Annotated in this window: 59 protein-coding genes (2 of these 59 cut by a window edge); 30 read left to right on the forward strand and 29 right to left on the reverse strand. The window is 71.2% G+C overall.

The window, feature by feature from the left end; translation table 11 throughout:
• A protein-coding gene (locus HCC61_RS12010; protein ID WP_169135375.1) for an ABC transporter ATP-binding protein crosses the window boundary here: on the forward strand, window positions 1-1265 show its 3' portion. The gene continues 460 nt to the left of window position 1, outside the view; the window shows 1265 of its 1725 coding nt (coding positions 461-1725); its start codon lies off the left edge, out of view; its stop codon occupies window positions 1263-1265.
• A gap of 28 nt (window positions 1266-1293) precedes the next feature.
• Window positions 1294-2214, forward strand: coding sequence for an alpha/beta hydrolase (locus HCC61_RS12015; RefSeq protein WP_346777151.1), 921 nt, complete (start codon window positions 1294-1296; stop codon window positions 2212-2214).
• Window positions 2215-2259: 45 nt separating this feature from the next.
• On the opposite strand, the gene HCC61_RS12020 is transcribed toward HCC61_RS12015, so the two are convergent.
• Entirely contained in the window at window positions 2260-3294 is a 1035-nt protein-coding gene (locus HCC61_RS12020; RefSeq protein ID WP_169135376.1) for an NAD-dependent epimerase/dehydratase family protein, read from the reverse strand.
• A 177-nt stretch (window positions 3295-3471) separates the two neighbouring features.
• Between HCC61_RS12020 and HCC61_RS12025 the strand changes: the two genes are divergently transcribed.
• On the forward strand, window positions 3472-4029 hold the full coding sequence (locus HCC61_RS12025; protein ID WP_169135377.1) for a TetR/AcrR family transcriptional regulator: 558 nt from the start codon (window positions 3472-3474) through the stop codon (window positions 4027-4029).
• A gap of 144 nt (window positions 4030-4173) precedes the next feature.
• Window positions 4174-4620: a thioesterase family protein gene (locus tag HCC61_RS12030; RefSeq protein ID WP_169135378.1), complete on the forward strand. Its 447-nt coding sequence runs from the start codon at window positions 4174-4176 to the stop codon at window positions 4618-4620.
• Window positions 4621-4743: 123 nt separating this feature from the next.
• Here HCC61_RS12030 and HCC61_RS12035 read toward each other — a convergent pair whose 3' ends face one another.
• A complete protein-coding gene (locus tag HCC61_RS12035; RefSeq protein ID WP_169135379.1) occupies window positions 4744-5733 on the reverse strand; it encodes a MerR family transcriptional regulator in 990 nt (329 codons plus the stop codon).
• 102 nt (window positions 5734-5835) lie between these two features.
• A complete protein-coding gene (locus HCC61_RS12040; RefSeq protein ID WP_169135380.1) occupies window positions 5836-6492 on the reverse strand; it encodes a TetR/AcrR family transcriptional regulator in 657 nt (218 codons plus the stop codon).
• 65 nt (window positions 6493-6557) lie between these two features.
• Here HCC61_RS12040 and HCC61_RS12045 point away from each other — a divergent pair, with 65 nt between their 5' ends.
• The 3 genes from HCC61_RS12045 (at window position 6558) to HCC61_RS12055 (ending at window position 8105) form a co-directional block, all read left to right on the forward strand.
• Window positions 6558-7253: a class I SAM-dependent methyltransferase gene (locus HCC61_RS12045; protein ID WP_169135381.1), complete on the forward strand. Its 696-nt coding sequence runs from the start codon at window positions 6558-6560 to the stop codon at window positions 7251-7253.
• 130 nt (window positions 7254-7383) lie between these two features.
• Window positions 7384-7698, forward strand: coding sequence for a metalloregulator ArsR/SmtB family transcription factor (locus HCC61_RS12050; protein ID WP_169135382.1), 315 nt, complete (start codon window positions 7384-7386; stop codon window positions 7696-7698).
• The gene (locus HCC61_RS12055; RefSeq protein WP_169135383.1) at window positions 7695-8105 is read left to right on the forward strand and encodes an SRPBCC domain-containing protein; all 411 of its coding nucleotides are present in this window, start codon (window positions 7695-7697) and stop codon (window positions 8103-8105) included. The genes HCC61_RS12050 and HCC61_RS12055 overlap by 4 nt, the downstream gene beginning before the upstream one ends.
• Window positions 8106-8131: 26 nt before the next feature.
• Here HCC61_RS12055 and HCC61_RS12060 read toward each other — a convergent pair whose 3' ends face one another.
• The 6 genes from HCC61_RS12060 to HCC61_RS12085 form a co-directional block, all read right to left on the reverse strand.
• Entirely contained in the window at window positions 8132-8848 is a 717-nt protein-coding gene (locus HCC61_RS12060; RefSeq protein ID WP_346777152.1) for a class I SAM-dependent methyltransferase, read from the reverse strand.
• A 92-nt stretch (window positions 8849-8940) separates the two neighbouring features.
• Window positions 8941-9237 (reverse strand): putative quinol monooxygenase, encoded by a 297-nt coding sequence (locus tag HCC61_RS12065; RefSeq protein WP_206322392.1) that lies wholly within the window; start codon window positions 9235-9237, stop codon window positions 8941-8943.
• A 118-nt stretch (window positions 9238-9355) separates the two neighbouring features.
• Window positions 9356-10123 (reverse strand): SDR family oxidoreductase, encoded by a 768-nt coding sequence (locus HCC61_RS12070; protein ID WP_169135385.1) that lies wholly within the window; start codon window positions 10121-10123, stop codon window positions 9356-9358.
• The gene (locus HCC61_RS12075; protein WP_169135386.1) at window positions 10120-11031 is read right to left on the reverse strand and encodes an SMP-30/gluconolactonase/LRE family protein; all 912 of its coding nucleotides are present in this window, start codon (window positions 11029-11031) and stop codon (window positions 10120-10122) included. The genes HCC61_RS12070 and HCC61_RS12075 overlap by 4 nt, the downstream gene beginning before the upstream one ends.
• Before the next feature lie 99 nt (window positions 11032-11130).
• The gene (locus HCC61_RS12080) at window positions 11131-12525 is read right to left on the reverse strand and encodes an MFS transporter (protein ID WP_240968926.1); all 1395 of its coding nucleotides are present in this window, start codon (window positions 12523-12525) and stop codon (window positions 11131-11133) included.
• On the reverse strand, window positions 12522-13496 hold the full coding sequence (locus tag HCC61_RS12085) for an LLM class flavin-dependent oxidoreductase (RefSeq protein ID WP_169135387.1): 975 nt from the start codon (window positions 13494-13496) through the stop codon (window positions 12522-12524). Before HCC61_RS12085 ends, HCC61_RS12080 begins: the two co-directional genes overlap by 4 nt.
• A 493-nt stretch (window positions 13497-13989) precedes the next feature.
• On the opposite strand from HCC61_RS12085, the gene HCC61_RS12090 reads away from it, so the two are divergent.
• From HCC61_RS12090 to HCC61_RS12100, 3 genes are all read left to right on the forward strand, one after another.
• Complete coding sequence (locus HCC61_RS12090; RefSeq protein ID WP_169135388.1) at window positions 13990-15552, forward strand: methylmalonyl-CoA mutase family protein; 1563 nt, start codon at window positions 13990-13992, stop codon at window positions 15550-15552.
• The gene (locus HCC61_RS12095; RefSeq protein WP_169135389.1) at window positions 15549-15941 is read left to right on the forward strand and encodes a cobalamin-dependent protein; all 393 of its coding nucleotides are present in this window, start codon (window positions 15549-15551) and stop codon (window positions 15939-15941) included. Before HCC61_RS12090 ends, HCC61_RS12095 begins: the two co-directional genes overlap by 4 nt.
• 207 nt (window positions 15942-16148) lie before the next feature.
• The gene (locus HCC61_RS12100; RefSeq protein WP_169135390.1) at window positions 16149-16883 is read left to right on the forward strand and encodes an IclR family transcriptional regulator; all 735 of its coding nucleotides are present in this window, start codon (window positions 16149-16151) and stop codon (window positions 16881-16883) included.
• A 31-nt stretch (window positions 16884-16914) separates the two neighbouring features.
• Here the strand turns inward: HCC61_RS12100 and HCC61_RS12105 are convergent, their stop codons facing one another.
• From HCC61_RS12105 to HCC61_RS12115, 3 genes are read right to left on the reverse strand one after another with little or no spacing between them, the layout of a single operon-like run.
• A complete protein-coding gene (locus HCC61_RS12105) occupies window positions 16915-17310 on the reverse strand; it encodes a zinc ribbon domain-containing protein (protein WP_169135391.1) in 396 nt (131 codons plus the stop codon).
• Window positions 17301-18479: a thiolase family protein gene (locus HCC61_RS31485; protein ID WP_206322393.1), complete on the reverse strand. Its 1179-nt coding sequence runs from the start codon at window positions 18477-18479 to the stop codon at window positions 17301-17303. Before HCC61_RS31485 ends, HCC61_RS12105 begins: the two co-directional genes overlap by 10 nt.
• A complete protein-coding gene (locus HCC61_RS12115) occupies window positions 18476-19969 on the reverse strand; it encodes an AMP-binding protein (RefSeq protein WP_277349047.1) in 1494 nt (497 codons plus the stop codon). Before HCC61_RS12115 ends, HCC61_RS31485 begins: the two co-directional genes overlap by 4 nt.
• 432 nt (window positions 19970-20401) lie before the next feature.
• Here HCC61_RS12115 and HCC61_RS12120 point away from each other — a divergent pair, with 432 nt between their 5' ends.
• A complete protein-coding gene (locus HCC61_RS12120; protein ID WP_169135393.1) occupies window positions 20402-21235 on the forward strand; it encodes a PIG-L family deacetylase in 834 nt (277 codons plus the stop codon).
• A gap of 74 nt (window positions 21236-21309) precedes the next feature.
• Here HCC61_RS12120 and HCC61_RS12125 read toward each other — a convergent pair whose 3' ends face one another.
• The 5 genes from HCC61_RS12125 to HCC61_RS12145 all read right to left on the reverse strand — a co-directional run bounded on the left by HCC61_RS12125 (window position 21310) and on the right by HCC61_RS12145 (window position 25386).
• A complete protein-coding gene (locus HCC61_RS12125) occupies window positions 21310-21513 on the reverse strand; it encodes a hypothetical protein (protein ID WP_169135394.1) in 204 nt (67 codons plus the stop codon).
• A 142-nt stretch (window positions 21514-21655) separates the two neighbouring features.
• Window positions 21656-22726 (reverse strand): LacI family DNA-binding transcriptional regulator, encoded by a 1071-nt coding sequence (locus tag HCC61_RS12130; RefSeq protein ID WP_169135395.1) that lies wholly within the window; start codon window positions 22724-22726, stop codon window positions 21656-21658.
• A 212-nt stretch (window positions 22727-22938) separates the two neighbouring features.
• Entirely contained in the window at window positions 22939-23388 is a 450-nt protein-coding gene (locus HCC61_RS12135) for an SRPBCC family protein (RefSeq protein ID WP_169135396.1), read from the reverse strand.
• 90 nt (window positions 23389-23478) lie between these two features.
• The gene (locus HCC61_RS12140; RefSeq protein WP_169135680.1) at window positions 23479-24015 is read right to left on the reverse strand and encodes a DNA starvation/stationary phase protection protein; all 537 of its coding nucleotides are present in this window, start codon (window positions 24013-24015) and stop codon (window positions 23479-23481) included.
• Between the two features lie 213 nt (window positions 24016-24228).
• The gene (locus tag HCC61_RS12145) at window positions 24229-25386 is read right to left on the reverse strand and encodes a polyprenyl synthetase family protein (RefSeq protein WP_169135397.1); all 1158 of its coding nucleotides are present in this window, start codon (window positions 25384-25386) and stop codon (window positions 24229-24231) included.
• Window positions 25387-25870: 484 nt separating this feature from the next.
• Here HCC61_RS12145 and HCC61_RS12150 point away from each other — a divergent pair, with 484 nt between their 5' ends.
• Complete coding sequence (locus HCC61_RS12150; RefSeq protein ID WP_169135398.1) at window positions 25871-26215, forward strand: DUF3140 domain-containing protein; 345 nt, start codon at window positions 25871-25873, stop codon at window positions 26213-26215.
• A gap of 186 nt (window positions 26216-26401) precedes the next feature.
• Window positions 26402-27937, forward strand: a complete 1536-nt coding sequence (locus tag HCC61_RS12155) for an ATP-dependent DNA ligase (protein ID WP_169135399.1) — start codon at window positions 26402-26404, stop codon at window positions 27935-27937.
• A 173-nt stretch (window positions 27938-28110) separates the two neighbouring features.
• Here the strand turns inward: HCC61_RS12155 and HCC61_RS12160 are convergent, their stop codons facing one another.
• A complete protein-coding gene (locus HCC61_RS12160) occupies window positions 28111-29163 on the reverse strand; it encodes a phosphatidylinositol-specific phospholipase C domain-containing protein (RefSeq protein ID WP_169135400.1) in 1053 nt (350 codons plus the stop codon).
• Window positions 29164-29422: 259 nt separating this feature from the next.
• Window positions 29423-29689 (reverse strand): GlsB/YeaQ/YmgE family stress response membrane protein, encoded by a 267-nt coding sequence (locus HCC61_RS12165; protein WP_169135401.1) that lies wholly within the window; start codon window positions 29687-29689, stop codon window positions 29423-29425.
• Between the two features lie 181 nt (window positions 29690-29870).
• Between HCC61_RS12165 and HCC61_RS12170 the strand changes: the two genes are divergently transcribed.
• Both HCC61_RS12170 and HCC61_RS12175 read left to right on the forward strand, forming a co-directional pair.
• Window positions 29871-30530 (forward strand): alpha-ketoglutarate-dependent dioxygenase AlkB, encoded by a 660-nt coding sequence (locus tag HCC61_RS12170; RefSeq protein ID WP_169135402.1) that lies wholly within the window; start codon window positions 29871-29873, stop codon window positions 30528-30530.
• 151 nt (window positions 30531-30681) lie between these two features.
• A complete protein-coding gene (locus HCC61_RS12175; RefSeq protein ID WP_169135403.1) occupies window positions 30682-30912 on the forward strand; it encodes a DUF6480 family protein in 231 nt (76 codons plus the stop codon).
• A gap of 848 nt (window positions 30913-31760) precedes the next feature.
• Here HCC61_RS12175 and gndA read toward each other — a convergent pair.
• From gndA to HCC61_RS12195, 4 genes are all read right to left on the reverse strand, one after another.
• Window positions 31761-33206, reverse strand: coding sequence for an NADP-dependent phosphogluconate dehydrogenase (gene gndA / locus HCC61_RS12180; RefSeq protein ID WP_169135404.1), 1446 nt, complete (start codon window positions 33204-33206; stop codon window positions 31761-31763).
• A gap of 153 nt (window positions 33207-33359) precedes the next feature.
• Window positions 33360-33527, reverse strand: coding sequence for a hypothetical protein (locus HCC61_RS30665; protein ID WP_240968928.1), 168 nt, complete (start codon window positions 33525-33527; stop codon window positions 33360-33362).
• 94 nt (window positions 33528-33621) lie between these two features.
• A complete protein-coding gene (locus HCC61_RS12190) occupies window positions 33622-34422 on the reverse strand; it encodes a DUF427 domain-containing protein (RefSeq protein ID WP_169135405.1) in 801 nt (266 codons plus the stop codon).
• A gap of 85 nt (window positions 34423-34507) precedes the next feature.
• Window positions 34508-35740 (reverse strand): acyl-CoA dehydrogenase family protein, encoded by a 1233-nt coding sequence (locus HCC61_RS12195; protein ID WP_169135406.1) that lies wholly within the window; start codon window positions 35738-35740, stop codon window positions 34508-34510.
• Between the two features lie 154 nt (window positions 35741-35894).
• Between HCC61_RS12195 and HCC61_RS12200 the strand changes: the two genes are divergently transcribed.
• The 6 genes from HCC61_RS12200 (at window position 35895) to HCC61_RS12225 (ending at window position 40958) form a co-directional block, all read left to right on the forward strand.
• A complete protein-coding gene (locus tag HCC61_RS12200) occupies window positions 35895-36542 on the forward strand; it encodes a TetR family transcriptional regulator (RefSeq protein ID WP_169135407.1) in 648 nt (215 codons plus the stop codon).
• Window positions 36543-36775: 233 nt separating this feature from the next.
• Window positions 36776-38014 (forward strand): MurT ligase domain-containing protein, encoded by a 1239-nt coding sequence (locus HCC61_RS12205; RefSeq protein ID WP_169135408.1) that lies wholly within the window; start codon window positions 36776-36778, stop codon window positions 38012-38014.
• 31 nt (window positions 38015-38045) lie between these two features.
• The gene (locus HCC61_RS12210) at window positions 38046-38774 is read left to right on the forward strand and encodes a glutamine amidotransferase (protein WP_169135409.1); all 729 of its coding nucleotides are present in this window, start codon (window positions 38046-38048) and stop codon (window positions 38772-38774) included.
• A 141-nt stretch (window positions 38775-38915) separates the two neighbouring features.
• Window positions 38916-39866 carry a cytochrome c oxidase assembly protein gene (locus HCC61_RS12215; RefSeq protein ID WP_169135410.1) on the forward strand — a complete coding sequence of 317 codons (951 nt, stop codon included), beginning with the start codon at window positions 38916-38918 and terminating at the stop codon, window positions 39864-39866.
• 109 nt (window positions 39867-39975) lie between these two features.
• Complete coding sequence (locus HCC61_RS12220; protein WP_169135411.1) at window positions 39976-40134, forward strand: hypothetical protein; 159 nt, start codon at window positions 39976-39978, stop codon at window positions 40132-40134.
• Between the two features lie 89 nt (window positions 40135-40223).
• Window positions 40224-40958 (forward strand): lysophospholipid acyltransferase family protein, encoded by a 735-nt coding sequence (locus HCC61_RS12225; protein WP_169135412.1) that lies wholly within the window; start codon window positions 40224-40226, stop codon window positions 40956-40958.
• A 149-nt stretch (window positions 40959-41107) separates the two neighbouring features.
• On the opposite strand, the gene HCC61_RS12230 is transcribed toward HCC61_RS12225, so the two are convergent.
• Window positions 41108-42760 carry an alpha/beta hydrolase gene (locus HCC61_RS12230; RefSeq protein WP_169135413.1) on the reverse strand — a complete coding sequence of 551 codons (1653 nt, stop codon included), beginning with the start codon at window positions 42758-42760 and terminating at the stop codon, window positions 41108-41110.
• A 292-nt stretch (window positions 42761-43052) separates the two neighbouring features.
• Window positions 43053-43697, reverse strand: coding sequence for a TetR/AcrR family transcriptional regulator (locus tag HCC61_RS12235; protein WP_169135414.1), 645 nt, complete (start codon window positions 43695-43697; stop codon window positions 43053-43055).
• A gap of 110 nt (window positions 43698-43807) precedes the next feature.
• Between HCC61_RS12235 and HCC61_RS12240 the strand changes: the two genes are divergently transcribed.
• Together HCC61_RS12240 and HCC61_RS12245 are read left to right on the forward strand one after the other, a co-directional pair.
• Window positions 43808-44875, forward strand: coding sequence for an ABC transporter permease (locus tag HCC61_RS12240; protein WP_169135415.1), 1068 nt, complete (start codon window positions 43808-43810; stop codon window positions 44873-44875).
• Between the two features lie 263 nt (window positions 44876-45138).
• A complete protein-coding gene (locus tag HCC61_RS12245; RefSeq protein ID WP_346777153.1) occupies window positions 45139-46089 on the forward strand; it encodes a M28 family metallopeptidase in 951 nt (316 codons plus the stop codon).
• 36 nt (window positions 46090-46125) lie between these two features.
• On the opposite strand, the gene HCC61_RS12250 is transcribed toward HCC61_RS12245, so the two are convergent.
• Entirely contained in the window at window positions 46126-46428 is a 303-nt protein-coding gene (locus HCC61_RS12250) for a type II toxin-antitoxin system Phd/YefM family antitoxin (RefSeq protein WP_169135416.1), read from the reverse strand.
• Window positions 46429-46502: 74 nt separating this feature from the next.
• On the opposite strand from HCC61_RS12250, the gene HCC61_RS12255 reads away from it, so the two are divergent.
• A complete protein-coding gene (locus tag HCC61_RS12255) occupies window positions 46503-47147 on the forward strand; it encodes an ATP-dependent Clp protease proteolytic subunit (protein ID WP_169135417.1) in 645 nt (214 codons plus the stop codon).
• Window positions 47148-47152: 5 nt separating this feature from the next.
• Complete coding sequence (locus tag HCC61_RS12260) at window positions 47153-47452, forward strand: hypothetical protein (RefSeq protein WP_169135418.1); 300 nt, start codon at window positions 47153-47155, stop codon at window positions 47450-47452.
• Between the two features lie 185 nt (window positions 47453-47637).
• Here the strand turns inward: HCC61_RS12260 and HCC61_RS12265 are convergent, their stop codons facing one another.
• Window positions 47638-48879 (reverse strand): 8-amino-7-oxononanoate synthase, encoded by a 1242-nt coding sequence (locus HCC61_RS12265; protein ID WP_169135419.1) that lies wholly within the window; start codon window positions 48877-48879, stop codon window positions 47638-47640.
• Window positions 48880-49142: 263 nt separating this feature from the next.
• Between HCC61_RS12265 and bioB the strand changes: the two genes are divergently transcribed.
• The 4 genes from bioB to HCC61_RS12285 all read left to right on the forward strand — a co-directional run bounded on the left by bioB (window position 49143) and on the right by HCC61_RS12285 (window position 53318).
• Entirely contained in the window at window positions 49143-50360 is a 1218-nt protein-coding gene (gene bioB, locus HCC61_RS12270) for a biotin synthase BioB (protein WP_169135420.1), read from the forward strand.
• Complete coding sequence (locus HCC61_RS12275) at window positions 50353-51702, forward strand: adenosylmethionine--8-amino-7-oxononanoate transaminase (RefSeq protein ID WP_169135421.1); 1350 nt, start codon at window positions 50353-50355, stop codon at window positions 51700-51702. Before bioB ends, HCC61_RS12275 begins: the two co-directional genes overlap by 8 nt.
• A 4-nt stretch (window positions 51703-51706) precedes the next feature.
• Entirely contained in the window at window positions 51707-52453 is a 747-nt protein-coding gene (bioD, locus tag HCC61_RS12280) for a dethiobiotin synthase (RefSeq protein ID WP_169135422.1), read from the forward strand.
• A gap of 187 nt (window positions 52454-52640) precedes the next feature.
• Entirely contained in the window at window positions 52641-53318 is a 678-nt protein-coding gene (locus tag HCC61_RS12285; RefSeq protein WP_169135423.1) for a class I SAM-dependent methyltransferase, read from the forward strand.
• Window positions 53319-53425: 107 nt separating this feature from the next.
• Here HCC61_RS12285 and HCC61_RS12290 read toward each other — a convergent pair whose 3' ends face one another.
• Together HCC61_RS12290 and HCC61_RS12295 are read right to left on the reverse strand one after the other, a co-directional pair.
• Window positions 53426-53797 carry a fic family toxin-antitoxin system, toxin component gene (locus HCC61_RS12290; protein WP_169135424.1) on the reverse strand — a complete coding sequence of 124 codons (372 nt, stop codon included), beginning with the start codon at window positions 53795-53797 and terminating at the stop codon, window positions 53426-53428.
• Window positions 53794-54039, reverse strand: coding sequence for a toxin-antitoxin system HicB family antitoxin (locus HCC61_RS12295; RefSeq protein ID WP_169135425.1), 246 nt, complete (start codon window positions 54037-54039; stop codon window positions 53794-53796). The genes HCC61_RS12290 and HCC61_RS12295 overlap by 4 nt, the downstream gene beginning before the upstream one ends.
• Window positions 54040-54530: 491 nt before the next feature.
• On the opposite strand from HCC61_RS12295, the gene HCC61_RS12300 reads away from it, so the two are divergent.
• On the forward strand, window positions 54531-54664 hold the 5' portion of the coding sequence (locus HCC61_RS12300) for a hemolysin family protein (protein ID WP_169135426.1). Its footprint extends 1303 nt past the window's final position; 134 of the gene's 1437 nt are visible here — the first part of the coding sequence; its start codon is at window positions 54531-54533; its stop codon lies beyond the right edge, outside the window.

Below are 54664 nucleotides of genomic sequence, written 5' to 3' on the forward strand. Positions count from 1 at the left end.
GCTATCTGCTGTTCACCACCGCGCTGTTGCTGGGGTATTCCCCGCTGCTGACGCTGGCTCTGCTGGTGGTGTTCGTGCCCTGCGTGCTGTGGGTGCTGCGCAGGTTCAAGAAGGCCGCCAACCCGGCCTTCGCCGCCGAGGCCGCCGAGGCGGGCAAGGTCGCCTCCACCTACCGGGAGCTGGTGACCTCCCGCGAGATGCTACAGACGTGCGGCGGCGTCGGCTTCTGGCGTACGCGCTTCCTGGAGGACAACCGGCGGCGGTACGGGGCGGCGCGGCGCACCCAGCGGGCGCTGTTCGTCATCAGCCTCTCCCGGGTGGTCCAGGGCGTCACCACCGGCATGCTGCTGCTCTTCGGCGGCTGGCTGGCCTCCAGGGGCCACATCAGTGTGGGCACCGTCGTGGTGTTCGTGCTGGCCACCCGCCAGCTCTTCGAGTCCGCCGCCCAGGCGTCCAACCTCGTCGGGCAGGCCCAGGTCTCACTGGTCGGGCTGGCCCGGCTGCTGAATCTGCTGGAGGTCACCGCGCCCGCGTCCGACGGCGCCAAACCCCAGGCGTCCGGGGCCGGTTCGCAGGACGGAAATACGTCACGCACCGGGGAACACGGCGACCTGGAGATACGGCAGGTCAGCTACTCCTACGTCACCGGCACCGAGGTGCTGCACCGGCTGTCGGCGAAGATCGGCGCCGGTGAGCGGGTGGGCCTGGTCGGTCCCACCGGCGCCGGCAAGACCACGCTGGCCAAGCTGATCACCGGGCTCTACGACCCCGACGAGGGCAGCGTCCTCTACGACGGCGTGGACCTCCGCGACCTGTCCGCCGCCGAGTTGCGCCGCCGCATCGTCCTGGTGCCGCAGCGGGTCCACATGATCCACGGCACGCTCCTGGACAACCTCGCCCTGGTGCCCGGCGAGCCCGGAGAGGAGCGGGTACGCGAGACCGTCGGCAGGCTCGGCCTGACGGACTGGGTGGAGAGCCTGCCGAAGGGCCTTGACAGCCCCCTGGGCATGGGAGAGGGGCAACTCTCCGCGGGCGAGCTCCAGTTGATCGGTCTGGTGCGGGCCGCGCTCGTGGATCCCGCCGTACTCGTGCTGGACGAGGCGACCGCCGACATCGATCCGGACACCGCCTGGCACCTGGAGACGGCGATCGACGCCCTGCGCACCGACCGCACCCTGATCGTGATCGCACACCGTGAGGCCACCATCGAGCGCCTGCCCCGGGCGATCCGGCTGGAGCACGGCTCGGTCCTGGCCGGCAGCTGAACCGCCAAGGACGGGAAGGGAGTCGACAGTGACGGTCGCCGATCGGCACTCCCAGGGCAGTACGGCCTGGGCCACTACGCGAGACGGGCGGCGCCTCCACACGATGAGGTTGCCCGGTCCCCGCACCACCGGGGACCGGGCGGCGCCGACCGTCGTCTTCGAAGCCGGGGCGGGCGGCAGCCGCTCGGCCTGGGCCTCGGTGCAGTCCGGCGTCGCCCGGTTCGCTCCAGCCGTCGTCTACGACCGCTCCGGGCTCGGCCGCAGCTCCCCCGACCCGCACGGCCGGACACTCGCGCGCATGGCCGACGATCTGAACGCCGTACTCGACCACTTCGCTCCGGGCCCGTTCGTCCTCGTCGGCCACAGCGCCGGCGGGCCCATCGTCCGCCTGGCCGCTTCCCTCCGCCCCGGGCGGATCGCGGGCCTGGTACTGGTCGATCCCACGGACGAAGCCGCCGACGTCCTCTTCAGCCGCGCCTTCCGGCAGGCCGAACGCGTCACGCTCGGCATCGGCGCTCTCGCCGCCCGGCTCGGCCTGCTCGGACTTGCCTACCGCCGGCTGCTGGCCGCCGCTCCCGCCGCGGACGTGCGCCGCGACCTGAAGCAGGAGGGATTCACTCCCCTTGTGCTGCGCACCCAGCGCCGTCAGGCCCGCACCTTCCTCGACGAACTCGCGGCATGGCGCGACGCCCCACCGGAGCTCGGCGACATTCCCGTCACGGTGGTCTCGGGGGGCCGCCCCGGCGACGGCATGCCCGCATCGGTTCGTGCGGCGGCCAACGCCTCCCATGCCCGCAGGGCCGCCCAATCGCCGTACGGGAGCCACATCATCGCCGAAGAGTCGGGGCACTACGTGCCCATCACCGAACCGGACGTCGTCATCGACGCCGTCGCGGCCATGCTGCGACCCGCCGGGCACGACAAGCAGTCGCCGCGGGGAGGTGACTGACGGCGAGCCCGAAGGGCTTCCGAGCGTCGCCCGCCGGCTCCTCGCTCACCCCGGAACGGCACCGTGGTCGATGAGGCTGCGCGCGCAGTCGAGGACGCTGTCCCTCCCGGGCCGGGGCAACCACCCCAGCAGCGTCTGCGCCTTGGCCGTGCTGTGACGGTTCCGGCGGCCGAGCGCCGGCATCACGTCCCGAAGGGAGGGGTCGAACAGCGTGGCGGCGCGGACCACCAGGTTCGGCAGCCGCCGGGTGGGCACCTTGTGGCCCGCCTCCCCCAGGCCGTCGCGCAGTGCGAGCGCGATGTCGTACATCCACAGGAACTCACCGGTCGCGAGGAAGCGCTGTCCCGCCGCTTCCGGCGCGTGCATGGCGCGTATGTGGATGTCGGCCAGGTCGCGCACGTCGACGACTTCGAGCCCGACGTGGGGCGTACCGGGCATCGCCCCGCCGACGAGCCGGGCGATGATCCGGGCCGAGCCGAGCACCTCGGGCGACAGCACCGGCCCGAACACAGCGCCCGGCAGGATGGTGGTCAGCGTCATCGGCCCGTCGTATGCGGCCATGAAATCCCAGGCCGCGCGCTCGGCGGCGGTCTTGGAACGCCGGTACGCGGGAAGCCCCGGGGTGGCCAGGTCCGTCCACAGCGTCTCGTCGGTGACGCCCTCGGTGGTGTAGGAGGTGGGGCTCGCCGCGTTCGCCGCCGAGGTCATGACCACCCGCCGCACGCCGGCGTCCGCGGCGGCGCGCAGCACTCGCAACGCGCCGTCGCGGGCCGGGCGCAGCAGCGCCCGCTCCTCGTCCTTGCCCGCCGAGGCATCGGCGCTCAACGGCGAGGCGACGTGCAGGACGTACGCGCAGCCGTCCGCCGCCTTCGTCCAGCCCTCATCCGAGTTCAGGTCCGCGACCGCGAATTCCAGGCGGCCGGTCCGGGCCGACTCCGGCACCACGGCCTGCCGGAGCCGCTCGGCGCGCGCCGTGTCACGCACTGTGGCGCGCACGTCGTACCCGCTCTCCAGCAACTGCGCGATGCACCAGCCCGCCACGTATCCCGTGCCGCCGGTGACCAGAACAGTGTCCGGCATGATCTCTCCTCTGATTCATTAGCCGATCGGCTAATGAATTTAAGAGTAACAGCGCCCCCGGCGGCAAGGCGAACCCGGCGCATTCCGGCCCCCGCGAACCGGACGGCGGCGCTCCTCGGGCGCCTGCTTCCGAGGAGCACGGACAGCGCCGGCCGGGAGCCGACCTAGGATGGCGACATGCAGACGACGCGGGCTGCGCAGGCGGAGAAGACCAGGCAGGCGGTACTCGACACGTCGCGGGCCCTGTTCCTGGAGCACGGCTTCGACGCCACGTCGCTCCAGCTCATCGCCGACACCATGGGCGTGGCCAAGGCCAACGTCTACTACTACTTCCGCACCAAGATCGCGATCCTCGAGGCGCTGATCGAACCCACCGTCTCGGCGCTCGCCGCCAATCTCGACCAGGCCGAGCACATCACCGACCGGGCAGAGCGCATCGACCACCTGATCACGACGTGGGTGGACCAGGTGGTGACCGCGTATCGCACGCTCGCCCCGATGAGCAGGAACGACCCCATCGTGCGCCGGCACGAAAAGCTCAGCCGCGAGCTCGACGCGCTGTCCCAGCGCGGCCTGCACCTGATGTTCGGCCCGCATCCCACCGTCGACGAGCAGGCCGCGTACTGGCTCATCAGCGACCTCGGAGTGGTCAACCGCCGTCTCGACCACCTCTCCGACGACGACCTGCGCGCCACCCTCACCCGTCTGTGCCACCGCGTCGTCGACAACGTCTGACGCGCGCCTCCGCCCACCGCGGCGACGAGTTGCGCGGAACCATCTCTCACGGGTTCAGCCCGACGAGCAGCGGCGTCAGTGCGAGCCGTGCGCACGGTCGGGTCGGCGGCTGCGGATGCGACCCGAGGTCGCTATCGTCCCCATATGTCCAATAAGTTCAGCAAGTCCTTCGAAGTCCGTTGGGACGACGTCGACTTCAACGGTCATCTGCGCAGCACGAGATATCTGGAGTACGCGGGCACCGCGCGGCTCGGCCTCCTGATGGAGGCGGGATGGGACGTGCGTGCTCTGCGGAGGGAGGGCTTCGCTCCGGTACTGCTGAGCGAGCAGGTCGAGTACCTGCGTGAGGTCTTCTTCGCCGAGCGGGTCGAGGTGTCGTGCCAAGTCGTGGGGTCGAGCGCGGACGGTGCGCGGTGGCGGATCCGGCACTCGGTCTCACGGGAGGACGGGGACGAAGCCGCCGTCGTGCGTTCGCTCGGCGCATGGATCGACGTCCACGCCCGCAGGATCACCCCACCCCCGCCCGGGCTCCGGGCGGCCTTGGAGGCAGCCCGCTCCGAGGACTGGGAACTCATCGGCAACGCGTCCTGACGGCCAGGCGGTCCTTGTACGACCGCACATCACACACCCGCCGGCTCACGCACCAGCAAACCGTGCCGTCGCCGCCGGTCGGCCCAGCCCCGTCCCGAGGGCGAATCCACCGATCGGTCACCCTCAACACGGGCCCTGGCGCAGGGCGTTGGCCATCCACTCCCGGAGTTTCGCCGCCCTCTCCGGGTCCGGCTCGGGCGTGCCGTTGATCGTCGCCACCAGGGAGTGGTACCTGGTCAGCAGCTTCAGGCCGGTCGACATGGCCGGCCACTGCGCCGCCTCGCCGTTCCGGTCGGGCTCGACGATGCCGCGCCGGGTCGTGCCGACGTCAGTCTCCCCGGTGATGGCGGCGACCAACTCGGCGGAGTCGGCGGCCACTCGCTCGGCGATGTCCCGGGCATGCGGCGAATCCGCGGGCACGCCGGTCTCCTTGGCGGCCCGTGCCTCCAGGTGAAGCTCCCGATGCCTCTCGATGCGGTCCATCATCTCCGGTGAAGCGATCAGCTTGCCCTGCTCGGTGGCGAAGGCCCGGTGGAAGAAGTGCCGCAGCGCCGTGCGGAATTCCTCGTCCTGCACGATCTCGGCGAGCTCGATCCAGGCCTCCAGCTGCTCGGTCGACGGCTCTTCGGGCAGGTACGGCCGCTGGTTGTGGAGCCGTTCGACATAGCCGGGGTGGACGTCCAGGCCGTCGGTGACGAAGTCCCAGAACCGGTCGATGAGCTGGTCACGGTCGTCGTCGGACATCGACACGAGCTTGTGCATCAGGCCCACCTGTTCTGCCGTGGTGTGCTGCCGTGTGATGGTCCGCAGCACCGCACGGCGCGCCCGGAACTGCCGCAACCGGTCCTCGACCAGGCGCAGATGCGTGACGGCCAGGTCATGCAGGGTGGTCTCCGCGGCGAGCACCCGGCGGATGTCGTCCAGCCCGGCGCCCAAGTCGCGCAGGGTGCGCACGAGTTCGAGACGTGCGACGGCGTGCACGTCGTACTGCCGGAAGCCGCCCGCGGTGAGGCGGGTCGGCGGCACGACGTCCTCATCGGCGTAGTACCTGATGGCGCTCACGCTCAGGCCCGTGCGGCGGGCGGCGTCCCCGATGGAATAGAGCTCGTTCATGGCCGTCACTATCGGATCTCAAGCGACCTGAGAGTCAAGGGACCGGCCAGGACACCAAGACCCGTGAACGTCGACAACGCTCGTGATCAATACGCCTCGTGATCAATGCGCCTGGGCCGCCGGATGAGGCGGTCCGTCCGCGGTGAGGCCGGTACCGGTGAGATAGCGCATCAGCATCGCGACGAGCTCGCGCTCAAGGCGTTCCGCCGCGAGGGGCGCCGGCGCGGCGGCGAGCTGGTGGACGATCAGCTCGACCCCCGCGTCGATGATCGCAGCGGCGGTCTCGACATCCTCGACGATCACCTCGGGGTGGCTCGCGAGGAGTTCGTGCAGCGCACCGACGCGGGCCACCCGCAGTTCGCCGATCTGCTCGACCAGCGCCCGCGAGCGGGGCCCCTCTTCGATCATGAGCCGCAGCAGGCGGGGGTCGTCGCGGTGGTGCTCCAGCGCGGCGAGCACGATGTCGCGCACGACGTCGACGAGCGGGCGCGTACGGTCCTCCGGGCCCGGCACGACCCGCTGCGGCGCGAGATGGCGGGTGAGCAGCTCCGCCAGGACGGCGTCCTTGTTCGGGAAGTACTGGTACAGCGAGCCGATCGACACCCGGGCGCGCTCGGCGATGCGGTTCGTGGTGCCCGCGGCGTACCCGAACTCGGCGAAAACGTGAGCAGCCGCGGTCAGGATGCGCTCGCGCGTCAGCTCGGCCCGGATCTGACGAGGCTGTTTCCGCGGCTCCAGGCGGCGGTCTTCCGGACGCATGCCCCTCCTCGGTACGGCCGCGAAAGCGAGTTTCGCCAAGGTGAATGATTACTCATAATGATGCCATGACCAGAAGCGATCCCCTCGACCTCCTCGATCCCCGGGCCGCCGGGGTGCTGCGCCGCCTGCACTCGGCCAACAGCCGGCAGCTGCCACGGATCCTGCTGCGGCTGGCCCCCGACCTGCCCGCGCTCGCGCTCGGGCGCCCGAGGCGGTCGTCGCCCACCGCGGCCGAGGGCATGGACGATGCGTACCTCGCGCTCGGGCGGGAGCAGGCCGCCTACTGCTACGCGCAGGCCCGCGCGGTGCGGGCCCGCCGGGTCGTCGAGTTCGGGACGTCGTTCGGGGTCTCGACGATCTGGCTGGCCGCGGCCGTCCGCGACAACGGGGGCGGCACGGTGATCGGCACCGAGATGGTCCCGGCGAAGGCAGAACGCGCCCGCACCCACGTACGGGAGGCGGGCCTGGCGGACCACGTCGACATCCGTACCGGCAACGCCCTGGAGACCCTGCGCGACCTCGACGGGCCCGTCGACCTCATGCTCAACGACGGCTTCCCCGACGCGGCCCTCGACGTGCTGCGCCTCGTCGCCCCGCAACTGCGCCCCGGCGCGGTGGTGATCACCGACAACGTCGGGATGATGCGCGGCGACTACGCCGACTACCTGGCCTGGGTGCGCGACCCGGCGCACGGCTTCGTCTCGGTCCGGGTGCCCTACAAGGGTGGCACCGAGGTCTCGATCCGCGTCAACGGCACGTAGCCGGGACCCCGTTCGGCTGCGGAGTCCGCTGCGGAGCCGGGCGCCGCCCTGGGGTACGCGGCCGGGAGCCTCTCGCCGGACGCGTCGGAGATTCTTGACGCGTCGGAGTTTCCCGACGTATCGTCCCGTCATGCCTGCCGACGTGTTCGGCGCGCTGGCCAACCCGGTGCGCCGCAAACTGCTCGAAAGCCTGCGAGAAGGTCCGCGCTCCACAGGGGAGTTGGCCGGGCTGTTCGAGCTCGGGAGACCCGCGGTCTCCGAGCACCTGGCGGTGCTCCGCACCGCCGGGCTGGTGCGGGAGGAGCCACGCGGCCGGCACCGCTTCTACCACCTCGAACCGGCACGGCTGGCCCAAGTCAGCGAGTGGCTGCATCCGTTCGAGCACTACTGGAAGCAGCGCATGAACGCGCTGTCCGATCTTCTGGACGAGGACGACGAGACATGACCGAGAACAACACGATCACCTGCGAGAAGTTCCTGCCCCACCCGCCGGCGGCGGTGTGGAAGGCCCTCACCGACCCCGGCCTCCACGCCCGCTGGTGGGCCGCCGGCGACATCAAGCCCGTCGTCGGGCACCGCTTCGCCCTCGACATGGGCCACTTCGGCAGCCAGCCGTGCGAGGTGACCGAGGTGGACGACCAGCGGCTGCTGGCCTACCGATTCGCCGAGGGCTCGCTCGACACGACCATCACCTGGACCCTGCACCCGGAGGGCAAAGGCACCCGTCTCGTGCTCACCCACGCGGGCTTCGACCTCGACTCCCCGATGGGCCGGCAGGCGTACGACGGCATGGGCAAGGGCTGGCCCGGCCTTCTGGACCGTCTCGGCTCCGTCTTGGGCGAGGCCGCCTAGAGCCCGTCCGGCAAATGCTCTCCGGCTCAGCAGAACGGCCGGAACTCCTTGAAGTCCGGCGTCGGTTGGGGATCGGGCAGCCGGTAGGCCCGGGTCCGCGGCCGGCCACTGGCGGGGTCGGTCGTCCCGCCGGCCAAGGCGCCCGGCACGGGAGACCACCCCAGATTGATCTCGAAGTACGCGGCGGCGGCGCCGACCGAGGGCCACCAGACGTCGTCGAGCAGCACGATGCCGCCGGGCCGGACGATCCCGCCCAGGAAGTGGAGGTCGACGAACACGTTGTGGAAGTGGTGGCTGCCGTCGACGAACGCCGCGTCCGCGGCGAAGCCCACATCGGCCAGCCTGGCGAGGAACCCCTGCGACGGTTCGGTGACCAGCTCGGCGACGCCGTCCAGGCCGGCGCTGCACAGCAGTTCCCACCCCACGCCGTCGTACGCCGTGTACTGGAACGGGTCGATCACCACGTGCCGTGGGGTGCGTGAACCGGCGCGCAGCAGCGCCTCGCCGACCGCCAACGCCGAGGCACCGTAGGCGAGTCCGATCTCGACGACCGTGCCCGCTCGCTCGTCCACCAGGAGGTCACGCACCTGATCGCAGTCGCGCTCCGGCAGGCTGACGGTGGCGAAGTCGGGAGCGCCGTCGGGAGTTCGGGGCGGTCCGTGCTCGGCGAGCTCGCGGCGTACGGCAGCGATTCGCTCCGGCCACTCCCCTGCGGCTCCGTCCGGTTGCGCAGTCGAGCTCACCAGAGAACTCCTTCCTGGCTGAGGGCACATGACACAGCCCACTGTGGCACTCGGCCGCGGCCGATGCCGTTGTGCGGCGTGCGTGCCGGAACTCACGGCTCCACGGGGGTGTAGAAGGAGACCTCCCTCTTCTCCAGCAACGGCCGGACCTGGTCCACCACATAGCGCTGGTAGTGGGGGCTGGCCACGTGCGCGTCGAACGCCGCCCGGTCCCGGTACAGCTCGTACAGGACGAACTCGTCCGGGTCGTCCACCGAGCGGTTCACCGTGAACGACAGGCAGCCCGGCTCCTGCCGCGTCACCGAGATGTGCGGTCGCAGAGCCTGCGCCACATCCTCTCCCCTGCCTCGCTGGACGACGTAGCGCGCCACGACGGAGTACATGGGCATCCCTTCAGAGTCGGTCGGACGAGAGGCGGACAGCACCGGCCGCACTCCCGCCGGGCATCCGCGACGGCGAGGGTGCCCGGTCGCGTCCGCGTCATGTGCGGGCCCGACTTCCTTACGTTCATGGCGGGATGATCGCGGCGGAGATCCCGCCGTCCACCGGGATCACCGCTCCGGTGACGTAGTCGGAATCGGTGCTGAGCAGGAACTCGATCACGCGGACCACGTCGTCCGGTGTCGCCACTCGGCCCAGCGGAGAAACGCCGGAGGGCCGGTAACCCGAAGGGGAGTCCTCGCCGACCTGCCTGATCATCGGTGTGTCCACGGTGGAGGGCGCGACGGCGTTCACACGCACGTGCCGGGACGCGACCTCGACCGCCATGACGCGCACCAGTTGGGCCAGCGCCACCTTCGACGCCGCGTACGCACCGCCGCCCGTCTTGGGCCGCACCGCCGCGATGGACGCGATCATGACCATGCGGGCCGGCGCCTCGGCCGTCGCCCCACGGGCGAGGAGCGGCATGGCCGACCGTGCGCAGAGCCACGCGCCACGGGTGTTGACGCGGAAGACGGCGTCGAAGTCCTCTGCCGGCATCTCCGTCAACGGCCCGGTGCGCAGCACTCCGGCCGAGCAGACGAGAGCGTCGATGTGCTCCGTGGCGCGGCCGATTTCCTCGAAGGCCGCACGAACAGCGGCCTCGTCCGCCACGTCGCACGCCATCGCCTTCAGCCGGGTTCCCGAACCCGAGCCGGATGCCGCAGCCTCGGCGTCCAGGGTCCCGGTGTGCCGATCCAGTGCGTACACGCTCCATCCGGCGGCGAGAAGGCGGCGGCAGCACGTGAGCCCGATCCCCGAGCCGGCCCCGGTGACCACCGCCACGGACGTCACCCGCTCTCCCCTCCCCCGGCGCCGACGGCACGCCAGTGCCGCATGGGGGCGCCCGGAACCGGTGATGCGAACCGGGAGATCCGGTTCATCTTCAGTGAGCCGACGTAGACGGTTCGCAGGTCGTCACCGCCGAAGGCGATGCTCGTGGGGAAGCGGATGAAGGTCCCGTCCGGATCTTCGAAGATCTTCACCGCCTCGCCGTCCGGCTTGATGACGAAGAGGCCGTTGCGGGTGATCTCGGTGACCCACAGATTGCCCTCCGCGTCGAAGGTGATGCCGTCGACCATGGCGCCGGGGAACAGCGGCTCCGGCCCGAACGTCTCCCGCCCGCTGAGCGTGCCGTCGTGGGCGACCGTGAACCGGGTGACGCATCCGGCCGTTGTCTCCGCGACGTACAGGTGCGGCCCGTGCAGGCGTACCTCGTTGGTGAACCGGAAGCCGTCGGCGACGATGCGGGCTCCCGTCCCGTCCACCAGCAGGATGTAGCCGTCGGCGACGGCCGACTCCAGTGCGGCGGAACGCGGTTCGCAGCGGGTCGACACCGGTATCCACATCCGCTCGGCGTCGTCGAGGTATACGAAGTTGACCGCGCCGAGCCGCTCACCGTCGAGCTGGTCGACGAGCACCGTCTTGCCGCCGTCGCGGTCGAGACGGAAGACGCAGCCCTCCTCGATGTCGGCGACGAGGAACCGGCCGTCGGAGCAGAGCGCGACGCCGTTGGGCACTCCGCCCTTGGGGCCGACGAGCCGTTGCCCGCCGTCGGCGCCGATCCGGGTCAGCGCTCCCCGGAGGTCCGACACCCAGAGTGTGCCGTCCCGTTCGGCGACGACGCACTCCGGCCGGCTCAACTCCGTCCCGAGGTACTCGATGTCACCGCCGCGTAGGCGGAAGCCGTCGATCGCGCTCATTCTCGTCCACCTTTCTCCCCTTTCTCCCCGTCACGCATGGAGGCACCTGCTGCGATCATGCACCTCGTACACGTCAACCGGGCGCGGTACGGGGCGTGTTCAGGCCTGCAACGGGTCCCGGTGCGTGTCCTTGGCGATGTAGGCGGCGACCGCGGTGAGCGCGTACAGACCCACCAGGTACAGCGAGACGCCCAGGGTGTGCGGTGGCCCGCCCGAAGCGAGGAGCAGGGAGGAGACGATCAGGGGCGTCAGTCCGCCTCCGATCGTGCCCGCCAGCTGATAGCCCAGGGACGAACCGGTGTACCGGGTACGTGTCGAGAACAGCTCACCGAGCCAGGCCGCGAGCGGTGCGTAGGCGACACCGTGGGCCAGGCTGAACAGACCGAACCCGACGAACAGCAGCGTGGTGTCACGGGTGTTGACCAGCTCGAACATGACGAACACCGTGATCGCCTGCAACGCCGTTCCGATGAGGACGACCGGACGCCGTCCGATGCGGTCCGACAGCGAGGCGAACACCGGCTGAGCCAGCAGACCGATCACCTGGCACACCACCACCGCGTCGAGGGCGATGGTCCTGCTGTAGCCGAGCTCCATGGAGTAGGACACCGCGAACGTGCCGTAGATGGCGCTCGTCGCGAACGGGCCGACGGCCAGTGCCAGTGCGATGAGCAACTGCCGCGGGTTGCGCAGCACACCCAGGATGGGGACGTCGCGCTTTCCGGCCGGGCCCTTCCCCGCCGGATCGCCGGCCTCCCGCTCCTGTTCCTGTTCTTGCTCCCGCTCCTGCTGGGCCTTGCGGAAGACCGGGCTCTCGGCGACGCCGAGCCGGATCCACAGCCCGACGCCGACCAGGACGATGGAGGAGAGGAACGGCACACGCCAGCCCCACGCGAGAAAGGTGTGCTCCGGCATCAGCGTGACGAGCGCGAAGACGCCGTTCGCCAGAAGGATGCCGCCGAAGACTCCCATCTGCGGGACGCTGCTTGCCAGGCCGCGGCGGCGCCCGGCGTGCTCCATCGACATCAGCACGGCGCCGCCCCATTCGCCGCCGCCGGACAGGCCCTGGAAGAGGCGCATCAGCACCAGCAGCACCGGTGCCCATATCCCGATCACGCCGTAGGTAGGGAGGAGGCCGACGCCGATCGTGGCGAGCCCCATCAGCATGATGGACAGCACGAGCATGCGCTTGCGGCCGATGCGGTCACCGAAGTGCCCCCAGATCACGGCCCCGAGGGGACGCGCGATGTATCCGAGGGCGAGGGTGGCGAAGGAGGCCAGAACGCCCGCCGCCTCGCTGTACTTGGGGAAGAAGAGCGTGTTGAACACCGCGGCGGACGCGACTCCGAAGATGTAGAAGTCGTACCACTCGATGACCGCGCCGACGAAGCTGGACGCGAGGACCCGGCGGATCATCGGCTTGGTCGAAGCGGTGTCACCTGCTGTCGGAGGCGGGGCCTTGGCCCCGGCATCGGTCATGGATTCCGTGGTCATCGGCTGCTCCTCGCGGGCCGTTCTGAGGGTCGGGGAACGTGCGTCCGTGCATCGGTGTACGGCCCGGCGGGGTCGGCCGGCGTCACGGGGCCGCCGATCGCCGCCAGCATGTCGAGGCTCGACTCTCCGCTGACGCCGGGCCAGTTGGTGCGGACGACCAGGTCGGTGACGCCGGCTCGGGCGAGGTCCCTCATGCCGTCGCGGCATTCATCGGCCGTGCCCACGAGGTACGGGCACTCGGAGCCGTCCGCCGTGGTGTAGCCCCACTCGCTGTACTGCTCGGCGCGCTGCCGCAGGGCCCGTTCTGCTGCTTCCCGCCCGATCGTGTCCGTGACCAGGACGTCCCGGCGGAGCGCCACCGATCCGTCCCGTGGGGCGAGCGACAGCAGTCCGGCGACCGCCGAGGGCGTCGCCTGCGGGCCGATGAAGGGTGTGAACCCGCGGTCGACGGCGCGGGTGAAGGCCCGCCGGTTGCCTGCCGCGTACCAGATCGGCGGATACGGCTCGTTGACCGGCCGCATCCCGGAGGCGGCGTCGGCGCCGTCCGGCGAGCCGCCGAGCCAGAGGGTGATCAGGCCGTCCAGGGTTCGCAATTGAGCATCGAGCCTGGCCTCGCGGGGCACCCCGAACGCGTCGAACTCCACCTGCCGGTAGCCCTGTCCCGCACCGACCACCAGCCGGCCTCCGGAGAGGACGTCGAGGGTCGCCAACTCCTCTGCCAGCTGGACCGGGTTGAGGAACGGCATCAGGAGCACGCCCGCGACGAGCCGCATGTCGCCGCTCTCGGGGATCAGGTGGGAGAGGAGAGGCAACGGTTGCAGGTAGGCGCGGGGGCCGGTGAGGAAGTGCTGGCCGGCGACGACCGCGGAGTAGCCGGCGTCGCGGGCGGCCCACGTGATGCGCAGTGCGTCGTCGGCCAGTTCGGCCCCGCCGGCCGAGGTCCCACCGTGAAGGGCTGCGGCAAGTCGCATGTCTCGAACACCCTCCAATCCGGGGAGGTCCATCTAGTGAAACGCTTATGCCGCTCTGCGGTCCCATGTTCCTACACCGGCCACTCGTGACGGTCAAGGGCGAACACAAGGAAGACCGATGAGGGCCGGGCAGGGCGAGCCGCGGGGGAACCGGAGGAGGACAGGTGCCGCAACGGCCCTGCGCCGGGCCGGATTGCCGCACGCGGCGGCGGGGCGGCGGGGCGGCGGCAGCCCACCGCTGCCCGTCGCAGCGCGGCAGGCGTCAACTGCCCGCCGCCGTACAACCGTTGGGACTTGCTCGTCAGGGCGCGTTCCGCGACGGCACGGGCAGGCATGCGAGGGCGCGCGAGGAGCAGGCGCCCGCAGCCCGCAGCCCGCAGCCCGCAGCCCGCAGCCCGCAGCGAGCGATCCGTACCACTCATTGAAATGGTCGTGCCGTGATGCGAAACTTCCCCGCAAAGACGCAGCACGGTGAAGTGAGCGTGAAGCAAGCATGCCGGGATCGCCCGACCACGAGACGTCGGCGAACGACGCCGAGGTCCCCATCAAGCGTTCCTACGCCTCCTACTCCTCGCCCGGCCAGGCCTCCCTCCGTGCCTGGGCCGAGCACCACGGCGAGCGGCCGGGTCCGTACCGCCCGCGTTTCATGGTGTATTCGGGGCTCGGTTCGCCCCGTATGACGGCCGACAGGCTCGGGCTCCTCCAGCAGCTCGGGGCCGAGTCGTTCCTCCTGGCCGCCGATCTGCCGTCCCAGCTCGGCTACGACGCCGACCACGAGTTGGCGTTCGCCCAGGTCGGCCGCGCGGGCGTCTCCTGCTCCACGCTGGAGGACTTCGCCTCCATCTGCTCGGGGCTGGACCTCGATGCGGCCGACAGCCTCGGCATGCTCGCGAACTCGATCGGCCACATCGGCCTCGCGATGGTGGTGTCGGTCCTGCGTGACCGGAGTGCGTCCGATGTCCGGCTCGTCATGCAGAACGATCCGCTCAAGGAGTTCACGGCGCGCGGCACGGAGATCCACGAGCCCGAGCAGGCCGTGCGCATCGCGTGCGACTGCGTCGCGTACGCGATCGACGAGGACCTTCCGGGTGCGGCGATCACGGTGTGCTCCAACCACTACGACGTGGCCGGCGCCGGTCCGGTGCTCGGTGTGGCGCTGGCGTTCGCCAACGCACTGGTCTACGTCGACGAACTCGTGGCACGGGGGTACGCCGCGACCGACGTCCTCGGAAAGATGATGTTCTTCCTCAACGAGCGCAGCGACCTCTTCGTCGGCGCCTCGCTCTTCCGTACCGCCCGGGTCCTGTGGGGGCAGATCGTCGAGGAGCGGTACGGACTCCCGGTCGCCGATCAGCCCGTCATGACGATCATGGGCTACTCCCATGGTCTCGAATCGGCCGACGAGCCCCTGGTGAACATCCCGAGGGTCACGCTCAGCGTGCTGAGCTCGATGCTCGGCGGCGTGGACTACCTCTGCGCGACGGGCTACGACGAGGCTCTTCGGATTCCGTCGGCCGACTCGGCGGCCCTGGCGCTGCGGACGATGCAGGTCGTCGCGTTCGAGCACGGCGCCATGACGTCGCTCGACCCGCTCGCGGGGAGCCTCAAGACCGTGGACGTCGACGCGTACCTCATCGGGCAGGTCGAGCATGAGATGGCCAGGATCGCGGACAACGGGGGCGCCCTCGAGGCACTGCGCAACGGCTACATCACCCGGCGGATCGATGAGAACCGCGGGACCCGGCAGCGCCAACTCGAGGACGGCGAACGGCACATGGTCGGAAGCAGCATCTTCCAGAGCCCGGAGAACCGGGACCTGTTCGCGGGGCGCAGCGCCGGGGAGATCGGCTTCGCCGACGTCGAACAGGACGCACGCGACCGGTTGAAGCGGCACAAGGAGGCCAGGGACGGCGAAGCCGTGCACTCGGCGCTGGCACGGGTCCAGGACGCCGCGGCGGGAACGGCCAACCTCGTGCCCGTCACCGTCCTCGCCCTTCGGGCGGGAGCGACCACGCAGGAGATCGTGGCGGCGACGCGAGCGGGGTTCGAGCGATGACGCACCGTGGGCGGGTGGTCCTGGCGAAGGTGGGGCTCGACGGGCACGACGTGGGCATCAACCTCGTCGCCAAGTCCCTCGTCGGCGCCGGATTCGAGGTCGTCTACCTCGGCAAGCGGGTCTCGACGGACCTGATCGTCGCCACCGCCGTCGACGAGGACGCGGACTTCATCGGAGTCAGCTGCCTGAGCGGAGGGCTCGGCCATTTCGCGGTCAAGGTGGTGGAGCGCCTACGCGCCGACGGCGTCGACATCCCCGTCATCGCGGGCGGCATCGACGAGCCCGCGGAGATTGAGGAGATGCTCGCGGCGGGCGTCCGTCAGTACCTCGGGCCGGGATCCAGCAATGACAGCGTCGTCGAGGCGTTCCGTTCCGCCGGCCTCCGGTGAAACGCAGCTCCGGGGATCCCGGAGAGGGACGGGAGCGAGGCCCGGCCGGGCGCAAATGGTCGGGCAGCAGGCGGGGTCGGGCCCTCACGCCCTTCGCCGCAGGCGGCCCATACCGCCTCTTGTTAGATTGAGGCGCCTACATCCCAGGAGGGGCGAAGCATCTTGGAGCAAGACGCCGAGTCATCAGCCAGAACGCCCGTCCGCTCAGTGGCCCGCGCGGTCGACATCCTCCTGGCGCTCGGCAACGGACCGCGGCGCCTGGCGGAGGTCAGCGGCGAAGCCGCACTGTCGAAGACGACCGCGTACCGGATTCTGTCCACGCTCAGGCAGAAGGGCATGGTCCTCCAGGACGAGACCACCGGCGAATACCGGCTGGGGCCGGCCTGCTTCCACGTCATGTCGAGCGTCGTGAGCGGTCACGCCGGGTTCCCCTTCGACGCCAACCGCGATCTCGAAGAGCTGCGCGAGCAGACCCAGGAGACCGTGACGGTGCACGTCCGCGCCGGCCTCTCGCGGATCTGCATCCAGGAACTGCCCAGCCCCCAGGCGATCCGCTACACGGCGGGGCTCGGAGCCAGCGCCGGAATCCACGTCGGGTCGGCGGGCAAGGTACTGCTCGCGTTCCTCGAACCCGCCGAGCGCGAAGCCCTGCTCGACACCCTGGAGCCCAGGCCCATGACCGACGCGACGATCACGGACATGGGCGTGCTCCGGCGCCAGTTGCAGACCGTCGCCGAGCGGGGCACGGCCTTCAGCTCCGGCGAACGCGTCGCCGGCGCGGTCGGGGTGAGCGCACCGGTCTTCGACGGCAATGGCGTCGTCATCGCCGCCCTCAGCGTCCTCGGCCCGGCGGCCCGCATCGACGAAGCTCGCCTCCACGAGTTCGAGAAGCTCGCCCGCAACACGGCCGAGCGGATCACCAGCCGCATCCACCCCCGGTGAACCGGCGGCCCGCCGCATTCCGACACCGGTCTCATCCGGCCGGTTCGAACCAATACGTCGGCCGGCCCTCGTCGGTCTCCCCCACCACCAGGTCGACGGGACAGGGCAGGCTCACCGGTTCACTCAGCCCGCGCACGCGTCCGAAGAGCAGCGGCCCTCCGTCGTCCAGCGCGGCCTGCCCGAGCATGTAGGGCACTTCGAGACCGGGCCGCGGAACGTGCACTTCGGTGACGGTGAGCAGCGTGGCCGTGCGCGCGAACGGCACCTCCTGGACGTCCGGGCCTCCGCAGCGGTGGCACACGGCACGTGCGGGCCAGGCCGTCGCCGCGCAGTCCGGGCACCTGCTCCCGACGAGGCGGTTCCCGTCGGGGTCGAACCGGGGCCGCTCCCCGGTCGGCTTCCGCTCAAGAGCCCGCTCTAGTCCCATGGCTCCAGCCTCTCCAGGATGTGTACGTTCCCTGCCGCCGACTCCCCTTCGAGCCATCCGCCGCTGTTCTGCGCCAACGCGATGCGTGGAGCCCGTACTTGGCGTGCCCCGGCCTCACCTCTGAGCTGCCAGGTGAGTTCGGCGATCTGCGCGAGCCCTGTGGCGCCGACGGGGTGCCCTCGTGAGGAGAGTCCTCCGCTGGGGTTCATCGGCAGCGACCCGTCGAGGCGGGTCGCGCCCGCGCGGAAGAAGTCCGAGGCACCGCCGGGCTCGCAGAAGCCGAGATGCTCGGCGTAGAGCAACTCCGCCGGAGCCATGGCGTCGTGGACCTCGGCGACGTCGATGTCGCCGGGACCGAGACCCGCCTGCTTGTAGGCGCCTTCGGCGCACACCGTCGACATGGGGCTCTCGCCCTGCGGATCGGCCGTGAACCCGGAGGCGCCCTGGGAGGCGATCACGCGGACGGTCGGGCGGGCACCGGATTCCAGTGCCCCCCGCCGGGTCACGACTGCGGCCGCCGCACCGTCGCAGATCGAACTGCACATGAGCAGGGTCAGCGGATCGGCGATGGTACGCGCGTCGCGCACCTGCTCGGCCGTCACTTCCGCGCGGTGCTGCGCGTACGGGTTGAGCGCCCCGTTGGCGTGGCTCTTGACCGAGACGTCGACGATGTCGCCGACGCTCAGCGAACCTTCGGCGATCAGGCGCCGCAGGCGCATCGCGTAGACGGCGGTGAACTGGATGCCCAGGCCGCGGACCACGTCGAGGTCGGCCGCCGACTCCAGCGCGTCGAGCGTCAGCGACAGGTCGGAGACGAACATCTTCTCGAAGCCGACGGCCAGCACGATGTCGGCAGCGCCGGCACGTACCGCCAGCACGGCCTGCGCCAGAGCGCTGGACCCGCTGGCGCAGGCGTTCTCGATGTTGACGATCGGTATCCGCTCGACGCCGATCTCGCGCAGCACCGTCTGGCCACGCACCATTTCCTGGCCCTGGAGCAAGCCGGCCATGGCGTTGGCCGAGTAGGCGGCGTCCAGGTCCCCGACGCCGATTCCGGCGTCGAGGAGCGCCCGCACCGCGGCACCGCGGGCCAGGTCCTTCAGCGACAGGTGGGGATGCCTGCCGAAGGGATGCATCCCGACGCCCGCGATCACGACGTCATCGGTCACTGCGAACCTCCTTGCGCCAGTTCCGACTTGATGCTGAGCCGGTCGACCTTCCCGTAGGAATTGCGGGGGATCTCGGACCACACGGCCACACGCTTCGGGGCACGCATCCCGAGTCTTGGGCGGGCGAAAGTGAGAACGTCCTCCTCGGTCAGGGTGGAACCGGCGCGGGGACGGACCACTGCCGTCACCGCGTCGCCCCAGCGCTCGTCCGGCATTCCCAACACGACCGCCTCGTCGATGCCGTGGTGGGCGCTGAGCACGTCCTCGACTTCGCGCGGAGCGATGTTGAAGCCACCCGAAATGATCATTTCGTCGCGGCGCCCGCGGAGGTAGACGAACCCCCGCTCGTCGGTGACGGCGAGGTCCTTGGTCCGCAGCCAGCCGTCACTCAGGACGTCGGCCGTCTCCTCGGGCTTGCCGTGGTAGCCGGTCATCAAGTGCTGCCCGCGTACGAAGACTTCACCGAGTTCGCCGGGCGCCGCCTCTCTGCCGTCGTCGTCGCGGACCTCGACGGCCACGGTCTTCCAGGGCCGTCCGGCGGAGAACCGCGCTTCGGCGTCGAGGTGGTCCGCCCGCTGGAGACACGTGATCGTCATCGGCGCCTCCGACTGCCCGTAGTCCTGGATGAGAGTCGGTCCGAAGCGCTCAACCGCGCGCTGGAGAACAGCCGCCGGGATACTCGAAGCGCCGTAGACGATCAAGTCGTAGCCCCACTCCCCCGATTCGGCCGCCATGATCGCTTCGAGCATCGCGGGCACGATCTTCAGCGTTCTGACTCGCGGCGACCGCGACAGCCTCCACACCTCGTCCGGATCGAACGCGGGCTGCACACGGACTCCGGCACCGCTGAGGAGGTACGGCAGCACGAAGTAGCCCGCTCCGTGTGAGACGGGCTGGGTGAGGACGATCTGCTCCCCGGGCGCCACCGGGCCCACTTCGAGAAGAAGGTTGACGGCGACCTCACGGACGGCGCGGTAGGACAGCTCCACGCCCTTCGGACGTCCGGTCGTGCCGGAGGTGTAGGAGATCCACGCCGTCCGCTCCGGATCCGTCGCGCGGACACGGGCCTCTCCCGGTGTCTCCTCGACGAGCCGCTCGGCGGACACACCGCCCCCTGCCGGTTCGTCGAAGGCGATGGCGACCAGCCCGAACTCCTCGCGCAGAGCCATCGCCTGCTCCTCGAACTCCGCGGAGTAGAACAGCGCCCGCAGGCCGGCGTCCCGGGCCACGTAGCGGAAGTCCTCAAGATGCAGCCGGGCGTTGAGCGCGACACGGACGCGCCGCCCGAGGGCGATGGCCGTGTCCGCCTCGACGTACGCGGTGCGGTTGTGCGACAGGACACCGACAGCGGCGGCCGACGGGATGCCCAGGACGTCCAGCGCGTTGGCAAGGCGCTCGCCGCGTGCCAGCAGTTCCCGAAAGGTCCGGGAGATACGGCCGTCGTCCACGGCGATCGAGTCCGGAAACATGCGAGCGGCTCGGCGCAGCATGTATGCGGTGTCCAGGGCGCTCTCCTTCGTCCACGGCGCAGTTCAGCAGCGCGGACACCGTAACAGCGTTTCGTATCGCGCATCAATCGTTTCACTCAGTGGCACGCATGGTGAGGGCACACAACAGGCGGCCGGGCGAGAGCGCCGTGCAGTGCAGTGCCGGACGGGAGCCGGATCCGATGTGGCGCCGAGAGGTGCAGGCGGCGCCTATACCTTGTTCGCGTTGGAACACCGATGTCTGGAAGGCCGGGCGGCCAAGCCGGGAACAGCCGGTCCGGTCCTCGCGGTTGCATCGACCGAGGGCCGACGCCGCACCAGCAGCGAACACGGAGGCCACGAGGTCGTCCGCCCCACCGGGATCCCGGCCCCGGGATCGCGCTACGCCCGCCGCTGTTCACCAGGACCAAGCTGATTTCCCAGGAGGACTGTCCAATGACCGACCGGCCCTTGACGCTCATGGCAGTGCACGCCCACCCCGACGACGAGGCCACCGGGACCGGAGGGATCCTCGCGCGATACGCGGCGGAAGGCATCCGCACGGTTCTCGTGACGTGTACCGACGGCGGTTGCGGTGACGGACCGGGAGGCGTCAAGCCGGGCGATCCCGGGCACGATCCTGCGGCCGTCGTCCTGATGCGCCGTCAGGAACTCGAGGCGAGCTGCGAGGTCCTGAAGGTCAGCGATCTGGAGATGCTGGAGTACGCCGACTCCGGGATGACGGGCTGGCCGAGCAACGACGCCCCCGGATCCTTCTGGCAGACCCCCGTGGAGGAAGCGGCCGCCCGGCTCGCGGAGCTCATGGAGCACTACCGGCCCGATGTGGTCGTCACCTACGACGAGAACGGCTTCTACGGCCACCCCGACCACATCCAGGCCCACCGCATCACGATGGCGGCGCTGGAGATGACCGCGCTGACGCCGAAGACGTACTGGACGATGGTGCCGCGCTCGATGATGCGGCAGTTCGGGGAGACCATGCGCGAGTTCGGCGAGGACATGCCGGAGCCGGATCCCGCCGAGGCCGCCGCGCTGGCCGAGATCGGCCTCCCCGACGACGAGATCACCACGTGGGTGGACACCACCGCATTCAGCAGCCAGAAGTTCGATGCGCTGGCCGCGCACGCCAGTCAGGGCGAGAACATCTTCTTCCTCAGGATGGGCAAGGAGAGGTTCGGCGAGTTGATGGGCATGGAGACCTTCCTACGCGTCAAGGACGCCACCGGCGCAGCCGTACCGGAGGACGATCTCTTCGCAGGACTCCGCTGATCCGCCCTCCGGCCCCTCAGGGAGGGCCGCAGCCCGGGATCGGCCCCGCGTCCGACCCGGGCCCGCCCCGCGGGCTACTGCGGGTGCGGCCGCAGCGCGGGGTCGACGCAGCGGGACGGTTCGAGACGGTCCGCGAGAGTGCGCAGCACCGACGCGAGCCGCTGCCGCGACCGCCGGACCTTCGGCGGCTTGTCGGGGACCTGGGGCGCGCCGGGCAGGGCGGAGTGTGCGAGGTTGCGCGTCGCGTCGGCGACGAGGGGGCCTTCGATCGGGAACATGCCGTCTCCTTCGGAGCTGATGGATTTCGGGTGCGGTGCGTCGTCGGTGCGGTGCGTTTTCGGTGCGATGGATCTCGCTGCCGTGCGTTGTCGCTGCCGTGCGTTTTCGGTGCGGTGCGTCGGTGTCAGTGGTGCGTCGGTGTCAGTGGGGTACGGGCCCGGTGGTGGCCCGTACGACCAGTTCGGTCGGCAGCTCTATGTGCGGCGTCTTCCCCTCCTCCGGGGGCTGGAGGATCAGCCGGCCGGCGATGCGGCCCTTCTCGCCCATCGGCTGCCGCACCGTCGTGAGGCGCGCTCGCTCTGCTTCCGGCACGTCGTCGAAACCGGCGACCGAGATGTCGCGGCCGACGGCAAGACCCCGTTGTTCGCATGCGTCGAGGACGCCGAGGGCCAGCACGTCACCGATCGCGAGCACCGCCGTGGGACGGTCGGCGACGTCCAGGAAGTGAGCGGACGCGGCGGCCGCCGCGGAGCGGGAGTTGCGGCCGGCGGCGACGACGCGGACGCTGCGCCAGTCGACTCCGACCTCTTCGAGGGCGTCCCGGTACCCGGTGAGACGTCCGCGCAAGTCCGAGCAGTCGGTGGCGAGTTGCTCCTCCACGCTCGCCGGGCCCGACATCCCCGGACCGGATACGTGGTCGACCATCACTGCGACGCGGCGGTGGCCGAGCCGGGCGATGTGCTCACCCGCGAGGCGTGCCGAGGCCCGCTCGTCGATGCCCACGTACGGGATCCCCGGATCGTCGCTCTCGTCCGTCGTCACCAGCGGAAGGCCCCGCGCCCTGATCAGCTCCTTCGCGGGATGGCCGACGGGCACGCAGTAGAGGCAGAAGCCGTCCACCACCGCGTCGCGCACGGCCGTCTCCGAACCGCCCGTACCGGGCGGCATGGGGATCAGCAGGAGGCCGGTGCCGGACTCCTCGGCGACCTCGGCGACACCGCGCAGGAAGCCCACGGAGTAGGGATCGGCGAAGGCGTAGGAGAGCGTCTCGGTGAAGACCAGGCCGATCGCCCCCGCCCTCCCGCGCCGCAGCGACCGCGCCGCAGCGTCCGGGCCCGGGTATCCGAGGCGTCGCGCGGCCTCGAAGATCCGCTCACGCAAAGCCTTGTTGAGCTGGTCCGGACGGCCGTAGGCGTTGGAGACCGTGGTACGTGACACCCCGACCTCGTCGGCGACGGTCTGAAGCGTCGCCTTCTTCGCTCGCGAGTCCATGGCCCCCACCGCGTTCGTATCCGTTGCGTGCCGACCGTGTGCAGCCGGTTTCTGTATCGATTAAGTCTGTATCGATACAGTACGAAGCCGCGAGAGCGCCTGTCCAACTCTTTTTTCCGCCTTGGGTCTTTCAGCCGCGGGTCTTCAGCCGCGGGCCTGCCCGGGCCTGCCGCGGTGCTCTGCTGACGCTCCTCCGCCGGGAGCGCCCACGCTCAAGAGGCTTCTTCGACGGCCTGCTTGATGCGGCGGCCGAAATCCTCCGCGTCCTTGCGCGCCGCGGAGAGCGCGGCGCCCGCCATCACCTTGCCGACGCCGTGTCCGGTCAGCGAGTTGAACAGCCGCACCCGCGTGGCACCTTCACCGTCGGGCTCCAGGTCGTAACCGCCCTCCTCGACGGTCACCAGGTTCTGCGACGTCTCGGTCCAGCGGATCCTCGTGGGCGGTTCGAACCCGGTGATGCGGAACTCCCGGCGGGTGCGCACCCCCGAGTCCTTGACCGTGCTCCTGTAGACGGTGCCGACTCCGACCGGGCCGTCGGTCGCCTTGGTCATCTCCTGCACCCGCGGGCTGAACCGCGGATCGTTCTCACCGTCGGCGAGGAAGGCGAAGACCTCCTCGACCGGGCGGTCGATCCGGGTCGTCACCTCGAACTGTCCGGCCATCGTCGCTCCCCTGGCCCCTCAACGGATCCCTCAACGGACCGCTTGCTGAACGGACTTCGCCATCGCACCGCTGCGTTCCGGCGCCGCCGCTCAGGGCTGCTTGCGTGCCTGCTTGCCCGCTCTGCTCGCCGCCTCCTGCTCGGAACCGGCGCTGGCGGTGCTCAGCGAGCCCCCGGCGCTCTCGAGATGCGCGCGTACGAACCACTGGAAGAGCTCCAGGCTCCGCAGCTGCTCGATCAGCATGTCCTGCGTGATCAGGTCGCTCTCGTCGGTGGCCTTCACCGCTTCCCTGTGGTCCTCGATGACGCCGCTGTAGACGAGGTCCAGTGCGCCGAGGTGCTCGATCGACTCGGCACGTCCGATGGCGTAGTCCTCCCACTGCCGCTCCGCCACGAGCACGCCGGGAGTGCCGTGGGGGGAGCCGCCGAGTGTGGAGATGCGCTCGGCCGTCGTGTCGGTCATGTCCCGTACGGAGTCGACCTGGGGGTCGAGCATCTCGTGCACCGCGATGAAGTGCGGGCCGACGACGTTCCAGTGGATGTGCTTGAGGGTCAGGGCGAGATCGTTGAGGGCGTGCAGCCGCATGTTCAGCAGCTGGATGACGTCGCCGCCGGTGCGGGGCGTCATGCCGGGGACCGTGTACTTCGGTTCGGGCGCACTGCTGGGCACGGGTCTCTCCCTCTCCGCATGGACGGTCCGCCCGGTCGGCGGCTTGTTCCCCATGCGACCACCGGTCACCGCGTGGCGCGCGCCGGGAGGGGCGCGCAGTGGCCCATTCGGGAGGCGCGAAGCCACCGCGGCAGCGGAGAGGCCGCGATGCCGGAGAGGCCGCAGCGGGGGTCAGCCCTCCGTCGGTGCGGCGACCTCCCGTACGAGGAAGCTCAGCCGCTGGTCCGCGGGCGGCGCGAGCTCCGCCTGCTCCAGAGCGGTCAGCGCGGAGGCGGTGAGCTGCCCGATGCGTGCCTCGACGGCGGCGACGGCGCCGAGACCGGTCAGGAGGTCCCGGATCTCCTGGAGTTCGCCCGCGCGCAGATCGCGGTTGCCGAGAGCGGCGCGCAACTGCCGTTCCGCTTCGTGCCTGCCGTGTGCGCGGGCCCGTTGCAGCGCGATGGCCACCAGGTACGTCGAGGCGCCGTCGCGGATGTCGTCGCCCGCGGGTTTGCCGGTACGGCCTGCACCACCGAAGACGCCGAGGAGGTCGTCGCGCAGCTGGAAGGCGACGCCGGCGCTGCGGCCCGCGCGGCGCAGCGCGGCGATGAGGTCGGGGTCCGCGCCGGCCATGGCGGCGCCCAGGTGGAGGGGGCGTTCGACGGTGTAGAGGCCGCTCTTGAGGTACGCCACGCGCAGGGACTCCTCGGGGGAGTCGACGCCGGTGCCCTGCCCGTACAGGTCGAGGTACTGGCCCGCGATGGTCTCGGTGCGCATCGCCTGCCAGGCGGGGGCGACGGCCCGTCTTGCCCGGCCGTCCAGCCCGGCGGTCTCGAAGAGGTCGTCGGCCCACACCAGTGCGAGGTCACCGGCGAGGATGGCGGCCGATACGCCGAAGGCGTCGGGGTTGCCGCGCAGTCCGGCGGCGCGGTGCTGGTTGGCGAAGGCGACGTGGGCGGCGGGTGCGCCACGGCGCAGCAGCGATCCGTCCATCAGGTCGTCGTGGATGAGGGCGCAGCCCTGGATCAGCTCCAGCGCCGTGGCGACCTTGAGGGTGGCTTCCGCTCCGGCTCCGCGCGGCTCGCCGCCGCAGCCGCGCCAGCCCCACCACAGGAAGGCGGGGCGCATGCGCTTGCCGCCGCGCAGCACGACGTCGGCGAGGAGGTCGATGACGTCTTCGGCGAACCGGTCGCTGCTGCGGGCGGCCTCTTCGCGGCGGACCGCGAGGTGCCGTGACAGCAGCGCCTCGATGACGGCGGCCGTGTCGTGGTCGGGGTCGATGCCGAGCGTACGGACGTCGCGGACGTCCTGGTTCCCTTCGCGCACATGGGCGCTCGGCCGGCGCTGCATGGCGGCTCCTTCCCCGGAGGTCGGCCCGGCAGCGCTCGTACGCTCGCCACGGCACTCGCGGACAGTGAAGGGATGTCTACGGGGAGTTTTTCAGCCCTGACGACGGGGTGCACCTTCGCGTCCCGGCGTCCGTACGGGAACGATCCCGGCATCCGTACGGGAACGGGCGGGCCCGGCGCGGGGCGGCGAGCGTCCCGGAGGCGGGCATTCACCGCAGGTGGAGGGGCACTCGGCGGGCGAACAGGGACGAAGCAGACGTGAGGCGGTCCCGTATGGCTGCTTCGGGGGCGGGCAGCCGTACGGCGGCGTCCAGGAGGGCCGGCTTCCCGGCCGCGGAGCGCCATGTGGAAGCGCGCGGTGCTCGTGGGGTGCTGGTGCGGTGCTCCCAGGTGCAGGAGGTCCGCCGGGCGCGGCCCGCCGTTGCGGCTGCTGCTGCCGGTGACTGCGGTCCGCAGGGTCCGCACGGGCGAGAGAGGCGTGCCCCATGAGCGACATGAAGCAGGAATCCCACCGAGAAGAGCTCTTCTCCGACTTCGCCCGTGCGGTGAACATTCCCGCCGGTCAGCTCGAGCACTGGCTGGAGACGGAACGGTCCCACGACGTCGGCCGGCACAAGGGGCAGCGTGAGAGCCACAGCCACGCCGCCGGGCGGCGCATACTGCGGCTGCTGCGCACCCCGAGGAAGGACTTCACTGCGGACGACCTGGTCCACATGCGGAGGGTCATCCACCATGTCGACCGTCAGCTCAGGCACCGCCCGCGGGGCGACGTCAGCGACACCGACTGGCGTTTCGCGCTCATGAACTGGGGACACGACCCGCAGCGCTGAAAGGGACCGCCGGAGGCCGCCCGACCGCCGGAGCGGAGCGCCGGTGACGCCCGACCGCCGGGGACGCCCGACCACCCGGACCGGGACCGGGCCCGCACGCTGGCAGACCGGTACACCGGCACACCGAGAGACCGGCAGGCCGCCGGATCGCGGGACACGGCCCGGCGGCGGAGTGAGGATGGAGCCATGCTGCTGGCCGACATCGCACGGACCTCGCGGGAGATCACGACGGTCCCGGGACGCAAGGAGAAGGTGACCCTCCTCGCACGGCTGTTCCGTGCCGCGTCGCCCGGCGAAGTCCCGGTCGTCGTCACGTACTTGGCGGGACGGCTGCCCCAGCGGCGTACGGGCGTGGGCTTCCGTACGCTCTCGGAGTCCCATCCGCCCGCTGCCGAGGCGCGGTTGACGATCGCCGAGGTGGACGCGGCCCTGGAGGAGATCGCCGCCGTGGGCGGAAAGGGCGCGCAGGCGGAGCGGAAGCGGCTGCTGAAGACGCTGATGTTCGCGGCGACCGTCGAGGAGCAGGACTTCCTCTTCCGGCTGCTCACGGGCGAGTTGAGGCAGGGGGCGCTGGACGCGTTCGCCGTGGAGGGCCTCGCGGAGGCGGTGGGCGTGCCCTCGGCGCAGGTGCGGCGCGCGGTGATGTTCGGCGGTTCGCTGGGCGCGGTGGCGAGCGCGCTGCTTGCCGAAGGCCCGTCCGCGCTGGGCGAGTTCCGGCTCACGACGGGCCGTCCGGTGCTGCCGATGCTGGCGCAGAGCGCGAAGGACGTGCTGGAGGCGGTCGACAAGCTCGGGCCCTGCGTGGTGGAGGAGAAGCTGGACGGGATCCGCGTGCAGGTCCACAAGGACGGCGACAGCGTCGGCGTCTACACGCGCACGCTGGACGACATCACCGAACGGCTGCCGGAACTCTCCGCTCTCGTAGGGGAGTTGGCGGCCGGCCAGGCGGTGCTGGACGGCGAGGTGATCGCCCTGGACGAGCAGCGCAGGCCGCGTCCCTTCCAGGAGGTCTCCCAGCGGGTGGGCTCGCATGTGGACGTGCAGGGCGCACAGGGGGCGCTGCCGGTCACGCCGCGCTTCTTCGACGTACTCTCCGTCGACGGGCGGGACTTGACGGACCTGGACGTGTCGCAGCGCCACGAGGCCCTCGCCCGTGTCGTCCCCGAGTCCCTGCGGGTACGGCGCACGGTGGTGGCGGATCCCGGCTCTGAGGAGGACCGGGGCGCGGCGGAGCGGTTCGCACGTGAGGTGCTGGAGCAGGGCCACGAGGGCGTCATGGTCAAGGCGCTGGACTCGTCGTACAGCGCGGGGCGGCGCGGTGCGTCCTGGCTGAAGGTGAAGCCGGTCTTCACGCTCGATCTGGTGGTGCTGGCCGCGGAGTGGGGCCACGGGCGGCGCACGGGACGGCTGTCGAATCTGCATCTGGGAGCCCGGCGGCCGGACGGCTCGTTCGCGATGCTCGGCAAGACCTTCAAGGGGCTCACGGACGAGATGCTGGCGTGGCAGACGGAGCGGCTGCGCGGCATCGCGGAGCGCGAGCATCCCTGGGGTGTGACGGTACGGCCCGAACTGGTCGCGGAGATCGCCGTCGACGGCCTCCAGCGCTCCACGCGCTATCCGGCGGGCGTGACGCTGCGCTTCGCCCGGGTGGTGCGCTACCGGCCGGACAAGTCCGCGGCCGAGGCGGACACGGTCGACGACGTCCTCGCGCTCCGCCGCTGAGGGGGGCGGACGCGAGGACGGCGCGGTACGGGGAGCGGGGAGCCCCGCCCGGGACTTCGGGCGAACTCCCCGACTACCCGACTCCCGGAGTTCCGGGGCCCGTTGAGACCGGCGGCCGGGATTCGCCCCGGTGCTCCGCCGGCTCGGGGTGCGGTGCGTGCTCAGCCAGGTGCTCAGCCTCGCGGCACCACCATCGAGAGCACCTTCGGCAGCGGATACCAGTCGGAGGTGGCGAAACTGGCGTGTGCCGCGGCGAGTTGGGTGACGCGGTCGCGGGCCGCCTGCTCGCCCGGGTCGGTGCCGTCGATCTCGGGGGCGACCTTGTGCGCGTCGGTCATCACGGTGAGATAGCCGTGCTGCTGGTACCACGCCGTGTCGATGCCGTCGCCGGTGAAGGTGGACGCGTCGCCGTCGAACACGACGAACCAGGGCCGCAGTTCCTCGTCGTAACGCTCCGTGCGTGGGTCGCCCTTCTCTGCGCCGTGCACCGCGGGGAAGGCACCGGCCTCGCTGAGCGCGCCCTTGCCCGCGAGGTCCTTGAGGTGGGTGGCGTACTCCTCGTCCGTCCACAGGTCGTCTGCCGGATTGTCCTCTTCGACGGTTCCCGGGATGAGTTCGAAGAGGAACTTGCCCGCCATCGCGTCCCTGCTGGGCCAGCCGGTGCTGCCCACGGCCTCGTCGAGGTCGGCGTGGTCCCCGGTGACGTCCGAGGGACGCAGGAGCGCGTCGCCGAGCTTCTCACCGAGCAGCGTGTCGAGTTCGTCGGGCCCGCGGTCGGCCTTGTCGTAGAAGCCGTCCTTCATCTCGACCTTGATGAGCACGGGCGGGTGACCGGGGTGCGCGTCGTGCCAGGCACGCATGTCGGCGAGGCAGCCGTCGAGGCTCTGATCGCGTTCCTTCGTGCGCAGTTCGTCCGCCGACGCGGCGTTCTCGCAGTTGTTGTCGTTGCCGGTGGGGTTGCTGTGCGAGACGCGCCAGCCCTTGCCTATGACATTGGTCCACACGTCGAGTTCGAGGAGGGAGGCGCCCGAGTCGAGGGCGTCGGCGAAGTACTCGTATTTGTCCTGCTCGTAGGCGTTGTGCACGCCTACGGACGTGGTGTCGCCGTACGAAAGGGCGGCGGCCTCTGCCGGGCCTGCCTGTGCGGTGAGGGGAAGGGCGATCGCGGTGGCGGCGGAGACCAGCACGGCCGTCGACACGGCCAGGGCGAGGCGGGATCTGCTCATGGGCTGATTCCTTGGTGATGTGGGGGGCCAAGTGGCAATCAGCGTAGAGGGGTTCGCGTGCGCCGGAAACGGGGCCGGGCGAATGTGCGCAGTAAGAGGCGGGTGCGAGCCCGGCGCGGTGGCCGGAATACGAGCCTGATCGAGCGAGATCGTGCGATGACGCAAATCGTGCGATGACGTACGAGGGCCCCTTGCCGGCGGTCGTTCCGGCAAGGGGCCCTGAAACTGCGCGAGTCGGTCCCGCGCTCGTGCGTGCCGTTCAGCGGCGGCGGCGTTTCGACCGGTCGAGAGCGGAGACTCCGAGCGCAGCCAGTACCAGCTGGATGAACCACTCGATCCAGTCGACTCCCTTGGTGTCGGCGACGCCGAAGTACGTGGCGATGGCCGAGCCTATGAGAGCCGCCACGATGCCCACCCCGACGGTCAGGAGAAGGCCGACGCGCTGCCGTCCGGGCACGATCAGGCGCCCCAGTACGCCGATGACGATCCCGATCACGATGGCGCTGATGATCCCTGAGATCTCCATGATCTCCCCTTCTCGCTCGTCTGTTCCCTCCTTGTGCCCGCTTCGCGGGTCCGCACTCGGCCCTTTCCGCTCCGGCCGTCGCGGCTGCCCTGCTGCTCGGCGTCCGGTTCCCGCCGGGCCGTGCCGAAGGGGGCTGCGAGACTGTCCCGTTGAGGGGTTGAAGAAGGGAGGCGATGACGAGATGGACGCCCTCGTTCCCGTTCCCCCGTCGCGCCCCGCTCCCGGTGCGGTGCATCTGCCGGGGTGGCTCGGCCTGGAGGAGCAGCGCCGACTGGTCTCAGCGTGCCGCCGGTGGGCGACCGGTCCCGTGCCGCTGCGGCATACGAGGCTGCCGAGCGGTGGCGTGATGTCGGTGCGGACGGTGTGCCTGGGGTGGCACTGGCGGCCGTACCGCTACAGCCGTACCGCCGACGATGTGAACGGGCACCGCGTCGCCGCCCTGCCCGAGTGGCTCGCCGAGACCGGACGCCGGGCGCTGGCCGACGCGTACGGAGAGAGCGCGGAGACCCGGGAGTACGTTCCGGACACGGCGCTGATCAACTTCTACGACGCCCATGCCCGCATGGGCATGCACCAGGACAAGGACGAGCGGTCCGCGGCGCCGGTCGTCTCGCTGAGCATCGGGGACAGCTGCGTCTTCCGCTTCGGCAACACCGAGTCGCGTGGCCGCCCGTACACGGACATCGAGCTGGGCTCGGGGGACCTGTTCGTCTTCGGCGGGCCGTCGCGCTTCGCGTACCACGGCGTCACGAAGGTCTTCCCGGGGACGGGCGACGCGGCGACGGGCATGGCCTCGGGAAGGCTGAACCTCACCCTCCGGGTCACCGGTCTCACGGACTGAAGCGGCTGCACGCGGGCGGCGTGCTGTACGCGGGCGGCGTGGCGGCCGAGGGCGTACGACCGGGCCCGAACCAGCCGCCCTCGGACCGCCGGGCGCGACCACATATGACGCGATCACGTATAAGTCGCCCTCCGCTGCCTACCCGGGGGCCATGGACGACAAGTACCCGGATCCGGACGACCCCCGGCACACGCCCGGCCTCGAACCCGGCGGCCAGGTACCGCCCGGCGAGACGCCGCCGGGCGAGGACAGCACGGGCGGCGCGGGCCCCGACGAGCGGCACAACCCGGCGAAGGGCTGGGCGAAGACGCCGGTGATCGTTCTGGCCGTACTCGTCGCCGTCTTCGTCGTCTACTTCCTGGCCTGGGCGCTCGAACTCTAGGGCCGGGCTCCAGGGGCGAACTCCAGGGGCTTGGCCGCACAGCAGCCAGGTCCTGCCCTGAGACGGCCCGGGGACGGCCCGGGCGGGACTTCGCGGACACGCCCCGGGGAAGGCTGACGCCGGGGCGGCTGAGGCCGTCGGCGACAGGCGGGAAGGGGGTTCGCCTGCCCACGCGACGGCCTCAGCTCCGCCCGCCCGGCACGCACCGGCCGCACCGGCGGCTGCCGGGCGTGTGCGGCGGCCTCCGGTTCCGGTCGTCACCGAGGCTCGTTGCCGTGACCCGTCACCGTGGCCGCTGATCTCACGGCGCCTGGCACCGCGACGCCCTCATGCCCGAACTGCCGCTCGTACGGCTCGTACCGCTCGTACCGCTCGCAGCGCCGACTGCCGCACGCCCGCGGCGGCGTCTCACGGCGCGGGCGGCGCCGGCTGCGGTTCCGGCTCGGGCGGTACGGGCTCCGGGCCCGGACCCGGCGGAATCGGATCCGGAGCCGGACCCGGCGGCGGCGCGGGCGGCGGCGCAGGAACGGGATCCGGCGCAGGCCCCGGACCGGGTCCCCCGGGACCGGGCGGCGGGGTGGGCGCCGGAGGCACCGGGTCGGGCCGCCTGCCGGCCGGGAACCTCGCGTCCGACTGCTGTGACATCACAACTCCAGCCTCACGTAGCGCATATCCGTGTGCGGGTTACGGGTGCCCGGTCGGCCCCGGCGCCACTCTTCGGCGCGCCCCTCCCCGGCCCGGCAAAGCCCGTACCCACGCCCGCGCACCCGGCACGGATACGGGGCACGGATACGGGGCGCGGACAAGGGGCGCGGACACGGAGGATGACGCACCGCGCGGCGCGGCGGTCAGTCCGCGGACACCTCGCTGCGGTCTCCGCCCCAGAGCGTGTGGAAGGAGCCCTCGCGGTCGGTGCGCCGGTAGGTGTGCGCACCGAAGAAGTCGCGCTGCGCCTGTGTGAGCGACGCGGGCAGCCGCTCGCTGCGCAGGGCGTCGTACGAGGCGAGAGCCGCCGAGAAGCCGGGCACCGGGATGCCCCGCCCGGCGGCCTCGGCCACCACCGAACGCCAGTCGCCCTGGGCCTCGCCGATCTCCTTGGAGAAGTGGTCGTCGGCCAGCAGGGTCGGCAGATCCGGGCGGGCGGCGAACGCGGCGCGGATACGGTCCAGGAACGCGGCACGGATGATGCACCCCGCGCGCCAGATGGCCGCGACGGCACCGGGGTCGATGTCCCATCCGTACTCGTCACTGCCGCTGCGGATCATGTTCCAGCCCTGCGCGTACGAGGTGATCTTCGAGGCGTACAGCGCCTGTTCGACCTGCTCCGCGAAGCGCTCGGCCTCGCCCGGTCCGAGAGGCTCCACCGCGGGCCCCGGCAGATGGGCGCTGGCGGAGCGCAGGTCCGCGTGCCCGGACAGGGAGCGGGCGAAGACGGCCTCGGCGATCCCGGAGACGGGCACTCCGAGGTCGAGCGCGGTCTGCACCGTCCAGCGTCCGGTGCCCTTCTGCTCGGCCTGGTCGGCGACGACGTCCACGAAGGGGCTGCCGGTCGCGGCGTCGTGGTGGGCGAGGACCTCGGCGGTGATCTCGATCAGGTAGGAGTCGAGACGGCCGGTGTTCCACTCCCGGAAGGTCTCGGCGATACGGGCGGGGCTGTATCCGCAGACGTCGCGCAGCAGGTGGTAGGCCTCGCCGATGAGCTGCATGTCGGCGTACTCGATGCCGTTGTGCACCATCTTCACGAAGTGGCCCGCGCCGTCCGGTCCGACGTGGGTGGTGCAGGGTGTGCCGTCCTCGGCCTTGGCGGCGATGCTCTCCAGGAGCGGACGCAGCGAGTCGTAAGCCTCGGCGGAGCCGCCGGGCATGATGCTCGGGCCGTTCAGCGCCCCTTCCTCGCCGCCGGAGATCCCCGTGCCGACGAAGTAGAGATCGCGCTCGCGCAGGGCCTTCTCCCGGCGGCGGGTGTCGGCGTAGTGGGCGTTGCCGCCGTCGATGATCACGTCGCCGGGCTCCAGCAGCTCCGCGAACTCGTCGATGACGGCGTCGGTGGGCGCACCCGCCTTGACCATGATCACCAGGCGCCGGGGCCGCTCCAGCGCGGCGACGAACTCCTCCGCCGTCTCCGCCGCGACGAAGCTCCCCTCGTGGGAGAAGTCGCGCACCAGGTCGCGGGTACGGGAGACGGTCCGGTTGTGCAGGGCGACGGTGTAGCCGTTGCGTGCGAAGTTGCGGGCAAGGTTGCGGCCCATCACGGCGAGGCCGGTGACGCCGATGTGTGCGCTGGGGCTGCTCATGCTGATGCTCCTGTCGAACGGTCCGGCGGGCGGATTCCGCTTCCCGCTCGGGTCGGTGTTGGAGGGTGTGCCGGGAGGGGGTCTTGGCCGGGCCGGTGCGCGCCGCTGCGTCCCGCGCCGCCCGCGGTGGCCGGTGTCACGCGGCGGCCGGTGTCAGTCGCTGTGGCACGGCAGGGGGAGGGGCAGCCCCGGCAGTCCGTCGAGGCCGACGCCGACGTGCTCCTTCTTCTCGTTCTTCTCGTAGTACGCGGTGAAGAAGACGGGCTGCTTCCCGATGGAGACACGCAGCCGCTCGTCGATGTGCTCGTTGATCTTCCCCATCCCGGCATTGTCGGCCGTGAAAGACGCCGGTGAGCGGCGATTGGCAAAAGGGGCGCAGCCTGCGCGGCCCACGAGCTGCGCCTCTCCCGTGCGGTTACGACAGCTTGGTGCCGTCCACGACCGTCTCGACGCCGTCCGCGAGGAAGCACAGATATCCGGCGATCCGCGACGCCCCGTCCAGCGGCTGCTCGTAGCACCACGCCGCGTCCTCGATGACGCCGTCGTCCGTCGCCAGCGTCCGGTAGGAGGCCCGGCCCTTGTAGGGGCAGTGGGTGTGGGTGGCGCTGGGGCGCAGCAGCTCGGTGCGTACGTCCTGCGGCGGCAGGTAGAAGCGGTTGGGCAGCCCGGTCTCGGAGACGAGGTATGCGCGGCGGGTCTCGGCGATGTCCTCACCGCCCGCGCGGACCTGGACGTGGCGGCTGGTGGGCCGTACGTCGACGCGGTGGTACGGGTCGCGCACGTGCCCGGTGACCTCCTCGTCCTCATCGAACCAGGAGTCCATGGACGACCAGTACACGGCTACGTGTCCCTTGAGCCACTCCGTGCCGTCCACCGGGTCCGGGTAGCTCCAGACGGAGTTCTCCGCGAAGCGGTCGCCCGCACGCACGCTCCAGTAGCGGGCGTCGCCCTTGAAGGGGCAGTGGGTGCGGTGGCCGCTCTCCTCCAGCAGGTCCTCGCGGAGGTCGGCCCGTGGCACGTACAGCTGGGGCAGCAGGTTGGACTCGTGCAGCAGTTTCGCGGCGGTGGAGTCGAGCACGGTCTCGCTGCCCAGCAGGGCGCGTACGCGGCGGGGGAAGGGGTGCCACAAGAGCCTGTGCGCCGGGCCGTCGATCGTGTAGTTGACGGTCTCCGGCGGCCGGGACGCGAGCGGTCCGCCGCCGAGCGTGAGAGTCATGGGTCTGCGCCTCCGGATCGGCGTGACGATGCGTGCGGTTCCCACTGTCGCACCGCGAGCGCCACGCCGCGTCCGTCGCGGTGCCTCAGCGGATGGGCACGCCCGAGACCGTGCGGGCGATGACCAGGCGCTGGATCTCGCTGGTGCCCTCGAAGATCGTGTAGATCGCGGCGTCGCGGTGCATCCGCTCCACCGGGTACTCACGGGTGAAGCCGTTGCCACCGAGGATCTGCATGGCCTGCGCCGTGACGGCCTTGGCCGTCTCCCCCGCGTACAGCTTCGACATGGAGCCCTCGGCGGACTCGAAGGGCTTGCCCGACGCCGCCATCCACGACGCCCGCCACACCAGCAGCCGGGCCGCGTCGACGCGGGTGCGCATGTCGGCGAGCTGGAAGGCGACGCCCTGGTTGTCGATGATGGGGCGGCCGAACTGGACGCGGGTCTTGGCGTAGTCGAGGGCCACCTCGTATGCGGCGCGGGCGATGCCCACGGCCTGGGCGCCGACCGCCGGGCGGGAGGCCTCGAAGGTCGCCATGGCCGCGTTCTTCACCCTCTCCCCGCCCTTCTTGGCGCGCTCGTGGGCGCGGGCGAGGCGCTCGTCCAGCTTCTCCTTGCCGCCCAGCAGGCAGCTGCCCGGGACGCGTACGTCCTCGAGGACGACCTCGGCGGTGTGGGAGGCGCGGATGCCGTGCTTCTTGAACTTCTGGCCCTGGGAGAGGCCGGGGGTGCCGGGCGGCACGATGAACGAGGCGTGCCCCTTGGAGCCCAGCTCCGGGTCGACGACGGCGACGACGACGTGGATGTTGGCGATGCCGCCGTTGGTGGCCCAGGTCTTGGTGCCGTTCAGCACCCACTCGTCCTTGGCCTCGTCGTACACGGCGCGGGTGCGCATGGCCGCGACGTCGGAGCCGGCGTCGGGCTCGGAGGAGCAGAAGGCGGCGACCTGCACGTCGTCCGGGGTCCCGTACATCTGCGGGACCCAGGTGCCTATCTGCTCCTCGGTGCCGTTGGCCAGTACGCCGACGGCCGCCAGTCCGGTGCCGACGATGGACAGTGCGATCCCGGCGTCACCCCAGAAGAGCTCCTCCATCGTCATCGCGATGCCGAGCCCGGTGGGATCGAAGAACTGCTGCGCATAGAAGTCCAGCGAGTACAGGCCGATCTTCGCCGCCTCCTGGATCACGGGCCAGGGCGTCTCCTCGCGCTCGTCCCATTCGGCGGCGGCGGGGCGGATCACATCGGCCGCGAATCCGTGTATCCACTCACGGATCTCCTTCTGGTCCTCATTGAGATCGAGCGCGAATACGGAGTCGCTCATGACCGGTCCTTCCAGCAGCAGAGTTACCAATGGTAATGGCCAGTCTGTTACTGGTCGGTAATGGATGTCAACTCCTTCCCGCGCCCGGCTGCCCTGCTGCTCCGGGTGTTACGTTTCGCAGGGGTAGAGAGAAAGAAACGGGCGGGGAGGCGTCATGGAGACCACACAGCCTGCGGAGCACCGAAGCGCCGCCGAGCAGCGCCGCAAGGAGCTGCTGGAGGCCGCGGACCGAGTGGTGCTGCGTGACGGACCGGGCGCCTCGATGAACGCCATAGCCGCGGAGGCGGGGATAACCAAGCCCATCCTCTACCGCCACTTCGGCGACAAGGAAGGGCTCTACCGCGCGCTCGCCGTTCGCCATACGGACGCCCTGCTCAGCAATCTGAGAGAGGCGCTCGACGCCCCAGCGGAGCGGCGCCAGCGGGTCGAGGCCACGCTGGACACCTACCTCGCCGCGATCGAGATCAGGCCGCAGGTCTACCGCTTCCTCATGCACCCCTCCGAGGGCGGCTCGGGCAGCGATCGGGGCTTCGACGCCGGACAGCACTCCGCTCCCCTGCTGCGCCGCCTCGGCGACGAGCTGGGCAAGGTGATCGAGGAGCGCCTCGACCTGGGGCCCGGGGGCCAGGAGACGGCACGGATCTGGGGCCACGGCGTCGTCGGCATGGCATACGCCGCCGGCGACTGGTGGCTGCGTGAACGGCCTTGCCCGCGGGCAGAGTTGGTCAGACAGCTCGCCGATCTGCTGTGGGGCGGGCTGTCGCTCGCCGAGGACCGGCCCGGAGCCCCCGGACGGCTCTGAAGGCCGGGCGGGCACGGGCAGGCGACAGGACGGGCGACAAGGACAGGCGGCCCGCGTACGCACGCACACCACCGCCGACCTCCGCATACGCAGGATCAGCGCCGGATCCCCGGCCGGGCCGGACCGGGCCGTGTACACGGGGGCCGCAACTGCCGCGCGGGTGAGGCGGTTCGGGCACGGCGGCGGACCTCGGTAGGCTGCTCCCGGACCGAGGGGCAAGGAGGACCAGGACGATGGCAGGCAACCAGGAGCCGCTGTCTCCGCGGGCGAGGCTGGCCGTGACGGCGGGCAAGGCCGCGGCGGCGGTATCGCGGGCGGCGGGTCGCGGCAGCGGATCGGTGATCGGCGGCAAAGTCGCTCTCAGACTCGACCCCGATCTGCTGGCTCAGCTGGCCCATCACCTCGATGTGGTCCTGGTGTCCGCGACGAACGGGAAGACCACCACGACCCGTCTGATCGCCGAGGCGCTGCGCGCCAACGGCGGCGTCGTCTCCAACGCGCTGGGCGCGAACATGCCCGCCGGGATCACCTCGGCGCTGGCTGGCGGGTCGGAGGCGCGGTACGGCGTGATCGAGGTCGACGAGAAGTACCTCGACGCCGTCGCGCGCGATGTGACGCCCAAGGCGATCGCCCTGCTGAACCTCTCCCGTGACCAGCTCGACCGCGCCGCCGAGACGCGCATGCTGGCCGAGCGCTGGCGCGAGGCGCTCTCCGGCACGAAGGCCGTGGTCATCGCCAACGCCGACGACCCCCTCGTCGTATGGGCGGCCTCCTCCGCGCCGAACGTCGTGTGGGTGGCCGCCGGCCAGGAGTGGAAGGACGACGCGTGGTCCTGCCCCGCCTGCGGCGGTGTGATGCAGCGGCCCGACGACGACTGGTTCTGCGGTGAGTGCGGCTTCCGCCGGCCGACCCCGACCTGGGCCCTCTCCGGTGACGAGGTGCTGGATCCGCACGGCTCGGCGTGGCCCATCAAGCTTCAGCTGCCCGGCCGGGCCAACAAGGCCAACGCCACCACCTCGGCGGCCGTGGCGGCGGCGTTCGGCGTGCCTCCGCAGACGGCGCTGGAGCGCATGCACTCGGTGACCGCGGTCGCCGGACGCTACGACGTGGTGGACTACCTCGGGCGCGAGGTGCGCCTGCTGCTGGCGAAGAACCCGGCCGGGTGGCTGGAGACCTTCTCCCTCATCGACGCTCCGCCCGCTCCGGTCATCCTGTCCGTCAACGCACGCAGCGCCGACGGTACGGACACCTCGTGGCTGTGGGACGTGGACTACTCGCGTCTCGTGGGACATCCGATCTGCGTCATCGGCGACCGCAAGCTGGACCTGGCCGTACGCCTGGAGGTCGCAGGCGTGGGCTTCCAGGTCTGCGAGAGCGCGGCGGAAGCGGTCGCGGCGTGCCCTCCCGGGCGCATCGAGGCGATCGCGAACTACACGGCCTTCCAGGATCTGCGCCGCGTCGTCGGCAACTGAACCCAGCGACCCGCTCAAGGAGTTGGCGAGAATGAGTGACACGGGCCTGCGGGTGGTGTGGGTATACCCCGACCTGCTCAGCACCTACGGCGACCAGGGCAACGCACTGGTGGTGGAGCGCCGCGCGCAGCAGCGCGGGCTGGCGGTGCAGCGCACCGACATCCGCTCCGACGAGCAGGTGCCCACCTCCGCGGACATCTATCTCATCGGCGGCGGCGAGGACCGGCCGCAGCGGCTCGCCGCGGAGCGGCTGCTGCGCGACGGCGGGCTCAGGCGCGCCGTCGACAACGGGGCGATCATCTTCTCCGTGTGCGCCGGCTACCAGATCCTCGGCCGGGAGTTCGTCAACGACCTCGGCGAACCGCAGCAGGGCCTCGGGCTGCTGGACGTCGTCAGCACGCGCGGCGAGGCCGAGCGCTGCGTCGGCGACGTACTGGCCGACATCGACCCGAACCTGGGCCTGCCGGAGCTGACCGGCTTCGAGAACCACCAGGGCATCACGCACATCGGCCCCACCGCGAAGCCGCTCGCGCGGGTGCGGCTGGGCAAGGGCAACGGCACCGGCGACGGCACCGAAGGGGCGTGGAACGACACGGTCTTCGGTACGTACATGCACGGCCCGGTGCTGGCCCGCAACCCGCAGATCGCCGACCACCTCATCAAGCTGGCGCTGGATGTGAACGCGCTCCCGCCGGTCGACGACCAGTGGTACGACGCGCTGCGCAAGGAGCGGATCTCCGCGGCCGTCCAGCCCGCCTGACGCCTCCGCCCACTCGCCTCCGCCCACCCGTCTCCGCCCGCTCCCCCGGGGCCTGTCCGGCCGGCCGGGGGCCGCGGGCGGCGGCGCAAAGGCGGGGGAATACGCTTGTCGGGCAGAACGCCCCAAGTCAGGAGAGCAGGGATGGACCACGGCGGGCACGGCATGACGATGGATCTGCCGCCGTTCACACTCGGCCGCGGTCTGGAGTTCACCGGCGAGCCGTTCTTCCTGACGGGCTGTATTGCCGCTCTGGTGCTGTACGCGGCCGCCGTGGTGCGGCTGCGCCGCCGCGGCGACGCGTGGCCCCTGCCCCGTACGGTCGCGTGGGTGCTGGGTGTGCTGAGCGTCGCCGTGACGATGTGCACGGCGCTCAACGAGTACGGAATGGTGCTCTTCAGCGTCCACATGGTGCAGCACATGATCATCAGCATGCTCGCGCCGATCCTGCTGCTGCTCGGGGCGCCGGTGACGCTGACGCTGCGGGCGCTGCCGTCGGCCGGGCGCGGGCGCAAGGGGCCGCGGGAGCTGCTGGTGGGCCTGCTGCACAGCAGGGTCCTGCGCGTCCTCACCCACCCCGCGTTCACGATCCCGCTGTTCATCGCGAGTCTCTACGCGCTGTACTTCACGCCGATCTTCGACTTCCTGATGCGCTCGACGGCCGGGCACCTCGCGATGATGGTGCACTTCCTGCTGGTCGGGCTCGTCTTCTTCTGGCCGATCATGGGCGTCGACCCGGGCCCGCACCGGCCCGGCTATCTGATGCGGATGCTGGAGCTGTTCGCGGGGATGCCCTTCCACGCGTTCTTCGGGATCGCGCTGATGATGGGCTCGGAGCCGATGATCGCCACGTACGCGCATCCGTCGGCCTCCCTGGAGGTGACGGCGCTGTCGGACCAGACGGCCGCCGGCGGCATCGCCTGGGCGTTCAGCGAGATCCCGTCGGTGCTGGTGCTGCTCGCGCTGGTCTTCCAGTGGCACCGCTCGGAGGAGCGGGAGGCCAGGCGCCGCGACCGCATGGCCGACCGGGACGGCGACAAGGAGCTCGCGGCGTACAACGCCTATCTGGCCTCCCTCCAGGCACGTCAGCAGTGAATCCCGGGGCGTAGCGCCCGCGCCCGTGGGCGAGCGACCATGGGAGACGGACCCGGTCCTTTTTGTACGGGAATCCCCGTCGCCGGCCGGGTCGTGGGAGGAGGGTGTGATGCCTGGCTCTGCTAAGACCCTGACCGTCGTCACGGTCGGGGCGCTGGTGCTCGTGACGGCGTACACGGTGACGATGGGCAGCAGCGGATGGCTCTGGTTCGCCTGGGTCGTCCTGGTTCTGGTCACGGCGGGGGCCGCCACGGCACAGCGGAACTGAAGCCGTCTGCGGTGGGCCCCCTCCCCCGTCCCTGAGTCGGCGGGCTACCCTGCGATCTCACCGAACGCATGGGGGAAGGCCGTCATCGCGTGTTCTACAACTTGTTCAAGTACGTATTGCTGGGGCCCCTGTTGCGGCTGTACTTCCGTCCCCGGATCGAGGGGCTGGAGAACATCCCCGACGACGGGGCGGCCATCGTGGCCGGCAATCATCTCTCCGTCTCCGACCACTTTCTGATGCCGGCGATCCTCCGACGGCGCATCACTTTCCTGGCGAAGTCGGAGTACTTCACGGGGCCGGGCCTGAAGGGCCGTCTGACCGCGGCCTTCTTCCGCAGCGTCGGCCAGATCCCGGTCGACCGCTCGGGCAAGGGGGCCGGGCAGGCCGCCATCGATGAGGGTCTGGGGGTGCTGAGCAAGGGCGAGCTGCTGGGCATCTACCCCGAGGGCACCCGCTCCCACGACGGGCGGCTCTACAAGGGCAGGGTCGGTGTCGCGTCGATGGCGCTCCAGGCGGGTGTGAAGGTGATTCCGTGCGCGATGGTCGGCACCTTCGAACTCCAGCCGCCCGGGCGGAAGATGCCGCGGTTCGGGAAGGTGACGATCCGTTTCGGGGAGCCGCTGGACTTCTCCCGCTACTCCGGGATGGAGGGCGAGCGCACGGCGCTGCGGGCCGTCACCGACGAGATCATCCACGAGATCCTTCAGCTGTCCGGCCAGGAGTACGTCGACATGTACGCACCGGAGGCGAAGGCCCTACAGGCACAGGAGCGGCAGCAGGCGCGTGCGCGCGGGCCGAAGGACCAGGAGCGCAAGAGCAGTTGAACCCGGCGGGCGCCTGAGGTCCCGAGGGGCGGCGGGGCGGCTGGACCACGACACGGCGAGGGGGCGGACCGGAGACCGGCCGCCCCCTCGCCGTGCGGTGAGGACTCTTCGGTTCTCTTCTCCTCGGATCTCCTTCAGATCCCGCCGGGTCAGCGCGGGGCGCCCAGCCGTGCCGAGTTGGCCTTGGCCTCCGGCCCCGTCAGCCCGGAGACGATCTGCGGCACCGGCTTCGCGTGCGGCCCGCAGGTGACGTCCTTCCCGTCCACGGTGCCGTCGACCAGATAGGCGTCGATGCGCTTGTTGATGCAGGGGTTTCGCACGTTGGTGATGCCGTGCGATCCGGCGTCCCGCTCGGTGATCAGACGCGAGCCCTTGAGGCGCTTGTGCACTTCGAGCGCACCGCGGTACGGGGTGGCCGCGTCACGCTCGGACTGTGCGATCAGAACGGGCGGCAGCCCCTTGTCCGCACCGACCTCCACCGGCTCCCGCTGCTTCTCCGGCCAGGTGCCGCAGGGCAGGTTCAGCCAGGTGTTGGACCAGGTGAGGAACGGATACTTCTTGTGCAGGCGGGTGCTGTCCCGGTCCCACCTGTCCCAGGCGGACGGCCACTTGGCGTCGTTGCACTCGACGGCGGTGTAGACGGCGTTGCCGTTCTCCGACGCCTTGTTGCCGGCCTTGTCGGACATGTCGGGGCCGGCGGCGTCCACGAGTGCCTTCTCGTCGCCCTTGACGTAGGAGGACCAGGCCTTGGCGACCTCCGCCCACATCTGGTCGTAGTAGGGGGCGTTCTGGAAGAAGGCGAGCAGTTCGGCCGGGCCGACGACTCCGCCGAAGGGCTTCTTCTTGGCCTCGGCCCGCAGCTTCTCCCACTGCTTCTGCACCTTGGCGGCGCTGTCGCCGAGGCCGTAGGTGTCGTCGTGCTCGGCGACCCACTTCGTCCAGTCCTCCCAGCGGGTCTGGAAGGCGACGTCCTGGTCGAGGTTGTTCTTGTACCAGATCTGCTCGCGGGAGGGGTTGACGACGCTGTCCACGATCATGCGGCGCACATGCGTCGGGAAGAGGGTGCTGTAGACGGAGCCGATGTAGGTGCCGTAGGAGACGCCGAGGTAGTTCAGCTTCTTGTCGCCGAGGGCGGCACGGATGACGTCGAGGTCGCGTGCCGTGTTGGGCGTCGTCATGTGCGGGAGCAGACCGCCGCTGCGCTCCTTGCAGCCGTCGGCGTACTCCTTGGCCAGCTTGCGCTGGGCCGTCTTGTCCGCTTCGTCGTCGGGGACGGGGTCCGCCTTCGGCGCCTTCACGAACTCCTGGGGATCCATGCAGGAGATGGGCGAGGAGTGCCCGACGCCGCGGGGGTCGAAGCCGACGAAGTCGTAGGCCCTGGCCGTCTTGGTCCACAGGGGGTTGTCGCGGGTGATGCGCGTCGGGAAGGACAGGCCGGAGCCGCCCGGCCCGCCGGGGTTGTAGATCAGCGAGCCCTGGCGGTCCTTCTTTCCGCCGGTGCTCTTGGCACGGTCGACCGCGATCTTGATCTTCTGCCCGCCGGGGTCGGCGTAGTCGACCGGCACGGTGACGAACCCGCACTGGACGGGCTGTTCGAGGCCCCAGTCCTTGGGACAGTCCTTCCAGTCGACGCCTTCTTTGGCGGCGCGGGCAGCGGCGGCCGTCACGCCACGTGCCTCGGCACCGCCTCCGGATTCCGCGTGACCGCTGCCGGCGTCCGCGAACGCCGAAGGGACGGCGACGAGTCCGGCGGTGAGCGCCGTCGCGCCGACGGCGGCGATGCTTGCTTTGCGTATGTTCACGTGGGGTGCTCCCCCTTGGGGTGGCTGGCCGCTGGAGGCGGACCGTGATCCTTGATCACGGTCACCGTCGATCCTTACCTGCCCGTAGCATGCAGGGGACAGGGTGCGCCGATGATCTTTACCAAGTCGTGAATCTACCGGTACCGGCCGGTGCGCACCTCAGGAGCGGGTCCGTCCGGGGGTACGGCCAGGGGTACGACCGGGGGTACGACCGGGGGTAGGGGCCGTCCAGCGAGAACGCCCGGAGCCGCGGCAACGCGCAGGGTGGCGGCGGCAGTTGGAGCCGCGGGCATCACCCCGGATGCTCCTCCCCGCCCACCGCCGACGACGGAACGTTCATGGTGACCAGCGCCCGCAGGCCTTCCTGGAACCCGGCGGGGTCCATTCCGCCGAAGAGCGCCTGCTGTACGAAGTAGCCCTGGACGGTGCCGATGAGAGTGCGCGCGACATGGTCGGGGTCCGCCGCGGGATCCACCCAGCCGCGGGCCTGGTACGCCTCGACGAGCTGCACCCACTGGCCGCGCAGACCCTCGTATCCCTCGCTGAGGACCCGTGCCACGTCCGGATTGCGCAGCGTCTCCCCCCACACCTGCATCAGCAGCTGCGGCAGTGCGCGCTGGTCGTCGGAGTCGCCGAGCGACTTGCGCAGCCTGGAGAACACGGAGGCGAACAGCTCGTCCGGGGTGGGCGGCGGGTCGGCGGCGGCGACCGCGGCGTAGGACTCCCGGACGCTCTCCAGCGTCTCCGCGGCGACCGCGGCGACGATCTCCTCCTTGCTGCGGAAGTAGCGGTAGACCGCGCCGGCCGACAGACCGGCCTCCCTGAGCACGTCCTGCATGGACGTGGCGTGGAAGCCGTTGCGCGTGAAGCAGCGGCGTGCCCCGTCGAGGATCTGCCGCCGTCGGGCGTCGAGGTGCTCCTGGGAAACGCGGGCCATGGCGCCGGAGCTTAAAACGAACGTTCATTCTTGACAAGCGGGGACCGATGGCGGAACGGTGGGCCCGTAAAAACGAACGATCCTTCTCTTTAGATCGGGAGGGCCACCGCATGTCCGGTTCCCCGCGTCCCCGCCCGCCGGTTCCGCGCTTCCGCGCGTTCCTCGCCGCGCTGCTCCTCGCACCGCTGATCGTCTCGGTCGCCCTGTGGGCCTTCGCCTGGCCCGCAGCGCGTACGGCACCTCGCGAGCTGCCCGTGGGGATAGCGGGCCCGCCTGCCGCCGCCGCTCCGGTCGAGCAGCAACTCACCCGCCACGCCGGAGAGTTCGACGTCCACCGGTACGGCGACGAGACCGCCGCCCGCGAGGCCGTCGAACGGCGGGAGATCTACGGTGCGTTCGTGGTGCGGCCGGACGGACCCCACGTGCTGACGGCGAGCGCGGCGAGTCCCGTGGTCGCGCAGGCCCTCCAACAGGCCGCGGGCGGCGGGCACTCGGGCGGTGAGCACTCGGGGGGCGGGGCGGCGAACCCGCCGTCCGCGAACGGCGGCACGGCCCACTCCACCGATGTGGTCGCCGCACCCTCGGCCGATCCGCGTGGCGCAGCGCTGAGTTCGAGCGTGCTGCCGATGGCGATCGGCGGGGTGGTGGCCGGCGCGGTCGTCGTCACGCTCGGGCTGCGCGGCACCCGTGCCGTACTGGCGCTGCTGGGCGCCGCCGCGCTCGTGGGCGGGGCGGCCGCCGCGCTCACCCACAGCTGGCTGGGCGTGCTCACCGGGGACTGGTGGGCCGAGGCGGCCGCGTTCGGGCTGATGTCGCTCGCGGTGAGTGCGGGAGTGGCCGGGCTCGGCACGCTGGTGGGTCCCGCGGGGATCGGACTGGGGGCGATGGTGATGGTGATGTTCGGCAATCCCCTCTCAGGGGTCACATCGGCCCCGGAGATGCTGCCGCAGCCGCTCGGCGACATCGGCCAGTGGCTGCCGCCGGGGGCGGGGGCGACGCTGCTGCGGTCCGTGGGCTTCTTCGACGGCCGTGCCTCGGACTCGCCCGTACTGGTGCTGACCGTATGGGCGGTGGCCGGGCTGACGCTGGTGACGATCGGCGGGCTGCGGAAGCAGCCCGGGCCGGAGCCGGAGTCCGGCGGACGGCCGCAGCCGGCGGCACGGGTGCCGGCGGGCTGACAACGGGCGGGCCCCGCCGCCGAGTTCGCGCCACGGGGCCCCGACTGACGGCCGTGCACCGCCTGTTGTGGAGGGCGACGGCGGTGCACGGCTCCCTCGAGTGCCGGTACGGACCAACGCCCCGGATTCCGCCGCGACTCTCCGTATGTCGCAACCCCGCGTCCGGTAAACGCTCTTGACGCCGCAGGCTCCCCCGGACGATTCTCGTCAAGTCGCAAGACTCAGCAGTAACTTCGAAATCCCCCCACAGCATCGGAGTCCCTGTGATCCGCAAAGAGAAGCGCCGTACTCTCCTGGTCGCCTCCGCGAGCGCCGCGTTGGCGGCCTCTCTCATCGGTGCGGGCGCGGCCCAGGCGGCGAAGCCCGAAGCGGCCGCCGCCCCCGACATCTCCGTGGACAGCGTCCAGAAGGACCTCAAGGAGCTTCAGTCGGTCGCGGAGGCCAACGGCGGCAACCGCGCCCACGGTGAGCCCGGCTTCAAGGCCTCCATCGACTTCATCAAGAAGAAGCTCGACGCGGCCGGATTCAAGACCGAGGTCCAGGAGTTCGACCACGGCGGCAAGACCGGATACAACCTCATCGCCGACTGGCCCAAGGGCGGCTCGGCTGACGACACGGTCATGACCGGCTCCCACCTGGACTCGGTCGGCGACGGACCGGGCATCAACGACAACGGCTCGGGCTCGGCGGGCGTCCTCGAAGTGGCCCTCGCCGTCGCGAAGGAGAAGCTGGAGCCGTCGAAGCATCTGCGCTTCGCCTGGTGGGGCGCGGAGGAGGAAGGACTCGTCGGCTCGCAGAAGTACGTCGACAGCCTCTCCAAGGACGACGTGAAGAAGATCGGCACCTATCTGAACTTCGACATGATCGCCTCGCCCAACGCGGGCTACTTCGTCTACGACGACGACGCGGCCGTGCAGAAGGTCTTCAAGGACTACTACAAGTCCAAGGACATCACCACGGGCACCTCCCCCGAGGTCCAAGGGCGCAGCGACCACGCGTCGTTCAAGGACGCGGGCGTGACCGTCGGCGGCACCTTCACCGGCGCCGGCGAGACCATGACCGAGGAGCAGGCCAAGCAGTGGAAGGGCAAGGCCGGTGAGCCCTTCGACAGCTGCTACCACTCGGAGTGCGACGACATCTCGAACATCAACGAGAAGGCGCTCGACGTGAACAGCGACGCCATCGCGCACGCCGTGTGGGAGCTCAGCTCCTAGCGACGGTCCCCGGCCGCACCGCCACCAGCCGCGGCCTCAACTCTCCCGGCCCGGCCGCCTGTCACCGGCGGCCGGGCCGCGGTGCTGTGCGGCGATGCCGAAGCGCTGACGTTCGCCACCGGCGGACGGGACGTCGCGCACCGCCGAGACGGTGCTGATCACGCCCTCTTCTTCCGCGGCGTCCAGCTCTTGCAGCCTCTCCAGGTCAGCAGCCGATACGAGCGCCGCCAGCGGCTTGCCGTGCCGTGTGACGACCACGCGCTCACCGCCGTAGACGACGCGGTTGATCAAGTCGGCGAGGGCCGCGCGTGCTTGCGTCACCGGAATCTCGTACGTCATGCTCCCAGGATAACGTCATGTACGTCCTGTACATTTTTGACGTTCGAGCCCTCCGAGGGAGAAGAGGTGGCGTGATGCCCGACCGGCCGTCAGCCCGCTACGTACTGCCGGAGCTGACCGAGCGCACCAGCAGCGGCACCCGTACGCTCGACCCGTACTCCAAGCTCCTCGACGAGCGCATCGTCTTCCTGGGCACACCGATCGACGACACCGCGGCCAACGACGTGATGGCGCAGCTCATCCACCTCGAAGCGGCCGCACCCGACCAGGACATCTCCCTCTACATCAACTCCCCCGGCGGCTCGTTCACGGCGATGTCGGCGGTCTACGACACGATGCGCTACGTCAGCTGCGACATCGAGACGGTCTGCCTGGGGCAGGCCGCCTCCTCCGCCTCCGTGCTGCTGGCGGCCGGAACTCCCGGAAAACGCATGGCACTTCCGGGTGCGCGCATCGTCATCGAGCAGCCCGCGTTCGCCGAGCCCGTGGAGGGCCAGGCCGACGATCTGGCGATCCGGGCACGCGAACTGCTGCGCACCCGGGAGCTGCTGGAGGAGATGTACGTACGGCACACCGGGCAGTCGCCCGAGACGGTCCGCGCGGACCTGGAGCGGGAGAAGATCTTCGACGCCGAGGGCGCGGTGGCGTACGGGCTCGTCGACCGGCTGACCGCCGGCCGCAAGGGCGAGGCCGCGGGCCGTCCCGGTGCCCGGGGGTGAGCGGCGTGCTTCCTCCCGAGCTGCCGCCGCTGCCCGCGCTGACCCGTGCGGAGTGCCGGCTGGTCGACGCGTATCTGGATGTGCTCGATGTGCTGGGGCGCGTCAACCCCGCGCGGTGCGAGCACACTTACGGCGCGCTGCGTGCGGCGCAGGCCCTGGCGGGCAAGGCCGCGGAGCTGCGCGACGCGCTGGAGCTGATGCACGAGCGAGGGGAGAACGAACTGCACGCCGCGACGCTGGCGACCGCACTCCGCGTACTGGACGGAGAGCGGCGTTCCTCGCTGGTGACCGTGCCGCCCGGCTGAACTACTGAACTCGCGGGTGAGGGCCGGCGCTTGGCGGGTTCGGGGGATTCGGGCGGGCCCGGGGATTCGGCGGGTTCCGGCGATTCTGCGCGTGCGCGCTTCGATGCGTGAGCCGCTCCGGCATGCGGACCGTCCGGCCGCGGACCGTGCGGTGCGGGGTCGCGCGGCCGTTCGTCACCTGCGCTTCAGCGGGCGCCGGGCGGTGCGCTCCGGGCGATCGTACTGGCAGCCCACGCCAGTTGATCGTCATCGAGATCGGCGCGGACCGTGAGCCGCAGCCGCGAGACGCCGTCCGGCACCGACGGCGGCCGGAAGCAGCCCACCTGGAGCCCGGCGGCACGGCAGTCGGCGGCCCAGCGCACGGCCTCGTCCGGGGTGGGCGCCCGTACGGAGATCACGGCCGCGTCGGGGCGGCCGGAGCGCAGCCCCGACTCGGTGAACCGCTCATGGAGCAGGGCGGCGGCACCGCGCACGCGGCCGGAGCGCTCCGGCTCGCGCCGCATCACGCGCAGCGCGGCGAGGGCCGCCCCGGCGGCGGCGGGCGCGAGCCCCGTGTCGAAGATGAAGCTGCGCGCGGTGTCGACGAGATGGCCGATGACATGGGCCGGTCCGAGGACCGCTCCGCCCTGGCTGCCGAGGGACTTGGAGAGGGTGACGGTCGCGACGGTGCCGGGGGTGCCGGCGAGGCCCGCCGCGTGGAGTGCTCCGCGGCCCCCGTCGCCGAGTACGCCGAATCCGTGTGCGTCGTCGGCCACGAGTGCCGCTCCGTGCTCGCGGCAGACCGCGGCGAGTCCGGTCAGCGGTGCGGCGTCGCCGTCGACGGAGAAGACGGAGTCGGTGACGACGAGAGCGCGTCCGTGGTGTCCGTTGAGGACCTTGCGTACGGCGTCGGGGTCGGCGTGCGGGACGACGGCGGTCTCGGCGCGGGAGAGGCGGCAGCCGTCGATGAGGGACGCGTGGTTGCCCGCGTCGGAGACGAGGAGGCCGCCGCGGTCGGTGAGGGCGGTGAGCGCCGCGAGGTTGGCGGTGTAGCCGGAGGAGAAGACGAGCGCGGCCTCGAATCCGGTGAACTCGGCCAGCTCCGCCTCGAGTTCGGCGTGCAGGGCGGTGGAGCCGGTGACCAGCCGCGAGCCGGTGGAGCCTGCGCCCCAGCGGTGTGCGGCGTCGGCGGCGGCCGCGGTCACCTCGGGGTGGCGGGCCAGTCCCAGGTAGTCGTTGCCGGCCAGGTCGAGCAGCGGGGAGCTGTGGGTGCGGGGGCGCAGTTCACGTACGAGACCGGCACGCCGCCGGTCACGGCGGGCCTCGGCGGTCCAGGCGAACGGGTCGCTCGTGGCGGGGCCGTCGGCCGTTGCGGAGTGCGGGGCCCGGGGGTCCGGGCCATGGATCTCCGACGAGCCGTCGGCGACGGCGCGGGGCTCATCGGGCATGGGTGGTCCTTTCGCGTGCTGTACGTCTCGGGGCTCCGCGCCACGGTCCGCATCGGAAGCCGCGCGCGGGCCCGTGCCGGCCCGTCCCGGAGCCTGTGCCGGTCCGCCGGAAACGGAGGCCGAGTTTGCGCTTTTGTCGGCAGTCCATAGACCGTAGCCCCTCGGCCGCGGGGTCGTGGTGTGGCGATACACACACCGTCCGCGGGCGGTGTTGTGAGTTCTCTCCTTGGCCTTGAGCGGGGGAATCGGCAAGGATCGCCGTCATGGAGCTGCTGAAGACGCTGGTGGACAAGGGCCTGCGCGCGGAGTCGCCGACACGTGACGAGGCCCGCGCCGTTTTGGAGACCTCCGACGACGAACTGCTCGAAGTGGTGGCCGCCGCCGGGAAGGTGCGCCGCCGCTGGTTCGGGCGGAGGGTGAAGCTGAACTATCTCGTCAACCTCAAGTCGGGGCTGTGCCCCGAGGATTGCTCGTACTGTTCGCAGCGGCTCGGTTCGAAGGCCGAGATCCTCAAGTACACGTGGCTGAAGACGGACGAGGCCGCCGACGCCGCCGAGGCGGGACTCAAGGGCGGCGCGAAGCGGGTCTGCCTGGTGGCCAGCGGCCGCGGCCCGACCGACCGCGACATCGACCGCGTCTCGCGGACCATCTCCGCCATCAAGGAGCAGCACGAGGGCGTCGAGGTGTGCGCCTGCCTCGGGCTGCTCACCGAGGGGCAGGCCGACCGGCTGCGCGAGGCGGGTGCCGACGCCTACAACCACAACCTCAACACCTCCGAGGCGACGTACGGCGACATCTGCACCACCCACGACTTCTCCGACCGGCAGGAGACGGTGCGTCAGGCGCAGGGCGCCGGCCTGTCCGCCTGTTCGGGGCTGATCGCGGGCATGGGCGAGAGCGACGAAGACCTCGTCGACGTGGTCTTCGCGCTCCGCGAGCTGGACCCGGACTCGGTCCCCGTCAACTTCCTGATCCCGTTCGAGGGGACGCCCCTGTCGGGGCAGTGGAATCTGACGCCGCAGCGGGCGCTGCGCATCCTCGCGATGGTCAGGTTCGTACATCCCGACGTGGAGGTGCGGCTGGCGGCGGGACGCGAGGTGCACCTGCGGTCGCTGCAACCGCTCGCGCTGCACCTGGCCAACTCCGTCTTCCTGGGCGACTACCTCACCAGCGAGGGGCAGGCCGGCCAGTCCGACCTGGACATGATCGCGGACGCCGGCTTCGAGGTGGAGGGCGCGGACACCACGACCCTGCCCGCTCACCGCAGGCAGCTGGACGGGCAGAGCGGCCAGCTGGAGAGCGACGGCTCCGAGGGGCCGGACGCAGGGGCGGACCGGGCGCACCCGGAGGGCCCGGAGGATCTGGAGGACCTGAAGGATCTGGAGCGGCCCGTGCACAGCGAGCGCCCCGGCATCCGCGCCGAAGAGCTGGTCGCCGTACGCCGGCGGGGGGCCGGCACCGCCCTGCCGCCCAATGCCTGACAGCGCCGCAGACTCAGTGGCCCCTGCCGCTCCCGGCCCCCGACTCCCCCTGGATCCGGGCGAGTTGCTCGACCTGGACCGGCGGCACGTATGGCATCCGTACGGTCCGATGCCCGGCCGCGGTGCGCCGCTCGTCGTCGAGTCGGCCGCCGGGGTGCGGCTGCGGCTGGCGGAGGAGTTCTGCGGGCGGCGGGAGCTAGTGGACGGGATGTCGTCGTGGTGGTCGGCCGTGCACGGCTACAACCACCCCGTGCTCAACGAGGCGGCACGCGCCCAGCTGGAGCGGATGAGCCACGTGATGTTCGGCGGGCTGACGCACGAGCCCGCGGTACGGCTGGCGAAGCGGCTCGTGGACATCACCCCCGATGGCCTGGAGCACGTCTTCCTCGCCGACTCGGGATCGGTCTCGGTCGAGGTCGCCGTCAAGATGTGCCTCCAGCACTGGCGTTCACTCGGGCAGGGCGAGAAGCGGCGGCTGATGACGTGGCGCGGCGGATACCACGGCGACACATGGCAGCCGATGTCGGTGTGCGACCCCGAGGGCGGCATGCACGAGCTGTGGTCGGGGGTGCTGCCGCGTCAGGTGTTCGCGGACGCGCCCCCGTCGGGCTTCGACGCTCCGCCCGACGAGACCTACATACGGCACCTGCACGAGACGGTCGCCCGGCACGCCGGCGAGCTGGCGGCGGTGGTCGTCGAGCCCGTCGTGCAGGGCGCGGGCGGTATGCGCTTCCACTCCCCCGCGTATGTACGGGCACTGCGCGAGGCGTGCGACGAGCACGGCGTGCTGCTGGTGTTCGACGAGATCGCCACCGGATTCGGCCGTACCGGCGCCCTGTTCGCGGCCGGGCACGCCGGCGTCACACCGGATGTGATGTGCGTGGGCAAGGCGCTGACCGGCGGCTATCTCACGCTGGCCGCCGCCTTGTGCACACCACGCGTGGCGGAGGGGATCTCACGCGGCGAGGTGCCGGTGCTCGCGCACGGGCCGACCTTCATGGGCAACCCCCTCGCCACCGCGGTCGCCGACGCCTCCGTCGGTCTGCTGCTGGACGGGGACTGGCAGGGCGAGGTGCGCCGCATCGAGGCGGGCCTGCGGGCGGGGCTCGCGGGTGCCGAGGAGCTGCCGGGCGTCACGGAGGCAAGGGTGCTGGGAGCGATCGGGGTCCTCCAGCTCGATCACGAGGTGGACGTCGCGGCGGCGACACGGGCGGCGGCGCGTGCCGGTGTGTGGCTGCGGCCGTTCCGCGACATGGTCTACGCGATGCCTCCGTACGTCACCGGAGACGAGGACGTGGCCACGATCTGTGCGGCGATGCGCGCCGCGGCGACGGAGGGCTGAGGCGGTGCGGGGAATCGTGGTGGTCACCGGTACGGGAACCGAGGTCGGCAAGACCGTCGTCACGGCGGCGCTGGCGGCGGCGGCCCTGGCGCGCGGACGTTCGGTGGCGGTGCTCAAGCCCGCGCAGACGGGCGTGGCCCCCGGGGAGGCGGGCGACGCGGAACGGGTGCTGGAGCTGGCCGGCGAGGGAGTCACCATCGCCGAACTGGCCCGCTATCCCGAGCCGTTGGCGCCCGCCACGGCCGCCCGGCGGGCCGGTCTTCCGCCGGTGGGTCCCGAGCGGATCGCCGCGGAGGCCCGTCGTCTGGCGGTCAGTCATGACCTGGTGCTGATCGAGGGCGCGGGCGGGCTGCTCGTACGGTACGACGAGGAGGGCTCGACACTGGCGGACGCGGCACGGCTGCTGGAGGCGGAGACCGTCGTGGTTGCCGCCGCCGGTCTGGGCACGCTCAACGCCACGGCCCTGACGACGGAGGCACTGCGCGCACGCGGACTGCGCACCAGGGGCGTCGTGATCGGCAGCTTCCCGGCGGATCCGGATCTCGCGACGCGCTGCAATCTGGAGGACCTGCCCGAGGCCGCCGGGTGCGCGCTGCTGGGGGTGCTGCCGGCCGGGGCGGGAGCGATGGAGCCCGCCGACTTCCGTGCGGCGGCGGCGAGTTGGCTCGCGGGCGCACTCGGCGGCAGCGCGCCGGAGGGCGACGGGGCGGCAGGACGGCGGATGGCCGGGCTGAGCAACCGGAGCGCGTGACGCGTCCGGCACATCCGGCACATCCGTCGAAGGGCCTCCGGCAGGCCCCCGCACGACCGGCACAACTCCCGAGCCCCGCTCGTCGCACACCGACGGACGCCCTCTGCCCTGCCGCCCCTCGGGCGGGCACAATCGGGGCAGGCCGCCCGCCGCCATGCACGGCAGGCATGGAGGAGAGGAACCGGTCATGCCCGTACCTGCCGCGAATCCGGCGCATGGAAGACCCGTACGCCACCCCGTGTTCGCGCGCTTCTACGAGCGGCTGAGCGAGGCGGCCGACGTGCAGTCCGGTGTGCGCGCACACCGCGGGGAGCTGCTCGCGGGGCTCGGAGGCCGGGTGATCGAGGTCGGCGCGGGCAACGGCCTCAACTTCGCGCGCTACCCGGCGGAGGTCTCCCGCGTGACCGCCGTCGAACCCGAACCCCGGCTGCGCGCGTCGGCCGTGCGGGCGGCCCGTGCCGCCGCGGTGCGCGTGCCGGTCAGTGTCGTCGCGGGCCGGGCGGAGGCCCTGCCGGTCGGCGACGCCACGTGCGACGCCGCGGTCTGCTCACTGGTGCTGTGCTCGCTGCCCGACGTCCAGAAGGCGCTGACCGAGGTGCTGCGGGTGCTGCGGCCCGGCGGCGAGCTGCGCTTCTACGAGCACGGGCGCGCCCAGGAGCGGCCCGGCATGGTGCGGTTCCAGCGTGCGCTGGACGCCACGGTGGGGCCCTTCCTCTTCGGCGGCTGCCACTCGGGACGGGATCCGGTCGGCGAGATCGGGGCCGCCGGTTTCACCGACATCTCGTTCCGCAGGGTCGTCGTGCCGCAGGACGGGCCGGTCTTCCCGGCGTCGTTCCATGTGCTGGGCGGTGCACGGCGCCCCTGAGACCGGCGGTGCGGCCGTATCCGTGGCGTGCGAGGCCGGTGCCGTGCGGAGCCGGTGGCGGTGTGGTGCCTGTGCCGGTGTTGGTGCCGGTGCCGTCTGCCTCGAACTCACCGCGTCCAGTTGCGGAGTTCGAGGGCGATGTCGCGTACGCCCGCGGAGCCGTCCTTCACCAGCCAGGCCAGATCGCGGATCTTCTCCGGTGACGTGCTGACGCGCAGCCCGCTGGCCACCAGGTAGCCGTAGGCGACAGCCGACGCGAAGAGCGCGTTGCCACGCTCCAACGCCGGGACGTGCAGCAGCAGTTGGAGCAGCGCCGCGGCCCGGTCGTGGGGCTCCGCATAGACGGGACGGTCGAATATGGCCGCTTCGTGCCTGCTGACGGCGGCGACGAGCGCGCCGTAGTCGGTGACGAGCGGGTCGCCCGGCGCCTTCGCTTCCGCGACCATGAGCAGCCAGGCGAGGTCGATACGGAGAGTCACGTACGCGGACGGCCCTCGCTCTCGCGCCGTCCCGGCTCGGGGAACTCCTCCGCGAACACCGACTCGTAGCTCTTCATGAACTCCGACGCCGCTTCGACGAAGGTCTGCCCCGCTTCGCCGGCGTCCCGCTCGACCAGTTCCTCGATGTACCGGTTCATGCTCACCCCCCGCTCGAGGGCGCGCTCACGCGCCGTCTGTGCGGTCGCCTCGTCCACGCGGACGTTCAGCTGAGTCTTCGACACTCCTCCAAGCTAGCACCGGTCCGCTAGCACCCGCCAGGCCGCGTGCGTGAAGGCCGCCGCTCGCCCTGGCGGTACGGCGGGCCAGGCAGCCGGGCGCCGGGCGCGAAGCGCCAGCCCGGAGCGCATATGAGCGGCCGGGCCGGGGAACTCGCCGTGGCTACTGTCCGTCTACGATGAACGACGCCGTCACGTCCGAACCTCTGTCCGCTGACGTCCGGCGCCCCACAGACCTCCGGGGCAGCCCTCTACGAAAGGTGTGAGAGCCCGCCCATGGGCGACCCTCCCAACAGCGCGCCCCGTCGTGACCGGAGCGGCGTGACCGCCGGGCGCCGCCGACGGCCTCGTAACGCGGCGTTCGCCGGCCCGCCCCTCCTGCCGCCTCCCGGTCCCCTCCGGATGCCGCTCTCCCCTGAATTCCCGGCGCGGGTCTTCCGGGCGCGGGTCTTCCCCGGGCACTGCGCGGCAGCACCGTCGGCAGCGGAGGCGTCCCGGTGACCGAGGTGCTCTTCCTCCTCGTGGCGCTGCTGCTCGCCGTGGCCTGCGGTGCCTTCGTCGCCGCCGAGTTCTCGCTGACGACGGTCGAGCGCGCGGACCTGGAACGCGCGGTGCAGCGCGGCGAACGGGG

Source organism: Streptomyces sp. HNM0575, from assembly GCF_012726265.1.
Lineage (GTDB): Bacteria > Actinomycetota > Actinomycetes > Streptomycetales > Streptomycetaceae > Streptomyces.

Bases quoted from the DNA above. Each gene is read 5' to 3' on its own strand.
- HCC61_RS12040 (WP_169135380.1), bottom strand. From the start codon at position 6,492: ATGCGTCCGGAAGACCGCCGCCTGGAGCCGCGGAAACAGCCTCGTCAG.
- HCC61_RS12275 (WP_169135421.1), top strand. From the start codon at position 50,353: ATGCCTGACAGCGCCGCAGACTCAGTGGCCCCTGCCGCTCCCGGCCCC.
- bioB (WP_169135420.1), top strand. From the start codon at position 49,143: ATGGAGCTGCTGAAGACGCTGGTGGACAAGGGCCTGCGCGCGGAGTCG.
- HCC61_RS12050 (WP_169135382.1), top strand. From the start codon at position 7,384: ATGCCTGCCGACGTGTTCGGCGCGCTGGCCAACCCGGTGCGCCGCAAA.
- HCC61_RS12120 (WP_169135393.1), top strand. From the start codon at position 20,402: ATGACCGACCGGCCCTTGACGCTCATGGCAGTGCACGCCCACCCCGAC.
- HCC61_RS12115 (WP_277349047.1), bottom strand. From the start codon at position 19,969: ATGCTGCGCCGAGCCGCTCGCATGTTTCCGGACTCGATCGCCGTGGAC.
- HCC61_RS12220 (WP_169135411.1), top strand. From the start codon at position 39,976: ATGCCTGGCTCTGCTAAGACCCTGACCGTCGTCACGGTCGGGGCGCTG.
- HCC61_RS12155 (WP_169135399.1), top strand. From the start codon at position 26,402: ATGCTGCTGGCCGACATCGCACGGACCTCGCGGGAGATCACGACGGTC.
- HCC61_RS12035 (WP_169135379.1), bottom strand. From the start codon at position 5,733: ATGAACGAGCTCTATTCCATCGGGGACGCCGCCCGCCGCACGGGCCTG.
- HCC61_RS12170 (WP_169135402.1), top strand. From the start codon at position 29,871: ATGGACGCCCTCGTTCCCGTTCCCCCGTCGCGCCCCGCTCCCGGTGCG.
- HCC61_RS12080 (WP_240968926.1), bottom strand. From the start codon at position 12,525: ATGACCACGGAATCCATGACCGATGCCGGGGCCAAGGCCCCGCCTCCG.
- HCC61_RS12235 (WP_169135414.1), bottom strand. From the start codon at position 43,697: ATGGCCCGCGTTTCCCAGGAGCACCTCGACGCCCGACGGCGGCAGATC.
- HCC61_RS12165 (WP_169135401.1), bottom strand. From the start codon at position 29,689: ATGGAGATCTCAGGGATCATCAGCGCCATCGTGATCGGGATCGTCATC.
- HCC61_RS12140 (WP_169135680.1), bottom strand. From the start codon at position 24,015: ATGACGCCCCGCACCGGCGGCGACGTCATCCAGCTGCTGAACATGCGG.
- HCC61_RS12250 (WP_169135416.1), bottom strand. From the start codon at position 46,428: ATGACGTACGAGATTCCGGTGACGCAAGCACGCGCGGCCCTCGCCGAC.
- HCC61_RS12240 (WP_169135415.1), top strand. From the start codon at position 43,808: ATGTCCGGTTCCCCGCGTCCCCGCCCGCCGGTTCCGCGCTTCCGCGCG.
- HCC61_RS12160 (WP_169135400.1), bottom strand. From the start codon at position 29,163: ATGAGCAGATCCCGCCTCGCCCTGGCCGTGTCGACGGCCGTGCTGGTC.
- HCC61_RS12145 (WP_169135397.1), bottom strand. From the start codon at position 25,386: ATGCAGCGCCGGCCGAGCGCCCATGTGCGCGAAGGGAACCAGGACGTC.
- HCC61_RS12200 (WP_169135407.1), top strand. From the start codon at position 35,895: ATGGAGACCACACAGCCTGCGGAGCACCGAAGCGCCGCCGAGCAGCGC.
- HCC61_RS12090 (WP_169135388.1), top strand. From the start codon at position 13,990: ATGCCGGGATCGCCCGACCACGAGACGTCGGCGAACGACGCCGAGGTC.
- HCC61_RS12135 (WP_169135396.1), bottom strand. From the start codon at position 23,388: ATGGCCGGACAGTTCGAGGTGACGACCCGGATCGACCGCCCGGTCGAG.
- HCC61_RS12210 (WP_169135409.1), top strand. From the start codon at position 38,046: ATGAGTGACACGGGCCTGCGGGTGGTGTGGGTATACCCCGACCTGCTC.
- HCC61_RS12045 (WP_169135381.1), top strand. From the start codon at position 6,558: ATGACCAGAAGCGATCCCCTCGACCTCCTCGATCCCCGGGCCGCCGGG.
- HCC61_RS12175 (WP_169135403.1), top strand. From the start codon at position 30,682: ATGGACGACAAGTACCCGGATCCGGACGACCCCCGGCACACGCCCGGC.
- HCC61_RS12190 (WP_169135405.1), bottom strand. From the start codon at position 34,422: ATGACTCTCACGCTCGGCGGCGGACCGCTCGCGTCCCGGCCGCCGGAG.
- HCC61_RS12020 (WP_169135376.1), bottom strand. From the start codon at position 3,294: ATGCCGGACACTGTTCTGGTCACCGGCGGCACGGGATACGTGGCGGGC.
- HCC61_RS12130 (WP_169135395.1), bottom strand. From the start codon at position 22,726: ATGGACTCGCGAGCGAAGAAGGCGACGCTTCAGACCGTCGCCGACGAG.
- HCC61_RS12085 (WP_169135387.1), bottom strand. From the start codon at position 13,496: ATGCGACTTGCCGCAGCCCTTCACGGTGGGACCTCGGCCGGCGGGGCC.
- HCC61_RS12075 (WP_169135386.1), bottom strand. From the start codon at position 11,031: ATGAGCGCGATCGACGGCTTCCGCCTACGCGGCGGTGACATCGAGTAC.
- HCC61_RS12205 (WP_169135408.1), top strand. From the start codon at position 36,776: ATGGCAGGCAACCAGGAGCCGCTGTCTCCGCGGGCGAGGCTGGCCGTG.
- HCC61_RS12125 (WP_169135394.1), bottom strand. From the start codon at position 21,513: ATGTTCCCGATCGAAGGCCCCCTCGTCGCCGACGCGACGCGCAACCTC.
- HCC61_RS12285 (WP_169135423.1), top strand. From the start codon at position 52,641: ATGCCCGTACCTGCCGCGAATCCGGCGCATGGAAGACCCGTACGCCAC.
- HCC61_RS12195 (WP_169135406.1), bottom strand. From the start codon at position 35,740: ATGAGCGACTCCGTATTCGCGCTCGATCTCAATGAGGACCAGAAGGAG.
- HCC61_RS12255 (WP_169135417.1), top strand. From the start codon at position 46,503: ATGCCCGACCGGCCGTCAGCCCGCTACGTACTGCCGGAGCTGACCGAG.
- gndA (WP_169135404.1), bottom strand. From the start codon at position 33,206: ATGAGCAGCCCCAGCGCACACATCGGCGTCACCGGCCTCGCCGTGATG.
- HCC61_RS12215 (WP_169135410.1), top strand. From the start codon at position 38,916: ATGGACCACGGCGGGCACGGCATGACGATGGATCTGCCGCCGTTCACA.
- HCC61_RS12150 (WP_169135398.1), top strand. From the start codon at position 25,871: ATGAGCGACATGAAGCAGGAATCCCACCGAGAAGAGCTCTTCTCCGAC.
- HCC61_RS30665 (WP_240968928.1), bottom strand. From the start codon at position 33,527: ATGGGGAAGATCAACGAGCACATCGACGAGCGGCTGCGTGTCTCCATC.
- HCC61_RS12105 (WP_169135391.1), bottom strand. From the start codon at position 17,310: ATGGGACTAGAGCGGGCTCTTGAGCGGAAGCCGACCGGGGAGCGGCCC.
- HCC61_RS12030 (WP_169135378.1), top strand. From the start codon at position 4,174: ATGTCCAATAAGTTCAGCAAGTCCTTCGAAGTCCGTTGGGACGACGTC.
- HCC61_RS12065 (WP_206322392.1), bottom strand. From the start codon at position 9,237: ATGCCCATGTACTCCGTCGTGGCGCGCTACGTCGTCCAGCGAGGCAGG.
- HCC61_RS12265 (WP_169135419.1), bottom strand. From the start codon at position 48,879: ATGCCCGATGAGCCCCGCGCCGTCGCCGACGGCTCGTCGGAGATCCAT.
- HCC61_RS12055 (WP_169135383.1), top strand. From the start codon at position 7,695: ATGACCGAGAACAACACGATCACCTGCGAGAAGTTCCTGCCCCACCCG.
- HCC61_RS12025 (WP_169135377.1), top strand. From the start codon at position 3,472: ATGCAGACGACGCGGGCTGCGCAGGCGGAGAAGACCAGGCAGGCGGTA.
- HCC61_RS12095 (WP_169135389.1), top strand. From the start codon at position 15,549: ATGACGCACCGTGGGCGGGTGGTCCTGGCGAAGGTGGGGCTCGACGGG.